Source organism: Gordonia sp. IEGM753 (assembly GCF_050321825.1).
GTDB lineage: Bacteria > Pseudomonadota > Gammaproteobacteria > Pseudomonadales > Pseudomonadaceae > Aquipseudomonas.
On record NZ_JBNQGB010000010.1, the window covers coordinates 57,672 to 115,342 of the forward strand.

Annotated in this window: 52 protein-coding genes, 1 tRNA gene and 1 pseudogene (1 of these 54 only partly in view); 32 read left to right on the top strand and 22 right to left on the bottom strand. The window is 57.7% G+C overall.

Features of this window, described 5'->3' with window-relative positions; translation table 11 throughout:
* A tRNA-Ile gene (locus ACQR3R_RS29710) sits at positions 1–52 on the top strand; it begins 25 nt to the left of the window's first position.
* 144 nt (positions 53–196) lie between these two features.
* Here ACQR3R_RS29710 and ACQR3R_RS29715 read toward each other — a convergent pair.
* Positions 197–2,551, bottom strand: a complete 2,355-nt coding sequence (locus ACQR3R_RS29715; RefSeq protein WP_428278145.1) for a membrane-bound PQQ-dependent dehydrogenase, glucose/quinate/shikimate family — start codon at positions 2,549–2,551, stop codon at positions 197–199.
* A 174-nt stretch (positions 2,552–2,725) separates the two neighbouring features.
* Here ACQR3R_RS29715 and ACQR3R_RS29720 point away from each other — a divergent pair, with 174 nt between their 5' ends.
* The 10 genes from ACQR3R_RS29720 to ACQR3R_RS29765 all read left to right on the top strand — a co-directional run bounded on the left by ACQR3R_RS29720 (position 2,726) and on the right by ACQR3R_RS29765 (position 13,645).
* Positions 2,726–3,187, top strand: coding sequence for an Lrp/AsnC ligand binding domain-containing protein (locus ACQR3R_RS29720; protein ID WP_428278147.1), 462 nt, complete (start codon positions 2,726–2,728; stop codon positions 3,185–3,187).
* Between the two features lie 174 nt (positions 3,188–3,361).
* Positions 3,362–5,044 (top strand): FAD-dependent oxidoreductase, encoded by a 1,683-nt coding sequence (locus ACQR3R_RS29725; protein WP_428278149.1) that lies wholly within the window; start codon positions 3,362–3,364, stop codon positions 5,042–5,044.
* A 12-nt stretch (positions 5,045–5,056) separates the two neighbouring features.
* The gene (locus ACQR3R_RS29730; protein WP_428278151.1) at positions 5,057–5,851 is read left to right on the top strand and encodes a nitrilase-related carbon-nitrogen hydrolase; all 795 of its coding nucleotides are present in this window, start codon (positions 5,057–5,059) and stop codon (positions 5,849–5,851) included.
* 48 nt (positions 5,852–5,899) lie between these two features.
* Complete coding sequence (pqqF, locus tag ACQR3R_RS29735; protein WP_428278153.1) at positions 5,900–8,326, top strand: pyrroloquinoline quinone biosynthesis protein PqqF; 2,427 nt, start codon at positions 5,900–5,902, stop codon at positions 8,324–8,326.
* 156 nt (positions 8,327–8,482) lie between these two features.
* Complete coding sequence (gene pqqA, locus ACQR3R_RS29740) at positions 8,483–8,557, top strand: pyrroloquinoline quinone precursor peptide PqqA (RefSeq protein ID WP_009045898.1); 75 nt, start codon at positions 8,483–8,485, stop codon at positions 8,555–8,557.
* 72 nt (positions 8,558–8,629) lie between these two features.
* Positions 8,630–9,541 (top strand): pyrroloquinoline quinone biosynthesis protein PqqB, encoded by a 912-nt coding sequence (pqqB, locus tag ACQR3R_RS29745; RefSeq protein ID WP_428278155.1) that lies wholly within the window; start codon positions 8,630–8,632, stop codon positions 9,539–9,541.
* A gap of 140 nt (positions 9,542–9,681) precedes the next feature.
* Complete coding sequence (gene pqqC, locus ACQR3R_RS29750; protein ID WP_428278157.1) at positions 9,682–10,434, top strand: pyrroloquinoline-quinone synthase PqqC; 753 nt, start codon at positions 9,682–9,684, stop codon at positions 10,432–10,434.
* Positions 10,431–10,706, top strand: a complete 276-nt coding sequence (gene pqqD, locus ACQR3R_RS29755) for a pyrroloquinoline quinone biosynthesis peptide chaperone PqqD (protein WP_428278159.1) — start codon at positions 10,431–10,433, stop codon at positions 10,704–10,706. The genes pqqC and pqqD overlap by 4 nt, the downstream gene beginning before the upstream one ends.
* Entirely contained in the window at positions 10,699–11,853 is a 1,155-nt protein-coding gene (gene pqqE, locus ACQR3R_RS29760; RefSeq protein WP_428278161.1) for a pyrroloquinoline quinone biosynthesis protein PqqE, read from the top strand. Before pqqD ends, pqqE begins: the two co-directional genes overlap by 8 nt.
* The gene (locus ACQR3R_RS29765; RefSeq protein WP_428278163.1) at positions 11,819–13,645 is read left to right on the top strand and encodes a prolyl oligopeptidase family serine peptidase; all 1,827 of its coding nucleotides are present in this window, start codon (positions 11,819–11,821) and stop codon (positions 13,643–13,645) included. Before pqqE ends, ACQR3R_RS29765 begins: the two co-directional genes overlap by 35 nt.
* A gap of 145 nt (positions 13,646–13,790) precedes the next feature.
* Here the strand turns inward: ACQR3R_RS29765 and ACQR3R_RS29770 are convergent, their stop codons facing one another.
* The 5 genes from ACQR3R_RS29770 to ACQR3R_RS29790 form a co-directional block, all read right to left on the bottom strand.
* Positions 13,791–13,949: a YqaE/Pmp3 family membrane protein gene (locus ACQR3R_RS29770; RefSeq protein WP_003228885.1), complete on the bottom strand. Its 159-nt coding sequence runs from the start codon at positions 13,947–13,949 to the stop codon at positions 13,791–13,793.
* Between the two features lie 83 nt (positions 13,950–14,032).
* Complete coding sequence (locus ACQR3R_RS29775) at positions 14,033–14,353, bottom strand: helix-turn-helix domain-containing protein (RefSeq protein ID WP_428278166.1); 321 nt, start codon at positions 14,351–14,353, stop codon at positions 14,033–14,035.
* A complete protein-coding gene (locus ACQR3R_RS29780; protein ID WP_428278168.1) occupies positions 14,346–14,717 on the bottom strand; it encodes a type II toxin-antitoxin system RelE/ParE family toxin in 372 nt (123 codons plus the stop codon). Before ACQR3R_RS29780 ends, ACQR3R_RS29775 begins: the two co-directional genes overlap by 8 nt.
* Positions 14,718–14,954: 237 nt before the next feature.
* Positions 14,955–15,527: an aminotransferase class III-fold pyridoxal phosphate-dependent enzyme gene (locus ACQR3R_RS29785; protein ID WP_428278170.1), complete on the bottom strand. Its 573-nt coding sequence runs from the start codon at positions 15,525–15,527 to the stop codon at positions 14,955–14,957.
* A gap of 10 nt (positions 15,528–15,537) precedes the next feature.
* Positions 15,538–16,185 (bottom strand): aminotransferase class III-fold pyridoxal phosphate-dependent enzyme, encoded by a 648-nt coding sequence (locus tag ACQR3R_RS29790; protein ID WP_428278172.1) that lies wholly within the window; start codon positions 16,183–16,185, stop codon positions 15,538–15,540.
* A gap of 169 nt (positions 16,186–16,354) precedes the next feature.
* Between ACQR3R_RS29790 and ACQR3R_RS29795 the strand changes: the two genes are divergently transcribed.
* Positions 16,355–17,284: a LysR substrate-binding domain-containing protein gene (locus ACQR3R_RS29795; protein ID WP_428278174.1), complete on the top strand. Its 930-nt coding sequence runs from the start codon at positions 16,355–16,357 to the stop codon at positions 17,282–17,284.
* Positions 17,285–17,511: 227 nt separating this feature from the next.
* Here ACQR3R_RS29795 and ACQR3R_RS29800 read toward each other — a convergent pair whose 3' ends face one another.
* From ACQR3R_RS29800 to bioB, 10 genes are all read right to left on the bottom strand, one after another.
* Positions 17,512–19,290, bottom strand: a complete 1,779-nt coding sequence (locus ACQR3R_RS29800; RefSeq protein ID WP_428278176.1) for an acyl-CoA dehydrogenase C-terminal domain-containing protein — start codon at positions 19,288–19,290, stop codon at positions 17,512–17,514.
* 188 nt (positions 19,291–19,478) lie between these two features.
* Positions 19,479–21,275: an acyl-CoA dehydrogenase C-terminal domain-containing protein gene (locus ACQR3R_RS29805; protein ID WP_428278178.1), complete on the bottom strand. Its 1,797-nt coding sequence runs from the start codon at positions 21,273–21,275 to the stop codon at positions 19,479–19,481.
* 90 nt (positions 21,276–21,365) lie between these two features.
* Positions 21,366–22,655, bottom strand: coding sequence for a diguanylate cyclase (locus tag ACQR3R_RS29810; protein ID WP_428278180.1), 1,290 nt, complete (start codon positions 22,653–22,655; stop codon positions 21,366–21,368).
* 170 nt (positions 22,656–22,825) lie between these two features.
* Entirely contained in the window at positions 22,826–24,631 is a 1,806-nt protein-coding gene (locus ACQR3R_RS29815; protein ID WP_428278182.1) for a phenylacyl-CoA dehydrogenase, read from the bottom strand.
* Between the two features lie 278 nt (positions 24,632–24,909).
* Entirely contained in the window at positions 24,910–25,206 is a 297-nt protein-coding gene (locus ACQR3R_RS29820) for a hypothetical protein (RefSeq protein WP_428278184.1), read from the bottom strand.
* 120 nt (positions 25,207–25,326) lie between these two features.
* A complete protein-coding gene (bioD, locus tag ACQR3R_RS29825; RefSeq protein ID WP_428278186.1) occupies positions 25,327–26,007 on the bottom strand; it encodes a dethiobiotin synthase in 681 nt (226 codons plus the stop codon).
* A complete protein-coding gene (gene bioC, locus ACQR3R_RS29830; RefSeq protein ID WP_428278188.1) occupies positions 26,004–26,816 on the bottom strand; it encodes a malonyl-ACP O-methyltransferase BioC in 813 nt (270 codons plus the stop codon). Before bioC ends, bioD begins: the two co-directional genes overlap by 4 nt.
* Positions 26,809–27,540 carry an alpha/beta fold hydrolase gene (locus ACQR3R_RS29835; protein ID WP_428278190.1) on the bottom strand — a complete coding sequence of 244 codons (732 nt, stop codon included), beginning with the start codon at positions 27,538–27,540 and terminating at the stop codon, positions 26,809–26,811. Before ACQR3R_RS29835 ends, bioC begins: the two co-directional genes overlap by 8 nt.
* Entirely contained in the window at positions 27,533–28,711 is a 1,179-nt protein-coding gene (gene bioF, locus ACQR3R_RS29840; protein WP_428278192.1) for an 8-amino-7-oxononanoate synthase, read from the bottom strand. Before bioF ends, ACQR3R_RS29835 begins: the two co-directional genes overlap by 8 nt.
* Positions 28,712–28,878: 167 nt before the next feature.
* Positions 28,879–29,934, bottom strand: a complete 1,056-nt coding sequence (gene bioB, locus ACQR3R_RS29845; protein WP_428278194.1) for a biotin synthase BioB — start codon at positions 29,932–29,934, stop codon at positions 28,879–28,881.
* A gap of 91 nt (positions 29,935–30,025) precedes the next feature.
* On the opposite strand from bioB, the pseudogene ACQR3R_RS29850 reads away from it, so the two are divergent.
* Positions 30,026–30,166, top strand: a pseudogene (locus ACQR3R_RS29850) (hypothetical protein); the annotation flags it as partial.
* Here ACQR3R_RS29850 and ACQR3R_RS29855 read toward each other — a convergent pair.
* Complete coding sequence (locus ACQR3R_RS29855) at positions 30,107–30,250, bottom strand: hypothetical protein (RefSeq protein WP_428278292.1); 144 nt, start codon at positions 30,248–30,250, stop codon at positions 30,107–30,109. The pseudogene ACQR3R_RS29850 and the gene ACQR3R_RS29855 sit on opposite strands and share 60 nt — an antisense overlap.
* 39 nt (positions 30,251–30,289) lie before the next feature.
* Here ACQR3R_RS29855 and ACQR3R_RS29860 point away from each other — a divergent pair, with 39 nt between their 5' ends.
* The 5 genes from ACQR3R_RS29860 (at position 30,290) to rarD (ending at position 35,687) form a co-directional block, all read left to right on the top strand.
* The gene (locus ACQR3R_RS29860; RefSeq protein WP_428278294.1) at positions 30,290–30,766 is read left to right on the top strand and encodes a ComF family protein; all 477 of its coding nucleotides are present in this window, start codon (positions 30,290–30,292) and stop codon (positions 30,764–30,766) included.
* A gap of 63 nt (positions 30,767–30,829) precedes the next feature.
* Complete coding sequence (locus ACQR3R_RS29865) at positions 30,830–31,594, top strand: TOBE domain-containing protein (RefSeq protein WP_428278196.1); 765 nt, start codon at positions 30,830–30,832, stop codon at positions 31,592–31,594.
* A 58-nt stretch (positions 31,595–31,652) separates the two neighbouring features.
* Positions 31,653–33,554 carry an alkaline phosphatase PhoX gene (locus tag ACQR3R_RS29870; RefSeq protein WP_428278198.1) on the top strand — a complete coding sequence of 634 codons (1,902 nt, stop codon included), beginning with the start codon at positions 31,653–31,655 and terminating at the stop codon, positions 33,552–33,554.
* Positions 33,555–33,679: 125 nt separating this feature from the next.
* Positions 33,680–34,654 carry a serine/threonine protein kinase gene (locus ACQR3R_RS29875; protein WP_428278200.1) on the top strand — a complete coding sequence of 325 codons (975 nt, stop codon included), beginning with the start codon at positions 33,680–33,682 and terminating at the stop codon, positions 34,652–34,654.
* Positions 34,655–34,799: 145 nt separating this feature from the next.
* On the top strand, positions 34,800–35,687 hold the full coding sequence (gene rarD / locus ACQR3R_RS29880; protein WP_428278202.1) for an EamA family transporter RarD: 888 nt from the start codon (positions 34,800–34,802) through the stop codon (positions 35,685–35,687).
* Between the two features lie 128 nt (positions 35,688–35,815).
* Here the strand turns inward: rarD and ACQR3R_RS29885 are convergent, their stop codons facing one another.
* Entirely contained in the window at positions 35,816–36,334 is a 519-nt protein-coding gene (locus ACQR3R_RS29885; RefSeq protein WP_428278204.1) for an ACT domain-containing protein, read from the bottom strand.
* Between the two features lie 499 nt (positions 36,335–36,833).
* Here ACQR3R_RS29885 and ACQR3R_RS29890 point away from each other — a divergent pair, with 499 nt between their 5' ends.
* A complete protein-coding gene (locus ACQR3R_RS29890) occupies positions 36,834–39,011 on the top strand; it encodes a malate synthase G (RefSeq protein ID WP_428278206.1) in 2,178 nt (725 codons plus the stop codon).
* Positions 39,012–39,097: 86 nt separating this feature from the next.
* Here ACQR3R_RS29890 and ACQR3R_RS29895 read toward each other — a convergent pair whose 3' ends face one another.
* Positions 39,098–39,544, bottom strand: a complete 447-nt coding sequence (locus tag ACQR3R_RS29895) for a response regulator (RefSeq protein ID WP_428278208.1) — start codon at positions 39,542–39,544, stop codon at positions 39,098–39,100.
* Positions 39,545–39,804: 260 nt separating this feature from the next.
* Here ACQR3R_RS29895 and ACQR3R_RS29900 point away from each other — a divergent pair, with 260 nt between their 5' ends.
* The 8 genes from ACQR3R_RS29900 (at position 39,805) to ACQR3R_RS29935 (ending at position 51,265) form a co-directional block, all read left to right on the top strand.
* Positions 39,805–41,739 carry a putative nucleotidyltransferase substrate binding domain-containing protein gene (locus ACQR3R_RS29900; RefSeq protein ID WP_428278210.1) on the top strand — a complete coding sequence of 645 codons (1,935 nt, stop codon included), beginning with the start codon at positions 39,805–39,807 and terminating at the stop codon, positions 41,737–41,739.
* On the top strand, positions 41,736–42,443 hold the full coding sequence (locus tag ACQR3R_RS29905) for an exonuclease domain-containing protein (protein ID WP_428278212.1): 708 nt from the start codon (positions 41,736–41,738) through the stop codon (positions 42,441–42,443). Before ACQR3R_RS29900 ends, ACQR3R_RS29905 begins: the two co-directional genes overlap by 4 nt.
* 259 nt (positions 42,444–42,702) lie before the next feature.
* Entirely contained in the window at positions 42,703–43,221 is a 519-nt protein-coding gene (locus ACQR3R_RS29910) for an RNA polymerase sigma factor (protein ID WP_428278214.1), read from the top strand.
* Entirely contained in the window at positions 43,218–44,192 is a 975-nt protein-coding gene (locus tag ACQR3R_RS29915; protein WP_428278216.1) for a FecR domain-containing protein, read from the top strand. The genes ACQR3R_RS29910 and ACQR3R_RS29915 overlap by 4 nt, the downstream gene beginning before the upstream one ends.
* Before the next feature lie 200 nt (positions 44,193–44,392).
* Complete coding sequence (locus ACQR3R_RS29920) at positions 44,393–47,257, top strand: acyltransferase domain-containing protein (RefSeq protein ID WP_428278218.1); 2,865 nt, start codon at positions 44,393–44,395, stop codon at positions 47,255–47,257.
* Between the two features lie 158 nt (positions 47,258–47,415).
* Entirely contained in the window at positions 47,416–49,860 is a 2,445-nt protein-coding gene (locus tag ACQR3R_RS29925; RefSeq protein WP_428278220.1) for a TonB-dependent siderophore receptor, read from the top strand.
* 71 nt (positions 49,861–49,931) lie between these two features.
* Positions 49,932–51,062: a PepSY domain-containing protein gene (locus ACQR3R_RS29930; protein ID WP_428278222.1), complete on the top strand. Its 1,131-nt coding sequence runs from the start codon at positions 49,932–49,934 to the stop codon at positions 51,060–51,062.
* A complete protein-coding gene (locus ACQR3R_RS29935; protein WP_428278224.1) occupies positions 51,059–51,265 on the top strand; it encodes a hypothetical protein in 207 nt (68 codons plus the stop codon). Before ACQR3R_RS29930 ends, ACQR3R_RS29935 begins: the two co-directional genes overlap by 4 nt.
* A gap of 259 nt (positions 51,266–51,524) precedes the next feature.
* Here ACQR3R_RS29935 and ACQR3R_RS29940 read toward each other — a convergent pair whose 3' ends face one another.
* The gene (locus tag ACQR3R_RS29940) at positions 51,525–51,695 is read right to left on the bottom strand and encodes a hypothetical protein (protein ID WP_428278226.1); all 171 of its coding nucleotides are present in this window, start codon (positions 51,693–51,695) and stop codon (positions 51,525–51,527) included.
* 39 nt (positions 51,696–51,734) lie between these two features.
* On the opposite strand from ACQR3R_RS29940, the gene ACQR3R_RS29945 reads away from it, so the two are divergent.
* The 3 genes from ACQR3R_RS29945 to ACQR3R_RS29955 all read left to right on the top strand — a co-directional run bounded on the left by ACQR3R_RS29945 (position 51,735) and on the right by ACQR3R_RS29955 (position 54,575).
* A complete protein-coding gene (locus ACQR3R_RS29945) occupies positions 51,735–52,364 on the top strand; it encodes a glutathione S-transferase N-terminal domain-containing protein (RefSeq protein WP_428278228.1) in 630 nt (209 codons plus the stop codon).
* Positions 52,365–52,456: 92 nt separating this feature from the next.
* Positions 52,457–53,332, top strand: coding sequence for an RHS repeat-associated core domain-containing protein (locus ACQR3R_RS29950; RefSeq protein WP_428278230.1), 876 nt, complete (start codon positions 52,457–52,459; stop codon positions 53,330–53,332).
* 394 nt (positions 53,333–53,726) lie between these two features.
* Positions 53,727–54,575: an RHS repeat-associated core domain-containing protein gene (locus tag ACQR3R_RS29955; protein ID WP_428278232.1), complete on the top strand. Its 849-nt coding sequence runs from the start codon at positions 53,727–53,729 to the stop codon at positions 54,573–54,575.
* Positions 54,576–54,708: 133 nt separating this feature from the next.
* Here ACQR3R_RS29955 and ACQR3R_RS29960 read toward each other — a convergent pair whose 3' ends face one another.
* A complete protein-coding gene (locus ACQR3R_RS29960; RefSeq protein WP_428278234.1) occupies positions 54,709–55,215 on the bottom strand; it encodes a retropepsin-like aspartic peptidase RloA2 in 507 nt (168 codons plus the stop codon).
* 165 nt (positions 55,216–55,380) lie between these two features.
* Between ACQR3R_RS29960 and ACQR3R_RS29965 the strand changes: the two genes are divergently transcribed.
* Positions 55,381–56,268 carry a 1-acylglycerol-3-phosphate O-acyltransferase, YihG family gene (locus ACQR3R_RS29965; protein WP_428278236.1) on the top strand — a complete coding sequence of 296 codons (888 nt, stop codon included), beginning with the start codon at positions 55,381–55,383 and terminating at the stop codon, positions 56,266–56,268.
* Between the two features lies 1 nt (position 56,269).
* Here ACQR3R_RS29965 and ACQR3R_RS29970 read toward each other — a convergent pair whose 3' ends face one another.
* Positions 56,270–56,821, bottom strand: a complete 552-nt coding sequence (locus ACQR3R_RS29970; protein WP_428278238.1) for a DUF2780 domain-containing protein — start codon at positions 56,819–56,821, stop codon at positions 56,270–56,272.
* A gap of 216 nt (positions 56,822–57,037) precedes the next feature.
* On the opposite strand from ACQR3R_RS29970, the gene ACQR3R_RS29975 reads away from it, so the two are divergent.
* Positions 57,038–57,631, top strand: a complete 594-nt coding sequence (locus tag ACQR3R_RS29975) for a fasciclin domain-containing protein (protein WP_428278240.1) — start codon at positions 57,038–57,040, stop codon at positions 57,629–57,631.
* The last annotated feature ends 40 nt before the right edge of the window (positions 57,632–57,671 follow it).

Genomic DNA, 57,671 nt, shown 5'->3' on the forward strand with positions numbered 1-57,671 from the left:
CAGAGGACTCATAATCCTTTGGTCCACGGTTCAAGTCCGTGTGGGCCCACCAAACCTGAAAGCCGCGCATTGCGCGGCTTTTGCGTGTCTGGAATAGGTGTTTTCCATCTCCCTCGCCTGAATCGACCCTTAATCGGCAACGCCGGTAAAAAAGCCGCGTCGTAGCGCGGCTTATTCTTCCTTCGCGACTCAGCCTTTACTTGGGCAACGCATAAGCAATCACGTAGTCGCCACGGTCCGGAGACTGACGTGCACCACCGACGGTGAGCAGGATGTATTGCTTACCGGTCTTCGGAGAAACATACGTCATCGGGCCGGACTGACTGCCGACCGGCAAGCGCGACTTCCAGATTTCGTTACCGTTGCCGGTATCGAAAGCACGCAGGTAGAAGTCCTGAGTACCGGCGAAAAACAGTAAGCCCGATTGTGTGGCCAGCGAAGCACCCAAGGTTGGCATGCCAATCGGGATCGGCAAGTGCATGCGAATACCCAACGGACCGGTGTCCTGCACGGTGCCGACCGGAACCTGCCACATCAGTTTGTGGGTTTTCAGGTCGATGGCCGACATCGTGCCAAACGGTGGTTTTTGGCAAGGGATGCCAGCCGCCGATAGAAAACGCTCACGCATCGCTCCGAATGGCGTGCCTTCCTGCGGCACCACGCCCATTTCGATACCGCTGGCCCCGGCCGCAATCTTGTTACGCGGGATCATGTAGTTGGCGAGGCCCAGGCGCATGTCGTTGACGAACATGTAGTTCGTGTTCGGGTCGACCGAGACGCTGCCCCAGTTCATGCCACCCAGCGAACCGGGGAATTGTAGCGCCCGGTCAAGGCCTGGCGGTGTGTAAACGCCTTCGTGGCGCATGCCTTTGAACTGGATTCGGCACATCAACTGATCGAACGGTGTGGCGCCCCACATGTCGGATTCGGTCAGCGTCTTGTTGCCGATTGATGGCATGTCCACCGAGAACGGCTGGGTCGGCGAGTAGCGTTCGCCGGGCACATTACCCTGCGGCACCGGGCGCTCTTCGACGCGAGCGATCGGCACGCCGGTTTCGCGGTTAAGCAGGAAAATCTCGCCCTGTTTGGTGACCTGCGCCAAGGCTGGCTGGGTGCCGCCCTTGTCATCGGGCACGTCGTACAGCAGCGGTTGCGCAGGCAGGTCGAAGTCCCACAAATCATGGTGAGTGGTCTGGAAGTGCCAGCGCACCTGACCGTTCTTCACGTCGATGGCGACAATGGATGAGTTCCATTTGTCATCGAATGCAGTGCGTTGGCCGCCAAAAAAATCCGGGGTGGCGTTGCCGGTTGGCAAATACACCAGGCCCAATCGGGCGTCATAGGACATCGCAGACCACACGTTCGGCGTGCCGCGGGTGTAAGTCTCGCCGGCGGGTGGACGTTTGGTGGTGTTCGGATTACCCGGATCCCACGCCCATGCCAGTTCCCCGCTACGAACGTCATAAGCGCGGACCACGCCTGGTGGTTCGCCGGTGGAATAGTTGTCCGCCACGCGCCCACCGACGATAACCACATCACCGGCGACCAACGGGGTCGACGTTTGCTGGTAGTAACCCGGTTTTACTTCGCCCATGTCGGTTTTCAGGTCGACAGTGCCTCGGTCGCCAAATTCTTCACACGGCTTACCGGTTTCGGCATTGATCGCGATCAGGCGCGCATCGCCGGTCGGCAGAAACAGACGCTTCTTACAGGCAGTCGGCTGACTGTCCGAGGAGGGTGGCGCTTCGGAGTAACCCAGTCCTCGGCAGCGCTGCCAGTTGGGTGCAGTGCCCTGTGGGTCAAACTTCCAGCGCTGTGTGCCGGTGTCGGCATCCAGGGCGAAGACTTTGCCGTAAGCAGTGCAGGTGTAGACCGTATCGCCGATTTGCAGTGGCGTGTTCTGGTCTTCGGCCCCAGCGCCGGTACTTTCAGGAATATCACCGGTGCGGAAGGTCCAGGCCACCTGCAATTTATCGATATTGCCTTTGTTGATCTGATCCAGCGCGGCGAAGCGATTGCCGGCCGTGGTGTTGCCCCAATGGGCCCAATCCTTTTGCTCCGTGCCCGGCGCGACCGGCGTCACTGCAGGTTCAGTGCTTGCCTTGACCACGTGGGTCGGTACGAACATGTACGCCAGTGTCGCGACAATTCCGAGACCAAGAATCCCCGCCAAACCGTAAGCGCCACGCCCCGCGCTTACGCCGCAAGTGCGCACCAGCGTCGGGTAGATCAGCGCCACGACCAGACCGATAACAGCGAAGGTCAAGACCCGTGACACCAGCGGCCAGTATTCAAGACCCGTGTCCCATACTGCCCAAATGGCTGTGAGGATCAGTGCCACGCCGTACAGCCACGCACCTTGTGGCTTGAGTCGGGCAATCATCAGCCCCGAAACCAGCATCGCTAAGCCCATCAGCAGGAAATACCAGCTACCGCCGAGCGCTACCAGATAGCCGCCGCCAGCGGCTAGGCATAACCCGATCAAAGCGATCAAAACACCGAGCCCCAACAGCAACCATTTGCTGCCGCCGGCAGCCCCAGAATTATTCATGTCGGTAATTTTCCCCATTTATGACAAGGGCGAAATGATGTACTACCTAGTTACTTATGGCAATTTGTCGCAGGTAAAAATCTACTGAACGGTATTCAGGCTAGATCAAACAGGCGCATAACGAGCGGTGATGTAACATGCCGGGCCATTGATGTATGCCGCTGGAGAAGCCAATTGATCGACATCCGCCCGCCCGTTCTTGATGAAATCGACCGGCAGTTGATTGCAGCCCTGCAGATCAACGCTCGCGAAAGCGTCGCCATGCTCGCGCGGCAATTGGGCATCGCCCGAACCACCGTCACTTCGCGATTGGCACGGCTGGAAAAAGCCAAGGTCATCACCGGTTACGGCGTGCGTTTAGGGCAACGCGTGGTGGACGGCGGGTTGCAGGCATACGTCGGGATCACAGTGCAGCCTCGCTCAGGCAAAGAGGTATTGCGCCGCCTGAGCGCCATGGCCCAAGTGCAGCAGTTGTGCGCGGTAAGTGGCGAATTTGATTACGTGGCTTGGCTGCGCACCGACTCGCCTGAACAGCTGGACCAACTGCTGGACCAGATTGGCAGTGTCGATGGTGTCGAGAAAACCACCACCTCGATCATCCTCAGCAGCAAGATTGATCGTGGGCAACCGGTGTAAGCAGCCACACACGACCTGATCACTATGTCGCAGATGTTCGTCATATTGACCAGATGTTAATCATTACGACGACACTTTGCGTCTTATTAACGTGTTCTACGCACTCTAGAATGGCTGCCATCATTTCCTATACTCAGATGCGCACCCCGCGTCCGGTCGCCAGCAAGGTCAGCCATGAATACTCACAATCGCCATCCTGCAGACGGTAAAAAACCAGTCACTATTTTTGGCCCGGATTTTCCTTTTGCTTTCGACGACTGGATCGAACACCCGGCCGGTCTGGGCCATATCCCCGAGCACAATCACGGTGCTGAGGTGGCGATTGTCGGCGGCGGGATTGCAGGTTTAGTGGCGGCGTATGAACTGATGAAACTGGGTTTGAAACCCGTCGTCTATGAGGCGTCGAAGATGGGCGGCCGTCTGCGCTCCCAGGCATTCAACGGCGCAGAAGGCATCATTGCCGAGCTCGGCGGCATGCGTTTCCCAGTATCGTCCACTGCGTTTTATCACTACGTAGACAAGCTGGGCCTTGAGACCAAACCGTTCCCGAACCCGCTGACGCCGGCCAGCGGCAGCACCGTTATCGATCTGGAAGGCAAAACCCATTACGCACAAAAGCTGTCGGATCTTCCTGCATTGTTCCAGGAAGTGGCTGACGCCTGGGCCGACGCCCTTGAAGCCGGCTCGCAGTTCTCCGATATCCAGCAAGCGATCCGCGACCGTGACGTGCCACGCCTGAAAGCGCTGTGGAACACCCTGGTACCGCTGTGGGACGACCGCACCTTCTACGACTTCGTCGCGACCTCCAAGGCGTTCGCCAAGCTTTCGTTCCATCACCGCGAAGTGTTCGGCCAGGTCGGTTTCGGTACCGGTGGCTGGGACTCGGACTTCCCGAATTCGATGCTGGAAATCTTCCGCGTGGTGATGACCAACTGCGACGATCACCAGCACCTGGTGGTTGGCGGCGTTGAACAAGTGCCGCTGGGCATCTGGCGTCACGTGCCGGAACGCTGCGTGCATTGGCCTGAAGGCACTAGCCTGAGTTCCTTGCACAGAGGCGCGCCACGCTCCGGGGTGAAGAAAATCGCCCACGCACCCGACGGCCGCTTCACCGTCACTGACAACTATGGCGACACGCGTGAATACGCAGCGGTGCTGACCACTTGCCAGAGTTGGCTGTTGACCACCCAGATCGAGTGCGACGAAACCCTGTTCTCGCAAAAGATGTGGATGGCCCTCGATCGCACCCGCTACATGCAGTCATCGAAGACGTTCGTGATGGTCGACCGACCATTCTGGAAGGACAAGGATCCTGAAACCGGACGCGACGTGATGAGCATGACCCTCACCGATCGTCTGACCCGTGGTACCTACCTGTTCGATAATGGCGACGACAAGCCCGGGGTGATTTGCCTGTCGTACTCGTGGATGAGCGACGCGCTGAAAATGCTCCCGCACCCGGTTGAAAAACGCGTGAAGCTTGCGCTCGATGCGCTGAAAAAGATTTACCCGAAGGTCGACATCGCCGCCCGAATCATCGGCGATCCCATCACCGTGTCGTGGGAAGCCGACCCGCACTTCCTCGGCGCGTTCAAAGGTGCCCTGCCCGGCCATTATCGTTATAACCAGCGCATGTACGCGCATTTTATGCAGGACGACATGCCGGCCGAGCAGCGCGGAATTTTCATTGCGGGCGACGATGTGTCGTGGACGCCAGCCTGGGTCGAAGGCGCGGTGCAAACCTCACTTAACGCGGTATGGGGCATCATGAAACACTTCGGCGGTGAAACTCACGCCGAGAACCCGGGTCCAGGAGATGTGTTCAACGAGATCGGCCCGATCGCCCTCCCCGAGTAAGAGGAATCCCAAATGCGCGTAGCCCTTTACCAATGTCCGCCGCTGCCCCTGGATGTCGCAGGCAACCTGCAACGCCTTCATCAACTGGCGCTGGAGGCTAAGGGTGCAGACTTGCTGGTGCTGCCGGAGATGTTCCTGACCGGCTACAACATCGGCCTCGACGCCGTCAGCGTCCTGGCAGAAGTGCACAACGGGGAATCGGCGCAGCAAATCGCGCGCATTGCCAAGACAGCGGGGATTGCCATTTTGTATGGCTATCCCGAGCGCACCGAGGACGGCCAGATCTACAACGCCGTGCAGTTGATCGACGCCAATGGCGAACGCCTCTGCAACTACCGCAAGACCCACCTGTTCGGCGACCTCGACCACTCGATGTTCAGCGCCGGCGCCGATCAGTTTCCGCTGGTGGAGCTGAATGGCTGGACGCTCGGTTTTTTGATCTGCTACGACCTGGAATTTCCCGAAAATGCCCGGCGCCTAGCGCTGGCGGGTGCCGAACTGATCCTGGTGCCCACGGCAAACATGACGCCTTACGATTTCATCGCCGACGTCACGGTTCGCGCTCGCGCCTATGAAAACCAGTGTTACGTGGCGTACGCCAACTACTGCGGCCACGAAGGCGACATCAATTACTGTGGCCAAAGCAGCATCGCCGCGCCCGATGGCAGCCGAATCGCCCAGGCGGGCCTGGATGAAGCGTTGATTGTCGGCGAACTGGACCGTCAGTTGATGACCGATTCTCGCGCAGCCAATCGTTACTTGCTCGACCGCCGTCCGGAGCTTTACGGTGAGCTGAACAAGCGCTGAGCCCCGGTAATCCGCTAGCATTAGCGCTTCTCTGCTCTGGAAGTGCTCATGCCTGCGCTGAATCACCCTCGCCCTCACACTGAAACCCTGGCCAACGGCCTGCGGGTGACGCTGCGTCATGCGCCGCAATTAAAACGCTGCGCAGCGGTATTACGCGTTGCAGCCGGCAGTCACGACGTGCCATTGGCGTGGCCGGGGCTTGCGCACTTTCTTGAGCACTTGTTGTTCTTGGGCACGGAGCGCTTTCCCGCTGGCGAAGGCTTGATGGCCTACGTGCAAAGTCACGGTGGGCACGTGAATGCCCGCACCAGTGAGCGCACCACCGACTTCTTTTTCGAACTGCCGCCCCCGGTCTTCAGCGCAGGGCTTACGCGCCTGTCAGACATGCTCGCTCATCCGCGCATGGCGCTGGAAGATCAGCAAAAAGAACGAGAAGTGTTGCAAGCGGAGTTCGTTGCCTGGTCACAGGATGCGCAAGCCCAACAGCAACAATCATTGTTTGACGGACTGTCGGCCGGCCACCCGTTGCGAGGGTTTCATGCGGGCAACCGAGACAGCTTGCCCGTGCCGCAAGCGCAATTTCAGCAAGCGCTGAAGGATTTCCATCGGCAGTTTTATCAAACCGGTCAAATGACCTTGAGCCTCGCTGGCCCGCTCAGTGTCGATGAGTTGCGCACGCTGGCGCAGCAGTTTGATAGCGTCATCGCCAAGGGCGCCAACGTCCCGCAACAGGCTCCTGCGCCGTTGATGGATGCCACGCAGAAAACGTATCAACTGGCCACCGAGCAGCGGCTGGATCTGCTGTTTGCTTTTGAAGCGCTGCCAGACGCCGCGCCCGAAGCGATGCTGTTTCTGTGCCATTGGTTGAATGCCGATAAACCCGGCGGTTTGCGCTCGCAATTGCGCCAGCAAGGCTTGGCCGACAGCCTTGATGCCACACCGTTGTATCAATTTGCCGGGCAAGCATTGCTGCACATTGAGTTGCGCACAACCCAACCGGCTGAGGCAATCGGCGAGCAACTGCTGGACTGGCTGGGGTTCTTTGCCTCGCATCAGGACTGGACCCGACTGCGTGAAGAATATGCGGCGCTGCTGCAACGTCAGCAACTTATAAGCGGCGCGCTGCAACTGGCTCAGTTGGACAGCGAGCAGCGTGAAAGCGGATTGTCGGAGGCTGGTGTTGCGGCACTCACGTTAATTCTCAAACAAATCGGAGCTGTGGATAACTTCAGCGGTTCATGGCAACTGCCGACACCCAATCCGTTTTTGCACACCGAACCTCCGGCGGCCAATGCCGCGTTGATTCGTGGCCAGACCAGTAAGCACCGAGGCTTGCGCACCTTTGCTCAGGACCGTTTGCGCGGTCGTCGCGATAACGCTGCAATGCAATTCAGCCAGGCGCTGCCGGACAACACCGCTGCCGGTGCTGTTTATCTGCGTTGGTGTTTGCCGTCCACACCGGACAAAAACCTTCAGTCACGGATGGAGCACACCCTTGAGCCACTGCGTGAAGATGCCCGCCAGGCAGGTGTCGATTTTTCGTTTAGTGCATCCGGCAATCAATGGTTGCTGAAAATGACCGGGCTACAGGAGCCGATGCCCGTCATTTTTGAACACGCACTGGCACTGCTGACGCAAGCGGATGCAGGGACGCTACAGGCGCCTCCCGCCAGCGCGCCGTTGATGCCGATTCGGCAACTGCTCAGCGTGCTGCCCGAGCACTGCCTTGAGCCCTGTGCGGCGTCTCAAGACCTGCAGCAACTTTGGGCGAACGCCCGCTGGGAAGGACTCGCAATCGGCTTGTCCCCCCAGACACACGCGGCAATGGGCGTGGCGTTAAGCCGAGTACCCGGTGTGGCGAACCAGCAGACGTGTGCCGCTGTTTCGATAAACACGCAACGCCTGTGGTCACGCGTCGACACGGGCTCAAGCGAACATGCGCTGTTACTGTTCTGTCCGAGTGCATCCACCGGTATTGCTGACGAAGCTGCCTGGCGTTTGCTCGCACACCTGTGCCAGACACCTTTTTACCAGCGACTGCGGGTCGAACTGCAACTGGGTTATGCGGTGTTCAGTGGCGCGAGACAAATCCACGGCCAAACCGGACTGTTGTTCGGCGTGCAATCACCGAGCGTTGCGCCGCATGACTTGCTCAACTACATCGAGGCATTTTTGGCTGGCCTCGCCGAGTTGATCCACACCCTCGACGATGCGAGTTACGTCGCTCAACGTCAGGCCTTGGCCGATCAATTTTCCCCCTCGGCATTGACCACTGCCCAAGCCGCCGAATGGTTGTGGCAAGGCAAACTGGCAGGCCATTCGTCGGATTATCTTCAGCAACTGCAAACGGCTATACAGTTGATTGACCGCCAGGCTCTGCTCGCAGCAGCGCACAGACTGAGCCGTGCTGAAGGCGGCTGGCGATGCCTGGCCACCAGCGCGAGCCCCGGCGCGCCTTGGCAAGAGACACAATGATCATTACCGACGCTGCAATTAGCTTTATCAAAGTTTCACGGGCGAGCGCTCGGTAATTTTGAGTAACATAGCCACCTAACTATCTGGAACATCTCCGCATGGAGGTGGACTATATGTATAGGTCTCAACGTCCCAACCACCTGAAGGAGCACTCCCATGTCCTGGTCCAAACCTGCTTACACCGACCTGCGTATCGGCTTTGAAGTCACGATGTACTTCGCAAGCCGCTAAGTTTGTCTCGTTGTGCAACGCCTCGGCTCGCCGAGGCGTTTTTATTTTCGGTCTTGAAATGATGGAGCGGCCATGTTTGTCCAGATTCTAGGTTCCGCCGCCGGCGGCGGTTTTCCACAGTGGAACTGCAACTGTGTGAATTGCGCAGGCTTTCGCGACGGTAGCTTGCGCGCCACCGCGCGCACCCAATCGTCCATCGCGATATCCGACGATGGCGTGAACTGGGTCCTGTGCAACGCCTCGCCGGACATCCGCGCCCAACTCCAGAGCTTCGCCCCGATGCAACCGGGTCGCGCCCTGCGTGACACCGGCATCAGCGCCATCATTTTGATGGACAGCCAGATCGACCACACCACTGGCCTGCTGAGCCTGCGCGAAGGTTGCCCGCACCAAGTCTGGTGTACCGACATGGTTCATGAAGACCTGAGCACCGGTTTTCCGTTGTTTACCATGCTGACTCACTGGAACGGTGGGTTGAGCTGGAACCGAATCGAGCGCGACCAAAGCTTCAGCATTCCGGCCTGCCCGAACCTGCGTTTCACCCCGTTACCATTGCGCAGTGCGGCACCGCCCTACTCGCCGCACCGTTTCGACCCGCACCCGGGCGATAACATTGGTTTGATCGTGGAAGACCTGAAAACCGGCGGCAAACTGTTCTACGCGCCAGGTTTAGGCAAGGTCGACGCACCGCTGCTGGAAATCATGGCCGGTAGCGATTGCCTGTTGGTGGATGGCACGATGTGGGATGACGACGAAATGCAACGGCGTGGCGTCGGTACTCGCACCGGGCGTGAAATGGGCCACCTGGCGCAGAATGGTCCCGGCGGGATGCTCGAAGTACTGGAACAATTGCCTGATCAGCGCAAAGTACTTATTCACATCAACAACACCAACCCGATTCTCGACGAGGATTCGCCGCAGCGTGCGGAACTGGCGCGGCGTGACGTTGAAGTGGCGTATGACGGCATGAGTATTGTGCTGTAGGGCAACGAGACCGCTGCGCGGTTCATCGTCAGCAGGCTGGCTCCCCACAGGGCAATGCAATCAACTGTGGGTGCCAGCCTGCTGGCGATGAGGCCGATCCAGGCACCTCAAAATCCACCGGTTGTTCGCGGAGAACCGAAATGACTGATACCGCAATGTCCCCCGCCGAGTTCGAAGCAGCGCTTCGGGCCAAGGGTGCCTATTACCATATCTATCACCCGTATCACGTGGCGATGTATGAAGGGCGAGCAACCCGCGAGCAGATTCAGGGCTGGGTCGCCAACCGCTTTTACTATCAGGTGAACATTCCACTCAAGGACGCCGCGATCCTCGCCAACTGCCCGGATCGCGAGATTCGTCGCGAGTGGATTCAGCGCCTGCTGGACCACGACGGTGCTCCCGGCGAAGATGGCGGTATCGAAGCCTGGCTGCGTCTCGGGCAGGCTGTGGGACTGGACCCGGATCAACTGCGCTCTCAGGAACTGGTACTGCCCGGCGTGCGATTTGCCGTCGACGCCTACGTCAACTTTGCGCGCCGTGCCAGTTGGCAAGAAGCCGCCAGCAGCTCCCTGACCGAGCTGTTTGCGCCGCAGATCCACCAGTCGCGCCTGGACAGCTGGCCGCAGCATTACCCGTGGATTGACCCGGCCGGTTACGAATATTTCCGCACACGCCTGGGCCAGGCTCGCCGTGATGTCGAACACGGCCTGGCAATCACGTTGCAGCATTACACGACGCGAGCCGGCCAGGATCGGATGCTGGAAATTCTCCAGTTCAAACTGGACATTCTTTGGAGCATGCTCGACGCCATGAGCATGGCATATGAACTGAATCGCCCGCCTTATCACAGCGTGACCGGGGAGCGGGCCTGGCATAAAGGAATCGCCTTATGAGTTTTGATCGCAGCAAGACGCCAACCTGGCGCCAGGGTTACCGCTACCAATACGAGCCGGCCCAAAAAGGTCATGTGCTGTTATACCCGGAAGGCATGATCAAACTTAATGAAAGCGCCGCGCTGATCGGTGGCCTGATTGACGGCGAACGTGATGTCGCGGCAATCATCGCCGAACTCGATGCAAAGTTCCCCGGCGTGCCGGAGCTCGGTGAAGACATCGAGCAATTCATGGAGGTTGCCCGTGCTCAGCACTGGATCGAACTTGCCTGATTCCACCTCAGTCAAGTTGCCGCCCAAGCCTGAAATCGGCCTGCCACTCTGGCTGTTGGCCGAGCTGACCTATCGCTGCCCGCTGCAGTGCCCTTATTGCTCCAACCCGTTGGATTTCGCCGAACAAGGTAAAGAGCTCAGCACCGAACAGTGGATCAAGGTATTTCGTGAAGCGCGGGAAATGGGCGCGGCGCAACTGGGCTTTTCCGGCGGTGAACCGCTGGTGCGCCAAGACCTTGCCGAACTGATTGCTGAGGCCCGCGCGCTAGGTTTTTACACCAACCTGATCACCTCAGGCATCGGCTTGACCGAGCAAAAAATCAGCGACTTCAAGAAGGCCGGCCTGGACCACATCCAGATCAGCTTCCAGGCCAGCGACGAGCAAGTGAATAACTTGTTGGCCGGCTCGAAAAAGGCCTTCGCGCAGAAACTGGAAATGGCGCGCGCGGTCAAGGCACACGGTTACCCGATGGTGCTGAACTTCGTCACGCATCGGCACAACATCGACAAAATCGACCGCATCATCGAGCTGTGCATCGCCCTCGAAGCGGATTTCGTCGAGCTCGCCACTTGCCAGTTTTACGGTTGGGCACAACTCAATCGGGTGGGCCTGTTGCCCACCCGTGAACAGTTGGTTCGGGCCGAGCGCATTACCAACGAATACCGTGCCAGACTCGAAGCCGAAGGGCACCCGTGCAAGCTGATATTCGTCACGCCGGACTATTATGAAGAACGCCCAAAAGCCTGCATGAACGGCTGGGGCAGTATTTTCCTGACCGTCACCCCAGACGGAACGGCGCTCCCGTGCCACGGTGCCCGCCAAATGCCGGTGCAGTTCCCCAACGTGCGTGATCACAGCATGCAACACATCTGGTATGACTCGTTCGGCTTCAACCGCTTTCGCGGTTACGACTGGATGCCCGAGCCCTGCCGCTCTTGCGACGAGAAAGAAAAGGACTTTGGCGGCTGCCGATGCCAGGCATTCATGCTCACGGGTGACGCGAGCAATGCCGATCCGGTGTGCAGCAAGTCGCCTCATCATGGCGTGATTCTCAAGGCCCGCGAAGAAGCCGAGCACGCGACCCAGACCATCGAACAATTGGCCTTTCGCAATGAACGAAACTCACGCCTCATCGCTAAAAGCTGAACCCTTCAGCGCCGCTCGTGCGGTCGCTGCCGGTATCGACTTCGCCGAATTGCAGATCGGCCCGAAGGGTTTGTTGTGGAATGAATACCGGCCCGAGGACGGTGCCTGCCGAATCTGGCATTGGCGCGACGGCCAGGCGCATTGTTTGACCCCGACAGGGTTCAGCGTGCGCAGTCGAGTGTACGAATATGGCGGCGGTGCGTTTTGCCCTACCGATGACGGCGTGGTTTTCGTCAACGAAACCGACCAACAGTTGTACCGGCAAAACCTAAACGATCAAACATCGCAAAAACTCACTGACAGCGACCGTCGTTACGGCGATCTGCAATGTGCCGGTGGGCGCGTTCTGGCAGTTGAGGAACATCAGGACCAGCACCGTTTGGTGGCGATTGACCTGGTGGATGGCACGCGCCAGGTACTGGCCGAGGGCGCGGATTTTTATGCCGCACCAACGTTGAGTCCCGACCAGCAACGACTGGCCTGGATCGAATGGAGCCGACCCGACCAGCCATGGACTGCAACCCGGCTGATGGTCAGCGAACGTCAAAGCGATGGTGGTTTTGCCGCGCCGCGTTGTGTTGCCGGAGATGACGCTGAGGAGTCTTTGCAACAACCGCGCTTCGATCGTCACGGTCGTTTGTTTTGCCTGACGGATCGTGGCGGTTACTGGCAGCCATGGGGCGAATCTGCAAACGGCTTGAGTCCTTTGCCGAGTGCTGCAGCTGATCATGCGCCCGCGCCCTGGCAGCTCGGCGGTTGCACTTGGCTACCGCTGGGCGACAACACGTATATGGCAAGCTGGACCGAGGCTGGTTTTGGCCGTTTGGGCCTGTGCGGCGAAACCGTTGAAGACTTAACCGGCGACTACAGCCGCTTCCGTCATCTGGCGCTGGACGAACACTTTATCTATTGCATTGCGGCCTCGCCGGTCAGCCCATCATCTGTGATTGCCATCAACCGCAGGACACATCAGGTCGAGGTTCTGGCCGGTGGCGTGGCGCCGCTGCCTGCCGAACAGATAAGCGTTGCGCAAACCCTGTGCTACCCGAGCGGTGGTGGTGAAGCTCACGGTTTTTTCTATCCGGCGATGACCGGCGATGCGCGTCCACCGTTGGTGGTGTTTATCCATGGCGGCCCGACCTCGGCCTGCTATCCAATGCTCGATCCGCGTATTCAGTATTGGGCGCAACGCGGTTTCGCCGTAGCAGATCTCAATTATCGCGGTAGCAGCGGCTATGGTCGGGCGTATCGTCAAGCGCTGCATTTGAGCTGGGGCGACGTTGATGTGCAGGATGCTTGCGCGGTCGTCAGCCATCTTGCCGAACGTGGTTTGATCGACGGCGATAAAGCGTTTATTCGCGGCGGCAGTGCCGGTGGTTACACCACGTTATGTGCCTTGGCGTTCGAACACGTGTTCCGCGCCGGCGCCAGCCTTTACGGGGTCAGTGACCCCGTGGCACTGGGTCAGGCTACGCATAAGTTTGAAGGTGATTATCTGGATTGGCTGATTGGCGATCCGGTGCAGGATGCCGAACGCTACGCCGTACGTACACCTTTGTTGCATGCGAGCAACATCCGCGTTCCGGTCATTTTCTTTCAGGGCGAACTCGACGCCGTGGTCGTGCCACAACAAACACGCGACATGGTCACGGCGCTGCAGGACAACGATATTCTGGTTGAGGCGCATTACTACGCTGACGAACGTCATGGTTTTCGCAAAGCCACTAATCAGGCGCATGCGCTGGAGCAAGAGTGGTTGTTTTATCGGCGGGTAATGGCGCAAGCAGACTGAAGTCGGTACGCGGCGCATAAATTGTGGCGCCGCCTTCGCGAGCATGCCCGCTCTCACATTGAATCTTCAGTGCACACGGCATTGGTGTGCGACTGATGTGGGAGCGGGCTTGCTCTCGAACGCGATTTATCTGACGCCACGCCTCTCAGCGTTTGGCGATGATGTACACCGCGTGCACGATGCCGGGAATGTAACCGCACAATGTCAGCAGAATATTCAGCCAGAACGCCCCGCCGAAACCTACTTGCAGAAACACACCCAGTGGTGGCAACAGAATGGCGATAATGATTCGAATAAAGTCCATGGGTCAGCTCCTGATTGAAATCGGCTCGTGTGAGCCTCACAGCTAATCGACCCGCGCCGTTCGTCAGGGTTCACTACCGCACCTCAAGACAATATTTCGAGGCCGTGTTTCTCAACGATGCTTAACAACTTAAGCGCCATGCCACTGGGCTGTTTGTCCCCCGCTTCCCATTTCTTGACCGTCGAAGCGCTGGTGTTCAGGTAACGCGCAAATACCGGTTGGCTCACGTTGTTGCGTTCACGTAGCGCCTTGATCTGCGCCGCCGGGATCGCATCAGGAACGGTTGCCAGACAAGAGTCATCGAATTCACGCATGGTTGCCTTGCTGATCGCACCGATGGCGTACAAGGCCGTGGCGGATTCGTGAACAGACTCTAGAGCCTCACTTTTAAATTTTTTACTCATAAATTATCTCCACAAACTCCTTCGTATCCAGCAAGTACTGAACCTGCATCTCTGACAGATCCCCGTAGGTCTTTGCCATCTTTCGAAATCCGAACAAATCCGCCTGACTGATGTTGCTCTGATCTTTCTTGGCATAAAGGAATTGGTAAACCCAGTAACCGCGCCCCTTGGCCAAGACAATCGACCGGTGACGATTTGAATTCAAACGCTTCTTCCACACTCCACCGCCAAGGCTTTCTGCCTGGCCGTTGAGCATTTCGATAAATGCATCCCGAAGCTCGTCATCACCAATCCAGGCTTTACCCGCGAGCGCCGCAAAACGTTTTGCTTTAAACAACCTTGGCAACATCGGAATCCCTTCCACAAAACATACCACTCAGTGGTACAAAAATCCCAACCAGTCTCAACAATATTTTTGGCACTGGCATCGGCATTCCTTGCCGACGCCGCCTAAAAGGCCATTGATCTGGCGTCCGCTCAAGCACTAATGCCCATGAGGTAAAACGCCGAGACAAAAAAACGCCCCACGCGAAATGAATCCAGCGTGGGGCGATGCGTTATACCGCGAGACGGTTCTTGAATAGGCGCCGGGCCAGGTTGATCAGACGGCAATCCCTTTGCGGCATTGCAGTTGGGCTGTGCGCACACGGGAGAAGGCACGGGCCAGGCGCAGAAGCATTTCGTCGACGTTGGCTTTACTGACGTTGAGCGCCGGAGTAAAGCGCAGGCAATCGGGTTGTGGCGTATCGAGCAACAGGCCTTCGTACAGCGCTGCCTTAACCACAGCATTTGCCGAATCATCCGACAGCGTCAGACTTAGCATCAGCCCTTGCCCGCGCACCTGCGCATGACTGTAGCGATGAGCCAGGCGCGTCAGGCCTTCGCGCAGATACACACCGGTTTCCCGGACATGCTTCAGAAAATTTTTGTCCTGCACGCTGTCGAGAACAGCCAGACCAGCGGCCGTCATCAGCGCATTGCCGTGATGAGTGCCTATCAATTCGCCGGCGTCAAAACAACAGGCCTTGCCCCGCGCCAGCAACGCCGCCAGTGGCACACCACCGCCGAGGCCTTTGCCGAGGACGACGATATCGGCACGAACGCCGTAGGACTCTTCTGCCAACAGTGTGCCGCAACGACCGATGCCGGTTTGCACTTCGTCCAGGATCAACAAGATCCCAAGCTCACGACACAGGCTCGACACCCTTGAGGTAATGCTCGGTGGCGGGGATCACACCGGCCACGTTCTGGATCGGCTCGAGCATGATCGCCACCGTCCGCGAATCGACCGCAGCATGCATCGCTGCAAGATCGTTAAATGGAACAGCGTCAACGTCCGACGCTGCAGTCGCCGCGAAACTACGCCCGTGGTAGCCATGACGGGCAATGATGATGCGCGCTGCGCCGCCGCGATGCACTTGGCCCCATTGACGCGCAAGCTTGATGGCCGCCTCACACGCTTCGCTGCCACTGTTGAGCAAATACGCCTGATCACTGCCGGTACGGGAACACAGGCGTTCGGCCAGATTGAGAAGGCCGCGATTGTGCAGGCCGAAACCGACGTTGATCAGCGATTGGGCCTGTGCCGCAATGGCATTTACCAGTACCGAAGGGCTGTGCCCCAGGCTATTCGCGCCACCGCCCTGGGAGAAATCCAGGTAGGCGCGATCATCGCTGTCCCACACCCATGAGCCTTGCCCGCGTACAAAAATCTGTTTCGGCCGCTCGACGCTGGGCATCAGGCACTCGCTGGACATATTGTTAAGGGTGGACGGCTGGAAAGCCAAGTCATCAAGGCTGGGCGGACTGCGACGCAAGTTAAACAAATTCATGCAATAAAACCCCGTTTGAGGTTTTCTGCCTTGCCTATGTAAACACCATTCAGGTTAACGGTATTCATCGTGCTCTATGGCCCTGTAAGCCTTGTGAATGCGGTTAGACTAGGCGTTGACCAGGCGCTGGGCCATTTCGATTTACGAGCATTTTCGATAAGAGTTACTTATGGATTTCAAGCAACTGCGCTATTTCGTCGCGGTCTACGAAGAAGGCCATGTTGGCCGGGCCGCCGAGCGACTTTCGATCTCGCAACCGGCACTCTCGCAACAGATACGTCACCTCGAACAAAACCTCGATGTGAGCCTTTTCGAACGCAGCAGCAAGCGGCTGCTGCCAACGCTGGCCGCCCATACGCTGTACAACCACGCCTTGCCGTTGCTTGATGGCCTTCAGCGAGCGCGTGAAGCCTTGGGCAATTTCAAGGGGCAAGCGCTGCGAACCCTGGCCATTGGCGTACTGCAAACCGTTCATACCAGCCTGGTACCGCAAATGCTTGAGCGTGTGCGCAAGGCGCAGCCACATCTGGTGGTGCAAATTTATGAACTGACGGGTTTGGAGATCGAGCGGCGATTGCTTAACGGGTCACTGGACATTGGCATCAGTTATTTGCCTCCCCGCCAGCCAGGACTGCACGGTGTGATGCTGTACGAAGACGAACTGACACTGGTAATCCCGGCGGACCACCCGCTGCGCGAATTCAAGAAAGTCTCCATGAGCCAGGCTGCCGAGTTACCCATGTTGCTGCTGGGGGAAGAGTTCCAGGTGCGGCAGATCTGGCAGGCACAATTGGCAAGCCTGGGGCGACGACCGCAGGTGCAAGCCGAGTTGAACAATATGGCGGGGATTCTCGACAGCCTGCCTCACACGCGACTGGCAACGGTGCTGCCTGGGCGTTCGCAGAAGCTGTTGAGTAATAACGAATTGCTGTGGAAACCGCTGACAGAGCCGCGGGTGCCGCTGAAGGTGGGATTGGTGTGCAGGGATGTGCAACGCCAACAGGCCTCGCTGAGCTTGTTGCAGACGTTGCTTGAGGATGTGATCCATGGGCCCAATGAACGGCCAAATAACCCGGCCACGCTCGACAGTATGGGTTGAGCACTTTTTCGCGGACAAAGAAAACCCCGCCGAAGCGGGGCTTTGCAGACTGTTTCCCTGACATCCATTTCGCTCCGCCATCCTGGCAGAATCCTACGTGTCCATGTTGTTGCTTTGCGCTTCCTGCGCGACGTCCATGTGAAGTAGATTAACTGTGGATCCAATTTACGACTAGGTGGAAAACAGCAGCACGTCGTGTAAGAGAATGCTTACATGAGGTTACATTCTCAGAACTGCGCGGCGTCCAGCAGGAACAGCGATTCGCTACCCGCCTTCACCGAAGCGCTCAACGAGTGAATACGAGGCAGCAGGCGTGCGAAATAGAACCGCGCCGTGCCCAATTTACTCGCGTAGAAGTCTTCCTGCGCTTCCTTGCCGAATGCAGCCTTGGCCATCAAGGCCCACATGTAGGCATAGGCCACATAACCGAAGGCTTGCAGGTACTCGACTGACGCGGCGCCGATCTCGTTAGGGTTGTTTTTCGCCCGGTCCAGCAACCATGCCGTCAATTCGTCGAGGGTGGTCACCGCATCGTTCAGCGGCTTGGTGAACTCGCCGAGATCGGCGCTGGCGGTCGCGGTGAAGTGACGAATTTCGTCAGCAAACAGGTTGTAGAACGCCCCGCCACTGCCGACGATCTTGCGGCCAACCAGGTCCAGCGCCTGAATGCCGTTGGTGCCTTCGTAGATTTGCGTGATGCGAACGTCACGCACCAGTTGTTCCTGGCCCCATTCACGGATGTAACCGTGGCCACCGAACACTTGCTGGCCATGAATCGTGGTTTCCAGCCCCAAATCCGTCAGGAATGCCTTGGCGACCGGGGTCAACAACGCCACCAGATCTTCAGCGCGCTTGCGGGTCGTCGGGTCTTCGCTGAACTTGGCGGTGTCGAGTTGCATGGCCACGTATGTGGAGAATGCACGACCGCCCTCGTTCGCGGCTTTCATGGTGAGCAACATACGACGCACGTCCGGGTGGACGATGATCGGGTCGGCCACTTTGTCCCTGTTTTGCGCACCCGTCGGCGAACGGCTTTGCAGGCGATCGCGGGCGTATTCAACGGCGTTCTGGTATGAGCGCTCGCCCGACGCCAGGCCCTGGATACCAACCCCCAGACGTTCGTAGTTCATCATCGTGAACATTGCAGCCAAGCCTTTGTTGGGCTCACCCACCAGGTAACCCACGGCTTCGTCAAAGTTCATCACGCAGGTTGCGGAGGCCTGGATGCCCATTTTGTGTTCAATCGAACCACAGTTTGCCGGGTTACGAGCACCGAGGCTGCCGTCGGCATTGACCATGAATTTCGGCACCAGGAACAGCGAAATACCCTTTGGCCCCGCAGGTGCGTCTGGCAGTTTGGCCAATACCAGGTGGATGATGTTCTCGGTCAGGTCGTGTTCGCCACCGGTGATGAAAATCTTGGTGCCGCTGACCTTATAGGAACCGTCGGCCTGAGGCTCGGCCTTGGTACGAATGATCCCCAGGTCGGTGCCGGCATGCGGCTCGGTCAGGCACATGGACCCGGCCCAGACACCGGCGTACATGTTCGGCAGATAAGCCGCTTTCAACGCTTCGCTGGCGTGAGCATTGATCGACAGGCAGGCACCCGCAGTCAGCATTGGGTACAGGCCGAACGACAGGCTGGCGGAGTTGACCATTTCTTCAACTTGCGCCGAAACAGCCTTGGGCATGCCCATGCCGCCGTAAGCCGGATCACCACCGACGCCGACCCATCCGCCCTCGGCATAGGTTTGATAAGCCTGAGGGAAACCTGCCGGCGTGGTGACGACACCGTCCGCCCAATGGCAACCTTCTTCGTCAGCGGCGCGGCTCAGGGGCGCGATGCTTTTACTGGTGACCTTGCCGGCCTCTTCGAGAATGGCTTCTACCGTTTCTGCATCCACGGTATCGGCCAATGCCGGCAGCTCGGCCCAGAGTTTGTCGACCTCGAATACTTCATTGAGGACGAAGCGCATATCGCGCAGGGGCGCTTTGTAGTCAGCCATGGCAAACCTCGCAAGATCTAAACGGGTGATTCACAGGAATGTTGCTTTCGTTGGGCTCGAGTGTAACCCAACAACTTTTGCGACACATAGGGTCGGTTAGTGACCGATTTGTAATTTTTAGTCATTGACTATCAGGTCATAAAAAAGCCCTCAATCAAGAGGGCTTCCTTTGTGTCTGGTTTAAAAGACTAAAGCGCAAAAAGCTCTGCTGGCAACTTCATCAGACAGTCGCTGCCCGCCTCGATGGCGGCGCGATGAGCGGCAGTGCGCGGCAAAAGTCGTTTGAAGTAAAACTCGCAGGTGACCAGTTTGCCCTGACAGTAATCCGCATCGCCGGTGCCCGCATCAAGTTGAGACTGCGCCACGACCGCCATGCGCAGCCATAGATAAGCGAGAATGATGTAACCGCTGTACATCAGGTAGTCCACCGACGCGGCGCCCACTTCATCCGGATTCTTCATCGCCGCCATGCCAATTCGGGTGGTTACCTCACCCCATTCCCGATTAAGACCATCCAGTTGTTTTACATAACTGGCCAGTTGCGGATGTTCGGTGTGCGACTCACAGAATTTATGCACGATTTTGGTAAAGCCACGCAGCAGTTTGCCTTGGCTGCCCAGGACTTTTCGACCGAGCAAGTCGAGCGCTTGAATGCCGTTGGTGCCTTCGTAAATCGGCGCGATCCGGCAGTCACGGACTAACTGCTCCATGCCCCATTCCCGAATGAACCCATGACCGCCAAACACCTGCATGCCGTGGTTGGTGACCTCAAGCCCGGTATCGGTCATGAAGGCCTTGCAGATCGGCGTCAGGAACGCCAACAGGTTTTCAGCGTCCTGGCGCGCCGTCTCATCCGCGCTCAAATGCGCGGCATCCAGTAACTGGGCGGTGAAATAGGTCAGCGCACGATTGCCTTCGTTGAAGGCTTTCATGGTCAGTAACATGCGGCGCACGTCAGGATGAACAATGATCGGGTCGGCCACTTTTTCCGGCGCTTTCGGGCCAGTCAGCGAACGCATTTGCAAGCGGTCGTTGGCGTACTTGATTGCGCCCTGGAAACTCGCCTCCCCCAGACACAAACCTTGCATGCCAGTGCCCAAGCGCGCGTGGTTCATCATGGTGAACATGCAGTTCAGGCCCTTGTTCGGTTCACCGATCAAGAAGCCTTTCGCCGCATCGAAATTCAGCACGCACGTTGCCGACGCCTTGATCCCCATTTTGTGTTCTATCGAGCCACAGGAAACACCATTGCGTTCGCCCGCCTCACCCTCGGCATCGGGCAGGAATTTTGGAACGATAAACAGCGAAATACCTTTGGTGCCTGCAGGCGCATCCGGCAATTTCGCCAACACCAGGTGGATGATGTTGGCGCTCATGTCGTGCTCGCCGGCAGAGATGAAAATCTTGCTGCCAGAGATTGCGTAACTGCCATCAGCCGCCGGCACCGCGCGGGTCTTGATAATGCCAAGATCGGTGCCGCACTGGGCCTCCGTCAGGCACATGGTGCCGGTCCAATGGCCGGCGGTCAGTTTGCTCAGGTAGGTTTGTTTCTGCGCTTCGGTACCGTGAGCATGAATCGCCGACATGGCGCCGTGTGTCAGGCCGGGGTACATGCCCCAGGACGTGTTGCTGGAGCCGACCATTTCGCTGATAACCAGCCCAAGTGAACTCGGCAAACCCTGGCCGCCGTACACCGGATCGGCAGCCAGGCCATGCCAGCCACCCTCGACGTATTGTGCAAAAGCTTGCTTGAATCCTGCGGGCGTCGTGACCACGCCATTGTCGAAGTGGCAGCCTTCTTCGTCACCGCTACGATTGAGCGGAGCAAGGACGTTTTCACAAAATTTAGCGCCCTCTTCAAGGATCGCGTTGACCATGTCCGGGCTGGCGTCGGTAGCGCCCAGGGCTGAGTAGTTGCTGTGAAAATCGAAGACGTGGTCGATCAGAAAGCGCATGTCGCGCAAGGGAGCTTTGTACTCGGGCATGGTCATTTCTCCGGCAGCAGTTAACTCAAACCTACTGCTGGAAACCTTGCCTCACAATCACATTCCAGACGCTGAATGCGCCATCATCACTCAACCGGTGGCCGCGTCCATGCGCACCGCACCGCGGCGATTCTGGCCGTAGGCAACCACACAGTTTCGTCCGGCGCCTTTGGCCGCGTACAGCGCCTCGTCGGCGGACTTCAGTACTTTCTCCGGGTTGCGCTGCTCAACCCGTTCCGCCACACCGATGCTCACGGTGACCGACACGCTGGACGATGCAGACCCGGCACGGCGCTGGCGACCTTGCTGGTCGTCCTGAGGGCGACTGTCCTGATTGCGCAGGTGAATGTTGTAGGTCGCAATGGATTCGCGAATCACTTCAAGGTGCGGCATGCACTCTTCAAGGGTTTTGCCGGCGAAGACCAAGGCGAATTCCTCACCGCCATAACGATACGCCCGACCGCCGCCACCAATTTTCGACAGCTTGCTGGCGACCAGTCGCAGCACTTGGTCGCCCACATCATGGCCGTGGGTATCGTTGAATTTCTTGAAGTGGTCGACGTCGCTCATCGCCAACACATAATTGCGGCCCAGGCGCTGCATGCGCTCGTTCAAGGCACGACGGCCGGGCAAACCGGTGAGTTCGTCACGGAAAGCCATTTGATAGGCCTCATGAGCGACCGCCGCGGCAATCATCAGCATCACCTGGCTGCACATGATGTTCAGGGTAAACGGCAGTATGAAAGTCTTCGGCAACATCCAGAACAAACCGAGCAGCCCCACCCATTGAGCGGCGTGCAACGGGCGCGGGTTACGCCAGTATTGCCATCCCAACAATAAGAACCCGGCGATGAATACCGGATACGACAACTGAATCAGGCTCATCCAAGCCCCATGCAGTGCTGGCCAACGGATCTCCGACAGCCACATCAACAGCGCCTGTGGGTAACTTTGCTCCAGCCCCAGTGCCACACTGCCAACGGCCAACAACACGGCAAACCTGGCCACCATGTCCTGAAACAGATGAGTACGCTCCTGCCACGCAGCAAACACGCCGTACAGCAACGGCAATAGCAGGCAGCACAGATGGAACACCACCGCCGCGTCCTCTCGCACCTTGCCGTTGTCGCGGTAGTAGTCGGTTTGGGTGTCCAGCAGGAAGTAGGCGATGTACACCGTGACCATCAGAAACAGTTCACGTTGGCGTCGGTACACCGCGCAATAAGCACCGCCGAGCAACAACACCAGGGTTGGAAGCACGTTGAACAGGGACGTAAAAAACACATTCAGGTCTTTGACGTAGGCGGCAGCAAGCCCCGCCAGCAACAGCAGCAAAGAAGGCAGGAAATGACTGAAACGTACAGCGGAAGAACGCGGCAAGGGTAAAGCTCCGACCGTCAAAGCAATAGATGGCATTGTGCCCTCTCTCTTTAACGGCAGAAAAGCGGACTTGCTGAGTCATTTAGTAAGGTTTTTTTCAGAAGGCCCCGCAAGGCAAAAAAAACCGCCACTCCCAAGGGGAGCAGCGGCTTTGAAGAACGCGTTAAGGCTTAGTAGCCCAGCGCGAAGTTCTCTTCTTTCATGTCCATCAAGTTGTTGGCGCCCGACAACATGGTTGCAACGTGAGTGCGGGTACGCGGCAGGATGCGCTGGAAGTAGAAGCGCGCAGTCTGCAACTTGGCGGTGTAGAACGCCTCTTCAGAGGTGCCGGCAGCCAGTTTTTCGGCAGCCAGTCGTGCCATGTCAGCCCAGAAGTAAGCCAGGCAGGCGTAGCCGGAGTACATCAAGTAGTCCACCGACGCCGCGCCGACTTCTTCGCGGTCTTTCATGGCAGCCATACCGACCTTCATGGTCAGCTCGCCCCATTCTTTGTTCAGCGCGTTCAAAGGCTCGACGAACTCTTTGACTGCGTCGTTGCCTTCGTTGGTCTGGCAGAATTTGTGGACGATCTTGGTGAAGCCCTTCAGCGCTTCGCCTTGAGTCATCAACACTTTACGGCCCAACAGGTCGAGCGCCTGGATACCGGTAGTGCCTTCGTACAGCATCGAAATACGGCTGTCGCGAACGTTCTGCTCCATGCCCCACTCGGCGATGAAACCGTGACCACCGTAGATTTGCACGCCGTGGTTGGCGGACTCAAAACCGACTTCGGTCATGAAGGCTTTAGCGATCGGCGTCATGAACGCCAGCAGTGCGTCGGCTTTCTTCTTCTCTTCTTCGTCTACGCCGTACTTGACCACGTCGACTTGCTTGGCGGTGAAGTAAACCATCGCGCGGTTGCCTTCAGCGAAAGCCTTCATGGTCAACAGCATGCGACGTACATCAGGGTGAACGATGATCGGGTCAGCGGCTTTTTCAGGCGCTTTCGGGCCAGTCAGCGAGCGCATTTGCAGGCGATCGCGGGCGTATTTCAGGCCGCCCTGGAAACCGATCTCGGCGTGAGCCAAGCCTTGCAGTGCGGTACCCAGACGTGCGGTGTTCATGAAAGTGAACATGCAGTTGAGGCCTTTGTTCGCCGGGCCGATCAAGAAACCAGTGGCCGCGTCGAAGTTCATCACGCACGTGGCGTTGCCGTGAATACCCATTTTGTGTTCCAGGGAGCCGCAAGTCACAGCGTTGCGTGCACCGATCGAACCGTCAGCGTTGGGCATGAACTTTGGAACGATGAACAGCGAGATACCTTTGGTACCTGCCGGCGCATCCGGCAGACGTGCCAGCACGATATGGACAATGTTGTCGGCCATGTCGTGTTCACCGGCCGAGATGAAGATCTTGGTGCCGGAGACTTTGTACGAACCGTCAGCCTGTGGCTCGGCTTTGGTGCGCAACATGCCCAGGTCGGTGCCGCAATGCGGTTCGGTGAGGCACATGGTGCCGGTCCACTCACCGGACACCAGTTTGGTCAGGTAAGCCTCTTGCTGCTCAGGCGTGCCGTGTTCCGAAATGGTGTTCATCGCGCCATGCGACAGGCCTGGGTACATGCCCCACGACCAGTTGGCTTCGCCAACCATTTCGCTCACGGCCAGGCCCAGCGATTCCGGCAGGCCTTGGCCACCGTGCTCTACATCGTGAGCCAGGCTCGGCCAGCCACCTTCAACAAATTGCTTGTAGGCCTCTTTGAAACCAGTCGGGGTTTTAACGCCGGACTCGCTCCAGGTGCAGCCTTCGATGTCACCCACGCGGTTCAGCGGAGCCAACACCAGCTCACAAAACTTGGCGCCTTCTTCAAGAATGGCGTCAACCATGTCCGGCGTTGCGTCTGCACAAGCCGGAAGGCTCTGATAATGCGCTTCGTAGCCGAGCAGTTCGTCACGAACGAAGCGAATATCACGCAAGGGGGCCTTGTAGTCAGGCATAGCGATAAACCTCTGCTGATGTAACCGGGGATGAACGACCGCGATGAATTATTGAGACGGTCAAACAGTTGTTTGAAACATACGTTTACGCCTAAATCTTGTCAAGCGCCGATCTTTTGCCGTTCGTCATCGCGTGCGCTTGAACGTCAGGCGCACGAAGGCGCAACGGCGTTGGCAGATCAACGCGTCGTTCAGGAAAGATTATTTGAGCGAGAAGGACTTACACACAAAAACGCCGCGAAAAGTCGCGGCGTTCAAGGTGCAGATTCAGTCAGGGATCAAGCGTAGGTATCGATCAACGTACCCAGCATTTCGTCGGATGCCTTGGCGACTTTCGCGCCCAGCTCAACCTGAAACTTGCCTTGAGACAGTTCAACGACGCTACTGGCCAGGTCAGATTGCTGGCTGCGGTCGACCGAACGCAGCCGATCCACTTGAGCCTCTGAGGACTGGCTGGTAACCGAACGCTCGATGGTGGTGTTGGCGATCTGCCCGGAAGCCTGATCAACCCGGTTCTGCCCGGTCTGAATAGTGCTCAGACCGGCATAAAAAGCGCTGTTTCCTGAGATTTCCATGACGAAACTCGTCCTTATAAAGGATCAACAATCTTCATTGAAGCAAACCTGCTGGCAAAAGGCCCGACAAAAACACTAATGGCACAGTGCCTTGTCATAGCCAAAACCCTCACCGCCACCTCAGTCGAGCAGGTCCAGTTGCAGGTACTCGGCCACCGCTTCTGCCGTTACCGACTTCAGTTTGGGAACCCGTCCCAGGCACGGTGCCGGGATCCGTTCGGCGAGCGTTGCCAGGTTCTCTTCCAGCCGCGAAGTTTTCGGATCGATGATATTCGCCACCCAGCCCGCCAGTTGCAGACCGTCGCGGGCAATCGCCTCTGCGGTCAACAACGCGTGGCTGATGCAGCCTAAACGTACGCCAACCACCAGGATAACCGGGAGTTTCAGCGCCATCGCCAAGTCCGACAGGTTGGCTTGGTCCGCCAACGGCACGCGCCAGCCACCAGCACCTTCGATCAACGTGAAATCCGCCTGCATGTCGAGAATTTGCCGCATCGGCGCCAGCAAGGATTGCACCGTCAGCGCGACTCCAGCCTCGCGAGCCGCAAGGTGCGGGGCAATGGCCGGCTCGAAGGCTACCGGGTTGACCTGTGCATAAGTCAACGGTATCGAACACTCGGCCAGAAGCGCCAGCGCATCCGAATTACGCAAGCCCTTGGGCGTCACATCACAGCCCGAAGCTACCGGTTTACCCGCCGCCGTGCTCATGCCCGCGGATCGCGCCGCGTGCAGTAAACCAGCGGCAACGGTGGTCTTGCCGACATCGGTGTCAGTACCGGTGATGAAATAGGCTGCGCTCATAAGGGTTTCTCCAGAACGGCGTAGACCACTTGATAAGTCGCCGGTAAACCTTGAACTTGGCGAAACTGTTCATAAGCGTCGACCAGGCCAAGAATGCGCGCCCTGCCCGTCAAACCACCCGGCCGGCCAGGATTCAGGTTATGGGCTCCCAAGGCCTTTAGCTCATGCGTCAGGCTTCGAACGTGCGGATAATGCAGCACATGTGCACGGGTTTCCAGACTAACGGCCTTCAACCCACTGGCCGCGCATAATTGCTGATAAACACCAAACTCGCGAAAGCGGTTGACGTGAACCATGCCATCCACTTGCCGCCAGCTGTCACGCAATTCAAACAACGTGCCCACGCACAGACTAGCAAATGCAAAGATCCCGCCCGGTTTCAGCACGCGATACGCTTCACTGAGCACCGATTCGAAGTCGGCACACCACTGTACGGCAAGGCTGGAGAAGATGAGATCGCAGGTTGAATTCTGCAACGGCAGGCGTTCAGCGTCACCGGCGATGAAGTCCGTCGCGCCACCCAATGGCCGGGCGTGATTGAGCATACCTTCGGCGATGTCCAGCGCCACGCCGTGCCCAGCGCGATAGCGCTCACCTAACGCACGACTGAAATACCCGGTGCCACAGCCCATATCCAGCCAGCGCCCAGGCACAAACTCAAGCGGCAGCCGGGTCAGCAACTGATTGCCGACATCGCGCTGCAACTCGGCCACGCTGTCGTAACTCGCCGCCGCACGGGAAAAGGACGCTGCAACCTGGCGCTTGTCGGGCAAACCACCGGGCACAAGGGTGAGGGATAAATCAGTCATCGCCGGACTCATGCAAAAAAGCCTGGATTGCCCCCGCCACACCGTGGGGATCTTCCAGAGGAAACGCGTGACCGGCCTGTTCAATCAGGCCGACTTCGACATCTGGCAACAACGCCAAAAGTTCTGACGCCGCTTCTGCCGGGACTAACCCGTCCAGACCGGCAAACACATGCAACTGCGGCCCCTGAAAATCCAGCAAGGCCTGACGCGTGCTCAGTGCGCCCAATAATTCCAGGCCACTGAGCAACACCGGCGCCGGAGTTTTGGGGGCACCGGCCAACAACAACCGGGCCATTGAGCGCGGGTCGGCAGCCCCTTGCGCGCACAGCAGGCTGAAGCGTTTCAAGGTGACGTCCGGGTCGAGACGGCAACCGTTGAGGAACGCATTGAAGGTCTCTTCGTGCATCGCATTGTCCCAGCGAGCCCAAGCCACAAAACTGGGGTTGCTGGCCAGGGTCACCAAACCACAGCAACGATCACCGCGACGCGCCGCCAACGCGGACGCCAGCATGCCGCCCAACGACCAGCCAGCGAGCCATGCATCCTGGGGCAACGTTGCGTCCAGCTCATCAAGCCACTCCTGCAAGTCGCTTGACTCCAGCGCAGGTAAGGGCTCGATGTCGACGCGCAGGTGTTCATCCAGCCCCCGCAAGGCCGCCGCCAGTGGCTCCAGTGGCGAAATCCCGAGGCCCCAGCCGGGCAGCAGAATCAGACGATTACGCATGGCTTGGCTCCAGTCCCAGTTGTTGAAAACAATCGGCCAGTCCATTTAACAGTAGCTGCACCTGCGCCTCGCTGTGGGCAGCGGTCAATGTCACGCGAAGGCGCGCGCTGCCGGCAGGCACGGTCGGCGGGCGGATCGCCGTCACCATCAAGCCGCGTTCGCGCAACATGTGCGACAGCTGAACCGCGCGGCCGGCATCGCCGATCATGATCGGCTGGATCGGCGTGAAGCTGTCCATCAACTCCAGGCCAATCTGCCGGGCGCCTTCGCGAAATTGGTGGATCAGCGTCTTGAGGTGATCGCGCCGCCAGTGTTCGCTGCGTAGCAATTCCAGGCTCTTAAGCGTGGCGCAAGCCAACGCTGGCGGTTGGCTGGTGGTGTAAATGTAAGGACGAGCAAACTGGATCAGGCTTTCGATCAGTTCTTCACTGCCTGCGACAAAAGCGCCGGCGGTACCGAAAGCCTTGCCCAGCGTGCCGACCAACACCTGCACGTCTTCCTGGCCCAAGCCGAAATGTTCGACGATACCGCCGCCATTGGCGCCCAACGGACCAAAGCCATGAGCGTCATCGACCATCAGCCAGGCGCCCTTCGCTTTGGCTTCGCGCGCCAGCGCCGGCAAATCAGCGATGTCACCATCCATACTGAACACGCCGTCGGTGACCACCAGCGTGTTGCCGGTGGCCTTCTCCAGACGCTTGGCGAGACTTGCCGAATCGTTATGCAAATATCGGTTGAAGCGCGCACCGGACAACAGCCCGGCATCCAGCAACGAGGCGTGGTTGAGCCGGTCTTCGAGCACCGTATCGCCCTGCCCGACCAACGCAGTCACCGCGCCGAGGTTGGCCATGTAACCGGTGGTGAACAGCAACGCACGTGGACGACCGGTCAGATCGGCCAAGGCTTCTTCCAATGCGTGATGCGGGCTGCTGTGGCCAATGACCAAATGCGAAGCGCCACCGCCAACGCCCCAACGCGATGCGCCCGCGCGCCAGGCTTCGATCACCTGTGGATGATTGGCCAGGCCCAGGTAATCGTTATTGCAGAACGCCAGCAGCGGCTTGCCGTCGACCACTACTTCAGGGCCTTGAGGGCTTTGCAGCAAAGGTCGCTGGCGGTAAAGGTTTTCAGCACGACGGGCAGCAAGGCGTGCGGCGAGATCAAAAGACATGCAGGCCTCAGTGTCAGATCGCAACGTGCAAAAGTTGCACGACCCCCTGTGGGAGCAGGCCTGCTGGCGATGACGGACTGTCGTTCAACATTGATGTCGACTGACCTGGCGCCATCGCCAGCAGGCTGGCTCCCACAGGTTTCGCATTTCTTCAGAAAAATTGGAGATCAAACAGCGGCGTTATAAAACTGCTCGCTGCTCTTCTGCTCGACCAATGCTTGCTCGATCGCCGCCTGATGCACCTCGTCTGCGTGCTCTTCACGCGCTTCCGGCAGGATGCCCAGACGCGAGAACAGTTGCATGTCCTTGTCGGCTTGCGGGTTGGCGGTGGTCAGCAGTTTGTCGCCGTAGAAAATCGAGTTGGCGCCGGCGAAGAACGCCAGGGCCTGCATCTGCTCGTTCATGGCTTCACGGCCCGCAGACAGGCGCACGTGGGATTGCGGCATCAGGATGCGCGCGACTGCCAGCATACGAATGAAATCGAATGGGTCGATGTCTTCGGCATTTTCCAGCGGCGTACCGGCCACCTTCACCAACATGTTGATCGGCACCGACTCCGGATGCTCCGGCAGGTTAGCCAGCTGAATCAACAGGTTGGCACGGTCATCCAGCGATTCGCCCATGCCGAGGATGCCGCCGGAGCAGATCTTCATTCCCGAATCACGCACATATGCCAGCGTTTGCAAGCGCTCGCCGTAAGTACGGGTAGTGATGATGCTGCCGTAGAATTCCGGCGATGTGTCGAGGTTATGGTTGTAGTAATCGAGGCCAGCCTTGGCCAGCGCCTCTGTCTGGTCTTGATCAAGACGACCGAGGGTCATGCAGGTTTCCAGGCCCATGGCTTTTACGCCCTGCACCATTTGCAGCACATACGGCATGTCTTTGGCCGACGGATGCTTCCACGCAGCCCCCATGCAAAAACGCGTAGAACCGATGGCTTTGGCGCGAGCGGCCTCTTCGAGGACTTTCTGCACCTCCATCAGCTTTTCTTTTTCGAGGCCAGTGTTGTAGTGACCGGACTGCGGACAATATTTGCAATCTTCCGGGCACGCGCCGGTTTTGATCGACAGCAGCGTCGACACTTGCACCCGGTTAGCGTCGAAATGCGCGCGGTGCACCGTTTGCGCCTGGAACAACAGGTCGTTGAACGGCTGAACGAAGAGTGCTCTGACTTCGGCCAAAGACCAGTCATGACGCAGGGTTGCAGTGGTGCTGGCGCTCATGGGCGTTTCCTTGTTTTATGCATGGCTGGCGTCTGGGGAATGGAATACCCACAGACGCGACACGGATGTTCGGCATATTTAAGGAAGACTCATGCCCTGTCAACCACGATACACAGGACCGGTTTACATCTGGTTAAATAATGATCAGCACTGCTTGTTATGTTCGGAGCTTTCAGATGGCAAAACGCCGATCTGCACGGCCTGCGAAGCAGAACTGCCCTGGCTCGGTGAACAATGCCAAACCTGCGCCCTGCCCTTGCCCGGCCCGGGCCTGACCTGCGGTCAATGCCTGAATCAACCGCCGGCCTTCGAACACGTTGCCGCGCCTTGGCTTTACAGCTTTCCGGTTGACAGCTTGATCACCCGTTTCAAACACAGTGCAAAGTGGCCGTTTGGACACTTGCTCGCCGAACTTCTCGCCCATTTCCTGCAACATCGCTTTGATGAAGACTTGCCCCGCCCGGACGCATTGATCCCCGTGCCGCTCGCCACTAAACGCCTGCGCCAGCGCGGTTTCAACCAAGCCGCGATGCTTGCTCGCTGGCTGGGCGCCCGCCTCGACATTGCCTGCGACGAATCATTACTGCTGCGGATTCAGGACACCAGCGCGCAGCAGGAACTGAATGCCGAGGCACGCAAAAAAAATCTACGCAACGCCTTTGCCCTCGCACCCAGTGCGTTTATCAAGAATCGTCACCTGGCACTGATCGATGACGTATTGACCACCGGTGCCACAGCCCAGGCCCTGGCTCGCCTGCTGATGGACGCTGGCGCGGCGCGGGTTGACGTCTATTGCCTGGCACGTACTCCCAAACCCGGTGATGTGGCGTGACTTGACTCCCAAGGCGCAAGCCGCCAACGTCTTTGCCACCGTCACAGCCCAAAGCGTCCAACCATGTCCTTGCCTACGTTATTAACCCAGCACATCGTCCGCCGTCCGCAACGCATTGCATTGCTGCAACACATCGCCGAACAGGGCTCTATCACCCGCGCCGCGAAGAGTGCGGGGTTGAGTTACAAAGCGGCGTGGGACGCCATTGATGAGTTGAATAACCTGGCGCAAAAACCACTGGTGGAGCGCAGCGTTGGCGGCAAGGGCGGCGGCGGTGCCAAGTTGTCCAGCGAAGGCGAACGCGTATTGCGCCTGTATCAAAAATTGCAAGCCTTGCAGGCCCAGGTCCTGGAGGCCGCCGAAGATGCCAGCGACCTCGACCTGCTGGGCCGACTGATGCTGCAAACCAGCGCACGCAACCAACTGCATGGCAAGGTCGTAGCAATAGAAGCGCTGGGGCGCAATGACCGAATCCGCCTTGAACTGGCGGAAGGCTTGACCATCGATACGCAAATAACCCACGACAGCACGCTGCGTCTGGAGCTGCACATTGGCACCGAAGTCGTTGCACTGATCAAGGCTGGATGGCTGGAATTATCAGGCGCCCATCAAGCAGCAACACCCGACAACAATTACCTCGAAGGCGTCATCGAAGAAATCCTCGACGCTGAGGACGGCCCCAGTGAAGTACGCATTGGCCTGCCCAACGGCCAGACACTCTGCGCCCTGGCCGAGCCGCTGCATCTGCGAACCTCAGGCTTGGGCGTCGGTAAACCCGTGTGGGTGCAGTTCGCACCGTCCAACGTGTTGCTCGGTACTCCGCTCTGAAACAAAAGCTTCATCGATGCTCACTAAGGTGACTGCAAAAACCTGCAGGGAGCCTGATGTGAGCTTATTAGAAGAAAACCAAACCACTGACCTTCAGCAAATCGTCAGCCTCAGTCGTCGTGGCTTCATCAGCGCAGGCGCCTTGTGCGGCGCTGCAATGTTTCTTGGCGGCAACCTGTTGAGCCGCAGTGTGTTGGCCTCAAGCGTCAGCGTTGCAGCAGGTAACCTGCTGGGTTTTGACAGTATTCCCGCCGCGACAAACGATGCCATCACCCTGCCTCCCGGCTACAAATCTTCGGTGTTGATCAGTTGGGGCCAGCCTTTGCAGAAGAACGGGCCCGCATTCGACCCCAGTGGCAACGGCACCGCACAGCAACAGGAAGTGCAGTTCGGCGATAACAACGACGGCATGAGCCTGTTCGAATTTCCTGGTGAGAAAGACCGGGCGCTGATGGCGATCAACAATGAATACACCAACTACCGCTACCTCTATCCGCACGGCGGCATGCCGCAGTCATCCGAAGAAGTACGCAAGGCACTCGCCTGCGAAGGTGTGTCGGTCATCGAGGTGCAGCGCAAAAACGGCGAATGGCAATTCGTCCAGGGCTCACGGTACAACCGACGCATTCACGGCAATGCCCCGATCAAGCTCAGCGGGCCGGCCGCTGGCCATTCGCTGGTGAAAACCAGTGCCGACCCACACGGCAAAAATGTGCTCGGCACCTTCCAGAATTGTGCCAACGGCAAGACACCCTGGGGCACGTACCTGACCTGCGAGGAAAACTTCACCGACTGCTTTGGCAGCAGCAATCCCGAGCAGAAGTTTGACGCCGCACAAAAACGCTATGGCGCGGTGGTTGCCAGCAAAGAGATCAATTGGCACCAGCATGACCCTCGTTTCGATTTGGCGAAAAATGCGAACGAGCTCAACCGTCACGGCTGGGTAGTGGAAATCGATCCGTTTGATCCGCAATCAACCCCGGTCAAACGTACTGCGCTGGGTCGTTTCAAACATGAAAACGCCGCCCTCGCGCAAACCAATGACGGTCACGCCGTGGTGTACATGGGCGACGATGAACGTGGCGAGTTCATTTATAAGTTCGTCAGCCGCGACAAGATCAATCACAAAAACCCTAAATCGAATCGCGATCTGCTGGACCACGGCACCCTGTTTGTTGCGCGCTTCGACGCCGGTGACAACGATGCCGATCACCCGAAAGGCCAAGGTGAATGGGTTGAATTGGTACACGGCAAAAACGGCATCGACGCCAGCAGCGGCTTTGCCGATCAGGCCGAGGTGTTGATTCACGCGCGTCTCGCGGCAAGCGTGGTGAAAGCCACGCGCATGGATCGCCCGGAATGGATCGTCGTCAGCCCAAAGGACGGCCAGGTTTATTGCACGTTGACCAACAACGCCAAACGCGGCGAAGACGGGCAACCGGTGGGCGGGCCGAACCCACGCGAGAAAAACGTGTACGGGCAGATCCTGCGCTGGCGCACCGACCGCGATGACCACGGCGCCAAGACTTTTTCCTGGGACTTGTTTGTGGTGGCCGGCAACCCGGGGGTTCATGCCGGGACCGCGAAAAGTGGTTCGTCGAACATCACGCCGCAAAACATGTTCAACAGCCCGGACGGGTTGGGCTTCGACAAGGCCGGCCGACTGTGGATACTCACGGACGGCGATGCGAGCAACACCGGTGATTTTGCGGGCATGGGCAATAACCAGATGCTCTGCGCCGACCCGGTGACCGGCGAAATCCGCCGCTTCATGGTGGGGCCAATTGGCTGCGAGGTGACGGGGATCAGTTTTTCCCCGGATCAGAAAACCTTGTTTGTCGGGATTCAGCACCCGGGGGAAAACGGCGGGTCGACCTTTCCGGAACACCTGCCGAACGGCAAGCCGCGTTCCTCGGTGATGGCCATTACCCGTGAAGACGGCGGCATCGTCGGCGCCTGATCAGGTCTCTTCGCGAGCAGGCTTGATCGTTCCCACGCTGAGCGTGGGAACGATCCCCTAAACACAGCCCGTCTGCGCTAACATGCTTGGCCGGACGCGGCAGCCTGCTGCGCGCAGGAGTCAGCATGGCCCACCCGTTTGCAACGCTCACCCCAGACCTCGTGCTCGATGCTGTCGAAAGCATCGGCTTTCTCAGTGATGCCCGCATTCTGGCGCTCAACAGCTACGAAAACCGTGTCTATCAGGTTGGTATCGAAGACAGCGAACCGCTGATCGCCAAGTTCTACCGGCCGCAGCGCTGGACCAATGAGGCGATTCTGGAAGAGCATCAATTCACCTTTGAACTGGCTGAATGTGATGTACCTGTCGTGGCGCCGATGATTCATAACGGTGCCAGCCTGCATGAGCATGCCGGTTTCCGCTTCACCCTGTTCCCGCGCCGTGGTGGCCGTGCACCGGAACCGGGCAATCTGGATCAATTGTATCGGCTGGGCCAATTGCTCGGTCGACTGCATGCCGTCGGCGCCACCAAGCCTTTCGAGCACCGTGAAGCATTGGGTGTGAAAAACTTTGGCCATGATTCGCTGACGACATTGCTCGAAGGCAATTTCATTCCTAAAAGCTTGCTGCCGGCCTACGAGTCCGTGGCCCGCGACCTGCTCAAGCGAGTAGAAGAGGTCTACAAAGCGACGCCGCACCAGAACATCCGCATGCACGGCGATTGCCATCCCGGCAACATGATGTGCCGTGACGAGATGTTCCACATCGTCGACCTCGATGACTGCCGCATGGGCCCAGCGGTGCAGGACATCTGGATGATGCTGGCGGGCGATCGCCAGGAATGCCTCGGTCAGTTGTCGGAATTGATGGATGGCTACAACGAGTTTCACGATTTCGACCCACGTGAACTGGCGCTGATCGAACCGCTGCGCGCCTTGCGCCTGATGCATTACAGCGCCTGGCTTGCGCGGCGCTGGGACGACCCGGCATTCCCGCACAGCTTTCCGTGGTTCGGCACCGAACGCTATTGGGGCGATCAAGTGTTGGCGTTACGTGAACAGTTATCGGCGCTCAACGAAGAACCCCTCAAACTGTTTTGACCCACACACATCTCACGACAGGAGCGAGCCGGCTCGCTCCTGCCGGGCCCGTGTTCACAATTGTTCAACCTATTCAGGCAGGACATTGGTAGACAAATCTCCTTACAATCCCCCTCTTTGTTAGCTGCCTAAGCAAGGATTCTGCATGCAAGCCGCCAACCCGCGTCGCGGGTACATCCTGGGCCTTACCGCCTACATCATCTGGGGACTTTTCCCGATTTATTTCAAGGCAATCGCCAGTGTGCCTGCCGTAGAAATCATCATTCATCGGGTGCTCTGGTCGGCGCTGTTCGGCGCCTTGCTACTGATGGTGTGGAAGCATCCGGGCTGGTGGCGCGAGTTGCTCGACAACCCCAAGCGGCTGGCGATCCTGGCGCTCAGTGGCACGCTGATCGCGGCCAATTGGTTGACGTATGTGTGGTCGGTCAACAACGGGCGCATGCTTGAAGCCAGCCTCGGTTATTACATCAACCCATTGGTCAATGTGCTGCTGGGGATGTTGATTCTCGGTGAACGCTTGCGGCGCATGCAGTGGTTCGCGGTGGGCCTGGCAGCAATTGGCGTTGCGCAACAAGTGTGGCAAGTCGGCAGCTTGCCGTGGGTGTCGCTGGTTCTGGCGCTGACGTTCGGCTTCTACGGTTTGATTCGTAAGCAAGCGCCCGTCAAAGCCCTGCCGGGGCTGGTGGTTGAAACCTGGATGCTGGTGCCGATTGCCTTTGGTTGGCTGCTGCTCAACCCCAGCGCAAGCAGCGCGCAAACTGAATTCTGGACTACGTCGGCATCGTGGTGGCTGGTGGCGGCTGGCCCGATAACGCTGGTGCCATTGGTGTGTTTTAACGCTGCCGCACGACATTTGCCCTACACCACGCTCGGTTTTTTACAGTACTTGGCCCCCACGTTGGTGCTGATGCAAGCCGTTCTGCTGTTTGGCGAACATATGTCTTCCAGCACGTTGCTCGCGTTTATCTTTATCTGGGCAGGCCTGGCGGTTTACAGCGTTGATGCGTGGATAAGTCTGCGCCGCCGCACCTGATACGGGTGCAAGGCATTGAAACTGCTGATTTTTTGATCAACTGCTGAACAAGCCCGACTGCCGTGGGCTGGCGGGCTGTTTCTACAGGTTATCCACAGGCAGGTGCACGTTTAAACTGGATAACCGGGTCACGGCTCGCTGCGCAGCACCAATTCAACCATCAAGTCATCCGCCAGGGTTTCCAGACGCGACTGCAGCACATCAAGTGAAAGCGTCAGCGGCACTGCCAGAATCGCTTCTGCGTGAAATAACGGCTCGCTGCTCATCGGCGCCGGCCGTACCTCGGTGACCAGTCGTTCAAGATTCACCCCCTGCTCACTCAACAGGCGCGTGATGTCGCGAACGATGCCGGGGCGATCATTACCCACCAACTCCATGGCAATCGGTTTCCAGGTGCAGGATTGCTCGATGCCACTTTCGGCGATCAGCACGCGAATGCCTTGCGCAGACAAGGCCTGCAGCGCATCCACCAGTTCATCGTAGGCCTCGGCCGGCACGCCCACCCGAAGAATCCCGGCGAATTGACCGGCCATGCGCGACATGCGGCTTTCCAGCCAGTTACCGCCGTGCTCGGCAATGCACTGGGCGATGCGCTCGACCTGCCCGGGTTTGTCCGCGGCGAATACGGTAAGTACGAGGTGGTCCATGGCGCTGCCCTCTTTTGTTATAGAAAGGGAAGTATAGGCAAGCGCAATAATTTGCCGCGTTGCCAGAATGTGTGGCAAGGCAGCAGGCTGCCGGCCGCTAAAAACAATGCGCCAAAGCAGTGCCATAAACATTATGTGTACAAGTTTTTATATTTAGCTGGAACAATCCAGTAGTTTTTTGAGAACATCCCGTGCCGCGACGTGACTGCAATGCGTCATGGGGTCGCAGAACGACGTAATTAGTCTGATTTTCACAAGCGCAATTCATCATGTAGTATGCCGCAGCGCGCACTACATAACGTTGGATCGATGTCTGCCACAGGCACACTCGCAACCCTGAAAGCCCCGTCAGCAAGGCCTCAAAGCCGTTGATTGGACCAACCCAGCCGCCCTAAAGGGCATGTACTGGCGGACGGGTTTGTGGTTTAAATGGCCAGAGGCTTCATTGTCAAAATTGAAGAGCTGAAAAGCGAAATAGCTGAGCAGAGTGAGGCAAGCAATGACTGAACACGTTCAAGTCGGTGGCCTGCAGGTCGCCAAAGTCCTGTTCGACTTCGTGAACAACGAAGCCATTCCCGGTACCGGCCTCACCGCCGATAAGTTCTGGGCAGGTGCCGATAAGGTCATTCATGACCTGGCCCCGAAGAACAAAGCCCTACTCGCCAAACGCGATGATTTCCAGGCTCGTATCGATGGCTGGCACCAGTCCCGTGCCGGACAGGCGCACGACGCCGTGGCTTATAAAGCCTTCCTGCAAGACGTCGGTTATCTGCTGCCAGAAGCAGCCGATTTCCAGGCAACGACGCAAAACGTCGATGACGAAATCGCCCGCATGGCCGGCCCGCAACTGGTAGTGCCGGTAATGAATGCCCGTTTCGCGCTCAACGCCTCGAACGCCCGCTGGGGTTCGCTGTATGACGCGTTGTACGGCACCGACGCCATCAGCGAAGCTGGCGGCGCGGAAAAAGGCCGGGGCTATAACAAGGTTCGCGGCGACAAGGTTATTGCCTTCGCCCGCGCCTTCCTCGACGAAGCCGCACCACTGGCTGCCGGCTCCCACGTCGATTCCACCGGCTACAAGATTGTCGACGGCAAACTCGTCGTTGCCCTCAAGGGCGGCAGCAACAGCGGTTTGCGCAACGACGCTCAACTGATCGGTTTTCATGGCGATGCCGCTGCACCGACCGCCATCCTGCTGAAAAATAACGGCCTGCACTTCGAAATCCAGGTCGATGCCAGCACACCGGTCGGCGCCACCGACGCGGCCAGCGTCAAAGACATCCTGATGGAAGCCGCGCTCACCACCATCATGGACTGCGAGGACTCCGTTGCCGCCGTCGATGCCGACGACAAAGTGGTGATCTACCGCAACTGGCTTGGCTTGATGAAGGGCGACCTGTCGGAAGAAGTCACCAAGGGCGATCAGACGTTTACCCGCACCATGAATGCCGACCGCACCTACACCGGCCTTGATGGCAAGGAACTGAGCCTGCATGGTCGCTCCCTGTTGTTCGTGCGTAACGTTGGCCACTTGATGACCATCGACGCCATCCTGGATAAAGACGGCAACGAAGTTCCGGAAGGTATTCTCGACGGGTTGCTGACGAGCCTCGCGGCGATCCACAGCCTCAATGGTCACAGCTCGCGCAAAAACAGCCGTACCGGTTCGGTCTATATCGTCAAACCGAAGATGCACGGCCCCGAAGAAGCAGCGTTCACCAACGAACTGTTCGGGCGTATCGAAGCAGTACTCGAGCTGCCACGTAACACCCTGAAAGTCGGGATCATGGACGAGGAGCGCCGTACCACGGTCAACCTCAAGGCGTGCATCCAGGCAGCCAGCGAGCGTGTGGTGTTCATCAACACCGGTTTCCTCGACCGCACGGGCGACGAAATCCACACGTCCATGGAAGCCGGCCCGATGGTGCGCAAGGCTGACATGAAAGCCGAGAAGTGGATCGGTGCCTATGAAAACTGGAACGTCGATATCGGTCTGAGCACCGGCCTGCAAGGTCGTGCGCAGATTGGTAAAGGCATGTGGGCAATGCCCGACCTGATGGCGGCGATGCTCGAACAGAAAATCGCTCACCCACTGGCTGGCGCGAACACCGCTTGGGTACCCTCGCCAACCGCCGCTGCGCTGCACGCGTTGCACTATCACAAGGTCGACGTGTTCGCGCGTCAGGCCGAGCTGGCCAAGCGTACTCGTGCGTCGGTGGACGACATCCTCACCATCCCGTTGGCGGTTAACCCGAGCTGGACTGCGGAACAGATCAAGAATGAACTGGACAACAATGCCCAGGGGATTCTCGGTTACGTGGTGCGCTGGATCGATCAGGGCGTCGGCTGCTCGAAAGTGCCGGACATCAACGATATCGGCCTGATGGAAGACCGTGCAACGCTGCGTATTTCCAGCCAGCACATCGCCAACTGGCTGCGTCATGGCATCGTCACCGAAGATCAGGTCATGGAAAGCCTCAAGCGCATGGCGCCAGTGGTTGACCGTCAGAACGCCAACGACGCGTTGTATCGCCCGTTGGCACCGGACTTCGACAGCAACATTGCCTTCCAGGCAGCGGTCGAACTGGTGGTCGAGGGCACTCAACAACCGAACGGCTACACCGAGCCCGTTCTGCACCGCCGTCGTCGCGAGTTCAAGGCTGCTAACGGCTTGTAACTGAGCGTTTACACCGGACAAAAAAAGGCCCTGATCGAAAGATCAGGGCCTTTTCATTGGTGAATGCGATTACCCGTGTGAGCGGACTAGGGCTCTATCCCGAGTTCATGCTTGACCAAACCAAGCAACTTGCCGGTATCGATCGGTTTGAGCAAAAAGTCCACCACATTCAAATGCATGGCGGCGATGGCGTCTTTTATATTGGCGTCGCCCGACACGATGATAATCGGCAACGCCGCCCGTACGGACTCCCGTACCTGGCGAATCAGATCCAGGCCATCGACATTGCCCATCCGCAGATCGGTGATGACCAGGCCAATCGACGGCGTGGTGGCCAATAATTGGAGCGCTGTTTCGCCACTGGCAGCTGTCATGCAGCGCACGCCGTCCAGCGCAAGAATCTCCGACAACAGTTCACGCGCGTCTTTATCGTCATCAACGATCAGCACCCGTTGCGGCGGCAGGTCGGGTTCAAGCATGAGGGCAGCGAGCGCCTCGCGCTCTGCGTCACTCAAAATATCGTGGTCGGACATGGCTTTCTCTAAGTGTTCTAAATCAATCCCTAGCACAGTGGTGAGACATCGCTAAGCGGGCGAACAATGTGCACTTCGTCGGATAATTTTCCAATAGGGGAAAGGTGAGGTTTTTCTTACATTTGCGTAGGGGTTTTCCGACATTCGTTGATACCTAATGCCTACCTAGACTTACGTCCAATGGGCACCTTGCTCGTACGGGCCGACCATGGCCGAGTCATCCGACAACAACAATTCAAAAAAAGATTGCGGTAATGGTTATGAGTAAAGCGGACGCCTTCACACAGGCAGGGAAAACCGCGGTGTTGCAGAACATCCAGGGCACGTTGCAATTCCTCCAGCGTTTCCCGCCCTTCAATCAAATGGAACACGCTCACCTGGCGTACCTGGTCGAGCAATGCCAGCTGCGCTTTTATGCGCCTGGCGACAGCATCATCAAACCTGCGGACGGCCCGGTTGAGCATTTCTACATCGTCAAGCAGGGTCGGGTGGTAGGCGAGCGACCTCACACGGCCAAGGGCGGAACCGAAACCACGTTCGAAATCACCACCGGCGAGTGCTTTCCCCTCGCCGCGCTCTTGGGTGAACGTGCAACCCGCACCGAACATTTGGCTGCCGATGACACCTTTTGCCTACAGCTGAACAAACTGGCGTTCATCAAACTATTCGCCCTTTCCCACACGTTTCGCGACTTTGCCCTACGCGGCGTCAGCAGCCTGTTGGATCAGGTCAATCAGCAAGTGCAGCAAAAAGCCGTCGAAACCCTCGGCACGCAATATTCGCTCAACACCCGACTGGGCGATCTGGCCATGCGTCATCCGGTGACCTGCAGCCCGATTACTCCGTTGCGTGAAGCCGTCACCCTGATGCACGAGCAACAAGTCGGCAGCATTGTGGTGGTGGATGAGCAGAAAGCACCGCTGGGGATTTTTACCCTGCGTGACTTGCGCGAAGTGGTCGCCAAGGGCATCAGCGACTTCAACCAATCCATCGAACGGCATATGACCCATGCGCCCTTTTTCCTGACGCCGGACCACAGCGCTTTCGATGCGGCGATCGCCATGACCGAGCGGCACATTGCCCACGTCTGCCTGGTCAAAGACTTGCGACTGTGCGGCGTGGTCTCGGAGCGCGATCTGTTTTCGCTGCAACGGGTTGACCTGGTGCACCTGGCTCGCACTATCCGCAGCGCCCAGCGCGTGGAAAACCTGGTAGTACTGCGCGGTGAGATCGGTCAGTTGGTGGAGCGGATGCTGGCGCACGGCGCATCTTCGACCCAGATCACCCACATCATTACCCTGCTCAACGACCACACCGTGTGCCGGGTGATCGAACTGACGCTCGCTGAAAAAGGCGACCCTGGCGTGCCCTTCAGTTGGCTGTGTTTCGGCAGCGAAGGTCGTCGCGAGCAGACGCTGCATACCGATCAGGACAACGGCATCCTGTTCGAAGCCAGGGACGCCGCGCACGCTGCCGAGATTCGCGGCAAGTTACTGCCCATCGCACAACAAATAAATCAAAGCCTGGCGCTGTGTGGTTTCACGCTGTGCAAAGGCAACATCATGGCCGGCAATCCAGAGCTGTGTTTGTCCCGAGCTGAATGGGCACGAGGCTTTTCGGCGTTTATCCGTGAGGCCACACCGGAAAACCTGCTGGGCTCCAGCATCTATTTCGATTTGCGTGTGGTGTGGGGAGATGAGCAAAGTTGCGAACAACTGCGGCGCGGGATTATTGATCAGGTGGGTGATAACCGCTTGTTCCAGCGAATGTTGGCTGACAACGCATTGCGCAACCGTCCACCCGTCGGCCGCTTCCGCGAGTTTGTGCTGGCGCGCAAGAATGGCGAGAAAGCCACTCTGGATCTGAAAGTCCAGGGCCTGACGCCGTTTGTCGACGGTGCACGGCTTCTGGCGTTGGCGCATGGGATTGAAGCCAACAACACGCTCGAACGTTTCCGCCAACTGGTCGCCAAGGACGTTATCGAGAAGCTTGATGGTGCGGCTTATGAAGAGGCCTATCACTTCATCCAGCAAACGCGCATGCAGCAACATCAACTGCAAACCCGGGAGAATTTGCCCTACTCCAACCGCGTCGATCCCGACAGCCTGAATCATCTTGACCGACGGATCCTGCGCGAATCCCTGCGCCAGGCGCAACGCCTGCAAAGCAGCCTGACGCTGCGGTATCAGCTATGAAGCTGTTTTCCTGGCTACGCCCGGCAACGCCCCTGCTATCCGCCGATCTGCAACAACGCTTGAACGCTTTGCCAGAGGTACACGCGCTTGGCGATTGCAGCCTGCGCGAGCAACGTTGGGTGGTGCTCGACCTGGAAACCACCGGGCTGAACCTGAACAAGGATCGCGTGCTGTCCATCGGTGCGGTGGTGATCGAGGACGCAGCGATCGATTTCAGCCAGCAGTTCGAGCGCACGCTGCAATGCGCCGACATGAAAGTGGCACCGAGCGTGCTGATCCACGGTTTGGGGCCCAGCGCGATTGCGGCGGGCAGCAATCCGGCTCAGGCATTGATTGAACTGATGGAATTTATCGGGGACAGCCCGGTGCTGGCGTTTCACTCCCCGTTTGATCAGCACATGCTGGGACGAGCGCTGAAAGAACATCTGGGTTACAAGCTGCAACACCTATTTCTGGACGTGGCCGATATCGCACCACTGGTGTGTCCGCACGCGCAGATTCGAGAGGCCGGGCTAGATGAATGGATCGAGTGGTTCAAGCTCGAAGTCTTTGAGCGGCACAACGCCAGCGCCGACGCACTGGCCACGGCGGAACTGGCGTTGATCCTGTTCAGCCGCGCCCGCCAGCAGCAGATCGATAGTCCACAGGCTCTGCAACAGCGCTTAAGCCAATGGAAACGACGGCAGCAGGCGCCCTCCTTTTAACAGGAACCTGGCTTGCCAGCGATGGCGCCAGCGGAATCGTCATCACCGGCAAGCCGGTTTCCTACAGGTTTTGTTCGAAGCATCAATCCCGGCATCACCCAATCCGCGAGCGTGGCTTGCCGGCGAAGAACGATGACGCGGTCCATTGGGATACACACCGTTAAACCCACCCGACCAGCGTTAATTGCTTACCTTTCCCGCCTCTGTCACAATCGCGAACAATTCTCGTTAGTTAACACTTCCCAATCGGTGATGCTGCGTGTCGTCAGTCCAAAGCCCCCAACGTGAGCTCGTCGGTGCGCTGTATCGCGACCATCGCGGATGGCTATTGGCGTGGTTACGACGCAATGTCACCTGCCCGCAACGGGCCGAAGACCTTAGCCAGGACACTTTTGTCCGGTTGCTGGGGCGTGATGAGCTGAAGGAGCCACGCGAACCACGGGCGTTTCTGGTGGCGATTGCCAAGGGTCTGCTGTTCGACTACTTCCGGCGCGCCGCGCTGGAACAAGCCTATCTCACCGAGCTGATGCTGATTCCTGAAGGCGAACAACCTTCAATTGAAGAACAGCAGATGATTCTCGAAGACCTGAAAAACATCGACCGTCTACTCGGCAAGCTATCAAGCAAGGCTCGGGCAGCCTTTCTCTATAACCGCCTCGACGGTCTTGGCCATTCTGAAATTGCCGAGCGCCTCGGGGTATCGGTACCGCGCGTTCGCCAATACCTCGCGCAAGGCATACGTCAGTGCTACATCGCATTATACGGAGAGCCGGTGTGAGCCCGGTCAGTTCCAAACCGGTCTCGGCAACCGTGCTGGACGCCGCCATTGCCTGGCAACTGTCGCTCGATTCCGGCAACCCGGTTGAGCGCGAAGAATTCGCAAAATGGCACGCAGCCCATGAAGAACACGCCCGCGCCTGGCGCCAACTAGGCATGCTGGACCAGCGTTTCAGCGTTGCCAATGGTCCCGCCCGCACCGCTTTGTTGCAGTCACGCGAAGGCATTCGCCGTCGGGTGCGCAAACTGGGTAATGGCCTGGCAAGCATTGTCGCGGTGATCGGCTTGGCCCTATTCGCCGGTGAGCGTTACTTGCCGGTCGACTACTGGCTGGCTGACGAAAGCACGGCCACCGGCGAGCAGCGCACCCTGCGCCTCGCCGATGGCACGGTGATCAACCTCAACACCCACAGTGCGCTGGATGTGCGCTTCGATGAGAAGCAGCGGCGGATCATCTTGCAGGAAGGGGAAATCCTCGTCGAAACCGGTCACGGCGATGCGCGGCCATTCATCGTTGAAACCCGTGACGGCAGCATGCGCGCGCTGGGCACTCGGTTCCTGGTCAAGCGTGAAGACCAAGGCACGCGTCTCAGCGTTTTGAAATCAGCCGTGGCTGCCCATGCTCAGTCGAGTTCCGAAGAACACATTCTGCGCGAAGGCCAGCAAGTATTGATGCGCAATAACGGCCTCGGCCCGATCCTGGCACTCAACCTGGAAGCCGACGCCTGGACCCGCGGCATGCTGGTGGTGGACAACGCTCGCCTGGAAGACCTGGTGCACGAACTCGGGCGCTATCGACGCGGGCACCTGGGCGTGGCACCCGAAATAGCCGACCTGCGAATCACCGGAAGTTTTCCGTTGCACGACACCAATCTGGCCCTCAGCGCCCTGCTCCCGACCCTGCCGGTGCAGATCGAACATCACACGCAGTGGTGGGTTACCGTTGCGGCTCGCAGCATCGCCTCTGAATAGCTCAGTCCAAATAGGACTAATACAGACTTCTAAATGATCCAAGAACTGTCAATTATGACAGTTATGGACTGTGCCTCAATCGCCCTAAATTGGCTTGTCAGATTGCACCTACCCCGATTTGAAACGGATGCTGCACACAGCGACCATTCAAATCACAGGGTAGGTGTTTTTCTTTTGAGCACGTAAATTGGGACACAGACATGTCAACCATGACCGAAATAACCCCTGACACCGTGGTATTTGCATTCCCGGGCCAAGGGAGCAACCCCTGCGGAGCACTGGCTGGGTGGTACATGCAGGACGTCGACCTTCGCGAAAAGATCGACGCCATTCTGGCCATCGTCGACCGCGAAGCCACCCGCCATGATCCCAGCATTACACCCGGCCTGATCGCCGATGTGCTGCTAACTCAACACCAGGCATTGCCGCTGCCTTACGGCATTGCCCAGTTGGCGCTCTACACCGCATCGGTAGTGTTAGACACTCTGCTGAAAGACGCCGGAATACGCCCTGCACTGATCGTGGCTCAAAGCTTTGGCGAAATCCCTGCTCGGGTTAGCGCGGGGGTATTCGACATCGCCCAGGGAGCACGCGTTGTCTGCGCCCTCAATGCCGCTTACCTCGCGGAGCACGGCTTGGGGGGCATGGTTCTGGTGCACGCCTCAGTCGAAGACACTCAAGCGCTGGTAGAGCAGTTGGTTGAACTGAATCTGGTGCTTGCCTCCGTCAATGCACCTAATCAATGCATTGTCAGCGCTGAAAATGCCGACCTGGAAAAGCTGCTTCTTCAGAAGGGCAAGGGGATACCCACTCTGCGCAAGGTTGCAACCATGACCTACGCCTCTCATTTTCCCGCCCATACCAGAGTCGCTCACGAACTCTACGACAACCTCCAGTGTGTGCCCCAAGGGCCGCCAACTGTACCCATCTATTCGACCGTGCTGGGAGGCCAATACGCCCCTGGCGTTGATCTGCACAAAATGCTGACGCTAGGCGTCACACAGCTAACCAACCTGCCGAAAACGCTGGCGCAATTACCTTCCGACGAACACTACTTTTTCGTTGGCATGGGGGTCGACGCAAGCATTTGCCATTGCATTCGTAAAAGCCTTCACGCCTCTAAAACCTACTCCCCTCTTGCGCTGCCGGTCGGCGATTTATACAAAGTGCTGGCAGATCCTGCGCATCAATCCGTCACGGGCGCATCCCTCCAGGCAAACGGGGAAACTGACGCAGTAGAAGCGTTACGGCGTCTGGTGAGAGGCTCGATCAGTCATGAAGATCGCGTGCACATGGAGACGATTTTCGACGACCCGGCCTTTCTTCCACGCACAAGTCAAACCTTCGAAGAAGGTCATGAGCTGACCTATAAACGTTTGCGACATTTGCTCAAAAAGCTACCTGATGAACTGCATGGCTTCAAACGACCGGAGTTGTTGATGGCTCTGGCAGAGCAAGCCGCGATTGCCGACCCGTCCTTATTCATGGGCTGCGTGATCCAGCAAGGTTTGTGCATTGGCACCCTCCTGGCGTTTGAGCATGGGCACCCGCAAGCCAGTCACTGGCGACGCCAGCTGGAATCAGGCGAACAGATCGGGGCTTACGCCATTACTGAAATCGGAGTCAGCAATTCCCACATCGGGCCACAGTTGGAGGCGCGTTTTGACCCACTAAGTCGAGAGTTCGTGTTGCACACGCCGGGTGATGGGGCACTGAAGTTCGCCAATGTGGGTGTCCACAATCTGGACAAACTGGGCGTTGTCTTCGCCCGGCTCATGATCAACGATCAATTTTGTGGTGTGTTCGCCTTTGTGCTGCCGCTCAGTAACGCGCAAGGGCCGCGACCTGGCATCCGCATGTCTTCCCCTGCGGAAATCCGTTCGGTACCACTCGATTATGGGTTGTTGGGATTCGAGAAGGTCCGGATACCGTTTTTTTCATGGCTGAGCGACGGTGCGTCTATCGACTTGAAAGATCATTTTCATGACCCGTTAGGTAGCACGGAGCGGCGCCTGATTCGCTCATTGTTTGCGCCGAAGAATGTCTGGGCCATGGTCGGGATCGGGTTGAGCTCGGTGATGCTGGCCTGCTCTACCCTCGCCCTGACGCACGCCAACCGTCGCACCACGCAAGCAAAAATCGGCCATGGCACGCAGCTACTGAATTTCCGCACCCAGCAACGAGCTCTATTCGGTTGCCTGGCAACGGGTTATGTCATGAGGTGCTTTGCCAATGATTCGGTGCGGCTATGGGCCAGTAACATCACCAGCCAAACGTCGCCACAGACAACGGGAACCGGGTCGGCGGTATGGACACCGTGGGTCGCGATAAGCAGCACCATTGCGTTGACCAAGGCCTTGTGTGCGCCGGCTGCGGAAGCGATAGCGACAGAGTGCCGTCTACGATGTGGCGTCGCCGGAGCCTTGAACCTCAACCGGTTCTTCGAATACGAAGGCATGGCAAAAATCTATCAGGATGCGGGTGGCAACAACTTCATGATTCTGCTGGACGCGGCCAAAGCCCTGATTGGCCAGCCGCTGATCGAACCGGCATTGCCTGACCCACAAGGAGCACTGGATAACCCGGCGTATTGGCTAGCGATGCTGCGCACCCGTGAGTATCGATTGCTCAAACAAGTAGCCGATCACGTGTTAACTCACGCCGTTGCGGGCGAAGACAACCTGCTGCTCTGGAATTCGCAATTAATGGTGACGGCTCGTGCCGGCGAAGCTCACGCACAACGCCTGGCCATGGAAAGTGCAGCCGCCGCCAGCGCTAACCTGCAGCCGGGGCTGGCCAAGGATCTGGCGAATGCATTGGCCACTGTCCATGCGCTGGAATACCTGAACAAACACGCAGCGTGGTACATGAGCTCAGGCTTGCTCGACAGCGAACGTTATCAATCCTTTGAAAAACACCTTGATGCCTTGAGCGACTTTCTTTCAGTGAACACGCCATTGCTGATTGATGCCTTCGGTTATGGGGAGGCGACGCACGCTGCCATTGCGTCATCCGACACCTATCCAACAGCGTTTGCCTCGAAGCTGAAATGGGCTGTTGGCTAACATCAGGGTTGTTATTGCACGCTCGGCACCCACCTTATGGGTCAAGCATTTTGAAGAAACTGTGAACTTTGCAGATTATTTTCAATTGGCCCTATCACTTTTGGATTCTCGTACGGCACCTAGGCAATTGAGAAGTATTATCTTTCAGGAGTCGCCGTATGTCCCGTTCGCTAGACACCTTGTTGCGCCCCAGTTTACTGGCAGTCGCCATAGCCTTCTGCACCCCGTTGGTCAGCGGCCAACTGATGGCTGCAGAACAGGCATCCAGCGTCCGTGTCTACAACTTGCCGGCCGCGCCCTTGGCCAGCACGCTCAATCAGATTGCCAGCCAGGCCGGTCTGGCGTTGTCGCTGAACCCATCGCTGGCGGCGGGTAAAACCTCGTCACCGGTCAAAGGCCAGTTCGACGCTGCCGGCGCCCTGCGTGAAGCACTGCGCGGCACGGGACTGCAACTGGAGCAAAGCAGTGCGGGCACCTTCAGCCTGGTTGCGGTGCCTGAAGGTACGCTGGCCCTGCCGGCGACCAGTGTTATTGGCGTTGAAAACACGGAAAGTGCCTGGGGCCCGGCGCAAGGCTATCTGGCGACTCGCACCGCCGCCGGGACTAAAACCGACACCGCACTGGTTGAAGCACCCCGTTCGATCTCGGTCGTGACCCGCGCGCAAATGGATGATCGCAATGTGCACACCCTCGATGATGCGGTGCGCTACTTGCCGGGCATCACCGCCAGCAGTTACGGCAGCGACACCCGTGCCGACTGGTTGCGTGTACGCGGATTCGAACCGACTCAATTCCTTGATGGCCTGCCGCTGGCAAAAGGCGTGTATGCCAACCCGAAACAGGAAACCTGGAACCTCGATCGCCTGGCGCTACTGCGCGGCCCGGCCTCCTCGGTTTATGGCCAAACTCCGCCGGGCGGCTTGCTGGACATGGTCAGCCGTCGTCCCAGCGCCGAATCCAGTCATGAGATCCAGCTGCAATACGGTAGCGACAACCGTCGCCAGATCAACTTTGCCAGCACCGGCAAGATCGACGATGACGGTCAGTTTCTGTACAGCCTCAGCGGCGTATTGCGTGACGGCGGCACCCAGATCGACCACATCGATGACAAGCGCTACAACATTGCGCCGAGCCTGACCTGGAACATCGACGAAGACACCAAGCTGACCCTGCTCACACAGTTCACCCGTGACGATACCGGCATCACCAGCCAGTTCTATCCGATTCAGGGCACCAAGATCAAAATGCCGTTCGGCGACATCTCCCATCACAAGAACCTGGGTGATCCGAACTACGATTATTACGACCGCACCAACTACGCACTCGGTTATGCCTTTGAACATCGCTTGAACGATGTCTGGCAGTTCAAACAAAACCTGCGCTACACCAAGTCAGACTTATCGTTTCAGGCTGTAACCGTCAACAGCTACATCCCCTCGCTTGCCAACATCGGTTATGCCGTGGATGACCAAGGTAATACCGGCCGAGGCACGACCAACGTTGATGAAGACATCAGCCAGTTCGCGGTGGATAACAATTTCCAGGCCGACTTCGCCACAGGTGATATTCGCCATACCCTGTTGATCGGATTGGACCATCAGCGCAATAACACTAACTACACCTCGATCTTTGGTACGGCACCGAACATCAACGTTAACCACCCGGTGTACGGCTTGCCGATCACTCGTCCACCGCGCTCGAGTGCATTTTACGATTACGACCAGAAGACCAACCAAACCGGTCTTTACGTTCAGGACCAGATGGCGCTCGACCAATGGCGCCTGACCTTGGGCGGACGTGAGGATTGGGTTCACACCGGCACCAGGTTCATCAACAAAGCAGACGCCACCAATACCGAGCGCAACAAGAACTTCAGCGGTAACGCGGCGATCAGCTACGTGTTCGACTCGGGGTTCGTGCCTTACCTGTCTTACGCCGAGTCGTTCCAGCCCACCAGCAACGCCACGGCTTCACCGACCGATTCGTTCAAACCGACTGAAGGCAAGCAATGGGAGTTGGGCGTCAAGTATCAGCCGCCGGGCAGCAACACCTTGCTGACAGCCGCTATTTACGACCTGACGCAGAAAAACGTTTCCGTCACCACCACCGTCGGCAACATACCGATCACTAGCCAAACCGGTGAAGTGAAAGTCAAAGGCCTGGAGCTGGGAGCTGTTTCCGACGTGACCGAAAACCTCAAGGTCACTGCTGCCTACACCTTGGCCAAGTCCGAAGTCCAAAAAGGCGACTACAAAGGTAATCGCCTGCAATTGATGCCCAACCAACAAGCGTCGTTGTGGACCGATTACACCTGGCGCAACGGCGTGCTGGACGGCTTCGGAGTCGGTGCTGGCGTACGTTACACCGGCAACACTTACGGCGACCAAGGCAACACCTGGCTGGGCAAGGCCGATGCTTACACAGTGTTTGATGCCTCGGTGCATTACGACCTCGGCCGCCTGGACAACAGTCTCAAAGGCGCCTCGCTGGCGCTGAACGCAACCAACCTGTTCGACAAGGATTACATTTCCACCTGTGACGGCTTCTACTGCTACTACGGCGACCAACGCAGCGTCGTCGCCAGTGCCACTTACAAGTGGTAGTCAACTGACCTGACACGCCCAATACCCAGGCCGTCCTCGAGGACGGCTTTGGTATTTCTGAAGGCCATGAAATGAAAAGTAAAACAATTCGCCGCTGGTCCTTCGTTCACACCTGGACCAGCCTGATCTGCACTGTTTTTTTGCTGCTGCTGGCACTGACGGGACTGCCGTTGATCTTTCATCACGAGATCGACCACCTGCTGGGCGATGCCGCTGAACTCAAGCAAATGCCGGCCGATACGCCGCCACTCGACTTGCAGCAATTGGTACTGGCCGCAGAAAAACATCGGCCGGGCGAGGTCATGCAATATTTTGGTTGGGAAGACGATGAACCCAACGGCGTCATCGCCATCATGGCGGCCACTGCGGGCACCGAACCGAACTCGTCCCACACCTTCATGCTCGATGCCCGCACCGGCGAAGCACTGCAAATGCCATCAGCCAATGGCGGACTGATGATGGTCATGCTGCGCCTGCACGTGGACATGTTTGCCGGGTTGCCGGGCAAGCTGCTGCTGGCGTTCATGGGCCTTCTTTTTGTAGCGGCGATTGTCTCCGGGACGGTGCTGTACCTGCCGTTCATGCGTCGCTTGAAATTTGCCACCGTGCGGCGTGACAAATCCACTCGGCTGCGCTGGCTAGACCTGCATAACCTGCTCGGCGTGGTTACGCTGACCTGGGCGCTGGTGGTCGGGGTGACCGGCGTCATCAGTGCCAGCGCAGATTTGCTGATTGCCGCTTGGCGCAACGACAGCCTGAGCGCGATGGTCGCACCCTACCGTGACGCTCCGCCGCTGACACACCTGGCCCCTGCCAGTCGCTTGCTCGACATCGCCAAGGAAGTCGCGCCGGGTATGCAGCCGGACTTTATAGCGTTCCCCGGTACGCGGTTTTCCAGCGAACACCATTACGCAGTGTTCATGAAAGGCAGCACGCACTTGACCTCGCATTTGTTGACGCCGGTATTGATCGACGCGAGCACCCTGCAAGTGACCGCCGTGGCCGAGCGACCGTGGTACATGGACGCGATGGGCATGTCTCAGCCACTGCACTTCGGCGATTACGGCGGCATGCCGATGAAAATCCTTTGGGCCGTTCTGGATGTGTTGACCATCATCGTGCTCGGCAGCGGGGTTTATCTGTGGTTTGTACGGCGCAAAGCCGCGCAACCGGTACTCGAAAAAGCGCAGGCCCACGCATGACGCCGCGCCCATCAAGCTTCTGGAAAGTGTTCGCCATTCCCACCGCCATTGGTGTACTGAGCGCAGCGGGATTGTTTGCCGCGTTACTGGGCGATGGCGCATGGGACGCCCTAAGCTGGCTCGGCCTGGGAATCCCGGCAACGCTGGGCCTGCGCGGCCTGCTGCGGCCCCGCAAAACCTGTAGGAAACCGGCCTGCCGGTGATGGCAATTTCAAGGACGCCATCGCTGGCAAGCCAGACTCCTACAGATCGGTGGTGCCACCGAGATCGATGTCATCAACACATATCCCGTAGGAAACCGGCTTGCCGGTGATGGCAATTTCAAGGACCCCATCGCTGGCAAGCCAGACTCCTACAGATCGGTGGTACCACCGAGATCGATGTCATCAACACAAATCCCGTAGGAAACCGGCTTGCCGGTGATGGCAATTTCAAGGACGCCATCGCTGGCAAGCCAGACTCCTACAGATCGGTGGTGCCACCGAGATCGATGTCATCAACACACAGATCGGTGGTGCCACCGAGATCGATGTCATCAACACAAATCCCGTAGGAAACCGGCTTGCCGGTGATGGCAATTTCAAGGACCCCATCGCTGGCAAGCCAGACGCTCACACGTGGTGTGATCAGCACGCTATGCTGCCGACAACTGCCCACGAGCGAGACGCCGCCATGTCCATACCCAGCATGACCCTCTACCACAACCCGCTATCGCCTTTCGTACGCAAAGTCATGGTGCTGCTGCACGAAACCGGTCAACAAGACCGCGTGGCACTGCAAACCTGTGTTTTGTCGCCGGTCAGTCCCGACCTGGCACTGAATCAGGACAATCCTTTAGGCAAAATTCCAGCCCTGCGCCTGGCCGATGGCAACGTCATCCATGACAGTCGGGTGATCCTCGATTATCTCGACCACCAGCATGTCGGTAATCCACTGATCCCCCGCGACGGATCGGCCCGCTGGCGTCGCCTGACCCTGGCGTCCATGGCCGATGGCATCATGGACGCCGCCGTTCTCACCCGTTACGAACTTGCCCTGCGTGCCCCGGAAAAACACTGGGACGAATGGCTAGACGGCCAGCGCGACAAAATCCGTCGCGCCTTGGCCTTGCTCGAAAAAGAGGCGATTGCCGAGCTGACCTGCCACTTCGACGTGGCCTCGATCAGTGTCGCCTGTGCACTGGGTTACGTGGACTTGCGCCATCCGGACCTCGCATGGCGCGACGCAAATCCACAGCTGGCAGCGTGGTATGCCGAAGTCAGCCAGCGTCCATCAATGGTGGCAACGTTACCCAAGGTTTAACCCTCGCACTATCAGATCTGATAGTAGTCAAACACTGTGAAAGCTCCGATGCTAAAGGTTCGGTTTTACCAGCCTTGCACGGAGCTCAGACAATGCCCACGCAACCTAGTAACACGATTCTGCTGGCTACCGATCAACAGCGCTCGGTGTTGATCGCCCTCGACAAAAGTCGGCATCAGCCTATTGCCTACACACCCTACGGTCATCGTTCTTCAGGCGGCGGTTTGTTGAGCCTGCTTGGGTTTAACGGCGAACCGCCAGACCCGCTGACCGGGCATTATCATTTGGGTAATGGGTATCGGCAGTTCAACCCGGTATTGATGCGGTTTAATAGCCCGGACAGTTGGAGTCCGTTTGGGAAGGGTGGGTTGAATTGTTATGGGTATTGCCTAGGGAACCCAATAACGGGGAGTGATCGATCAGGACATACGCCCATTTTTCTTAAAAACATCCTGAGAGGGGTTGGAATATATAAAAAATCCAGCGCTTACAGAGCGGAGAAGTTAGCCAACTCAATCCCCGCCTCAGCCAGCTCCATTACTAACTTATTTTCGGCTGTAGACATGAAATCCTCCCACATCACGCGAGGCGAAATCATAGCCGCCAATCTCCATACGAAAAACAAACTCATAGATGTTACATATAGAAATGAAATCGCAGAGTACACAGTCTCCGCCGTGCACAATAGCAGTCGAAGACATGGCCGCCTTGTATTCATAGAGCCTCTAAATAATATTTCACGAAACAATAGAGAATTTGTTAAAAATCTTCAATCATCCATAGCGGATGGAGGCTATATGGATACAAGCTATGATGCTTTTCGGCAAAACCCACAAGCCAGCAGAGAACGCAATGAAGCATTTCATGCCCAAATTGAAGCGAGGAATGTAAGGAACACTGCTGAACAGCGTCGTCTTAATAGCGAGAAGTACAAACAAGAACGTAAAGAATATTGGTCATCCAAATAGTAATGTAAACGCAACGATAGGGACGGATTTATCGAAATCAATCCGCCCCTATTCCTCGCGCTACGCCCTACCCCCTTTTGATTAACTGCCACTCGGAAAACAACTTCGCAATTCGCATAGCCAACAATCTCGCCTCCCGCTGATCTTCCCTCAACCCCAAAGACCGGCTCATTTCACCGCTCCATTATCAAACTCCAATGGCTCTTCTGCCTTCTGCCCAACACCATACCAATCCAGTTTGCGGGTCAGCACCCTAAACACACCCGGGTCCATCGATGGTGGCAACGTTACCCAAGGTTTAACCCTCGCACTATCAGATCTGATAGTAGTCAAACACTGTGAAAGCTCCGATGCTAAAGGTTCGGTTTTACCAGCCTTGCACGGAGCTCAGACAATGCCCACGCAACCTAGTAACACGATTCTGCTGGCGACCGATCAACAGCGCTCGGTGTTGATTGCTCTCGACAAAAGTCGGCATCAGCCTATTGCCTACACACCCTACGGTCATCGTTCTTCAGGCGGCGGTTTGTTGAGCCTGCTTGGGTTTAACGGCGAACCGCCAGACCCGCTGACCGGGCATTATCATTTGGGTAATGGGTATCGGCAGTTCAACCCGGTATTGATGCGGTTTAACAGCCCGGACAGTTGGAGTCCGTTTGGCGAGGGTGGGTTGAATGCATATGCGTATTGCGGGGGGGATCCGAGGAATAGAGTAGATCCGAACGGGCATACACTGGTTAACCTGACGGCAAACTTGTGGGACACTCTATTTGGCAATGTCATCCTGCTCAAAGCAAAGGATCCATTTTTCGCCAAAGTGCAAACTACCACTGCCATAAACAACACGATAGAAATGCTGGGAGGAACGCAAAACGTTAACAAAATCGCCATCGAAACAAACCGCCACGCTTATGCAATTACCGTTTCGGCGCTACCCGAACTTGGACCGATCAAATCTGTGAGAGGCTATATACCTGGAGAGAACCTTTACAACTATATGAGCGACCGCTCTGGGGAACTTACGCAACTCATTGAGGCCAGAAACATAAGCAGTACTGTACTTGACCGTCAAGGCGAATACTTCAAGCATCTAAACAAGTCTGAAATAGCCAATCTGCAGCGACTCACCCAGCACGCGCAAACAGCAATAGATGACCGACTGGATCACTTCAAAACTTTTTTTGAGCCAGCCCAGCGTTCTCCAACCGTCTCATCGGCAGTCACGGAAATACGCAGAAGATAAAAGTATCCACATTGATGCCAGGCAAACTCAAACCATAGTTAAGCCGATACCCGATCCGTAGCAGCTGGCGAAGCCTGCGTTCGGCAACTGCCATGGGGATTGAAGCAAGAAGCCACGCGGCCTCCAGCCCGAGTCAACAATCCGGCTTATCCGCCGTAAAGCGTCGCGCCGGATTCACCGCTGCGCCAAATTCACGCAACGCCTTGGCGCCAATCAACAGCGGGTAATTGAAACTGCTGCGGTCCGTCAGGTTGACTTCGACCGTGCGCTTGACGTTACCCAGGCACAGTTCCAGATCCACTACTGGTCGCTTGGTCGGCGCGGCCGATTCCTCATCATCCGCATCCTCTTCCGAACGGGTCTTGATCTTGCTGATCCGCGCCACCTTGTGCTCGTAGACCTTGTCGCTTGCATCTTTGGTGGCAAGACGGAACCGAACCCACTGATCACCGTCGCGGGTGAAGGTTTCGATGTCCTTGGCTGACAGCGAGGCCGTCAGTGCGCCGGTGTCCATTTTGGCCTTGAGCACTTCGCCACCGATTTCCGGCAGCGCGATGTATTCATAACGTCCGTAAAGGGTCGGCTCAGCGGCCAAAACCGGCAGGGCCACGAGAGAAAGCAGAGCGAGTAGCGATTTCACGTAATGGGCATCCATAAGGAGTGGGCAGCGGGATTTTAGACCGCTATCGAGTTGATCGTTCCCACAAGGTTAGCGGTCCAAATGTGAAACATTCGTCAGTGCAGATTTGGCCTGCTGGCCGAAGCTGCTTATCATGTCGCGCCCAAACGCTTTCAAGAGTTACTTATGCGCCGCCTGCTCACCGGCTGTTTCGTTACCCTGCTGCTGTTACTCAACACCTTGGTCCTGTTCGGGCCGCTGATGGTGTTTGCCCTGCTCAAACTGGTCCTGCCCGGCCGATTTCGCGACTATGCCTCATGGGCGGTGATGTGGATCGCCGAGACCTGGGCCGAGGTCGACAAACTGATTCTGGGCCTGTGCATTCCGACTCGTTGGGACATTCGTGGCGGCGATGATTTGCGCCGCGACACGTCATATCTGGTGATCAGCAACCATCAATCATGGGTCGATATTCCGGCGCTGATCCAGACGCTCAACCGCCGTACACCGTTCTTCAAATTCTTCCTCAAGAAAGAACTGATCTGGGTGCCGTTTCTGGGACTGGCGTGGTGGGCGCTGGATTACCCGTTCATGAAGCGCTACACCAAAGCCTTTCTGGCGAAGCACCCAGCGTTGGCGGGCAAGGACCTGGCAATCACCAAAGCGGCGTGTGAGTTGTACAAACGTCAGCCAGTGACGGTGGTCAATTACCTGGAAGGCACCCGCTTCACCGCGCAAAAAAGCGCTCAACAGCAGTCGCCGTTCAAGCATCTGCTCAAGCCCAAGGCGGGTGGCGTTGCGTTTGTCCTGGCGGCGATGGGCGAACAGCTGGACGCCATTCTCGATGTGACAGTGGTGTATCCGCAGCAGGCGATTCCAGGGTTCTGGGATTTGATCAGCGGCAATGTGCCGAAGGTCATCGTCGACATCAAAACCCGCGAACTCGACCCCGCGCTGTGGCAAGGCGATTACGAAAACGATCCGGTGTTTCGTCAAACGGTCCAGAACTGGGTCAATCAGCTCTGGATCGAGAAGGATCGGCGTATCGACGCGTTGCGCGCCGAAAGCCTGTGACTTAGCTGCCTGCACCCCAAATGCCGCCAAGGTTTTGCAGCAACGAGCCGCCGACGCCTTGATCACCGAGGTACTTGAGAATCACCGGGGCAAACTGGCCGACCATGCCGCTGTCCATGCCCAAGGCGCCGAACGCACTGTTCAGGTCGCTGGTGCTTTTCACATTGCCCAAGGCGTTTTCCAGGCCGGCCGACTTACCGGATGAACCAAGCATCCCGGCCAACGCACCCATTTGACCGCCACCGGAGAGCTTGTCCAATCCCGGGACGTCCTTGGCCAATTGCGAGTAGTCGGTGGAACTCAGCTGATTTTTTGCCAGCCCCAGCATCGCCCCGGTGCCGCCGACTGCTTGCTGTGGGGTGACGTTCAGTTGTGAGGTCAGTGCACCGAGCAGGCCTGCGGTCTCCTTCGACGGGGCGGCAGACGTAGCCGCATTGCCGCCCTGCATGCTCGAAGCCGCTTTGGTGACATCGTCCAGACTGAAACCGGCGAAGACCGGGCTGGCTGCCAGGGTCATCAGCGAAGCCAGTGCAATACCGCGTGAAATCTTCATCCAGACATCCTCTTGTGACGTGAACACCGCCCGGCAATGGGCGGCAAAAAACTGTCTTTTCGACTGACACCATCGTGAATTGTTCCGCCCCTTCAGTGGGAGCGAACCTGTGCCCGTCAAAAGAAAATAGTTTTGCGCTGCATCCAGTCTAGTCGGGTGCACGTATATCAAGCACGGACAGACACTCCTGGCCGATTCACAACAAGGATCATCACCATGAAACGCACTACGATCAAAACGCCGTTGATTGCCAGCCTGCTGACCCTGGCCCTTGCTGGCGGATTTGCCCTGAACACTGTGCAAGCGGCAGACATGAGCCACGACACCGTTATGGTGGGCGGTCAGAGCATGATGCCGAGCAAGGACATTATCGATAACGCGGTGAATTCCGCCGACCACACCACGCTGGTTGCCGCCGTTAAAGCCGCAGGTTTAGTCGACACCCTCAAAGGCAAAGGCCCGTTCACTGTGTTCGCTCCGGTCAACTCAGCCTTTGCCGCGTTGCCTGCAGGCACCGTTGATACGCTGCTAAAACCCGAGAACAAAGCGACCCTGACCAAGATCCTGACTTACCACGTGGTCGCCGGGAAACTCGACATGATGGCCTTGGCCGCGAAGATCAAGGCCGGTGGCGGCAAGGCTGAACTCACGACCGTCGCGGGCGGCAAACTGTGGGTAATGATGAATGGCCCGCACAACATCGTGATCAAGGATGAAAAAGGTGGCGTAGCCGACATCACCACCTACGACGTGTACCAGTCCAACGGCGTGATTCAGGTTATCGACAAAGTACTGATGCCCAAAAGCTGAGTGGTTACGCCGGCCCTGCGCATCGGGGTCGGCGATTTTG

Coding starts and splice junctions, on each gene's coding strand:
- ACQR3R_RS29715 (WP_428278145.1), bottom strand. CDS start 2,551: ATGAATAATTCTGGGGCTGCCGGCGGCAGCAAATGGTTGCTGTTGGGG.
- ACQR3R_RS29725 (WP_428278149.1), top strand. CDS start 3,362: ATGAATACTCACAATCGCCATCCTGCAGACGGTAAAAAACCAGTCACT.
- ACQR3R_RS29730 (WP_428278151.1), top strand. CDS start 5,057: ATGCGCGTAGCCCTTTACCAATGTCCGCCGCTGCCCCTGGATGTCGCA.
- pqqF (WP_428278153.1), top strand. CDS start 5,900: ATGCCTGCGCTGAATCACCCTCGCCCTCACACTGAAACCCTGGCCAAC.
- pqqB (WP_428278155.1), top strand. CDS start 8,630: ATGTTTGTCCAGATTCTAGGTTCCGCCGCCGGCGGCGGTTTTCCACAG.
- pqqC (WP_428278157.1), top strand. CDS start 9,682: ATGACTGATACCGCAATGTCCCCCGCCGAGTTCGAAGCAGCGCTTCGG.
- pqqD (WP_428278159.1), top strand. CDS start 10,431: ATGAGTTTTGATCGCAGCAAGACGCCAACCTGGCGCCAGGGTTACCGC.
- ACQR3R_RS29765 (WP_428278163.1), top strand. CDS start 11,819: ATGAACGAAACTCACGCCTCATCGCTAAAAGCTGAACCCTTCAGCGCC.
- ACQR3R_RS29770 (WP_003228885.1), bottom strand. CDS start 13,949: ATGGACTTTATTCGAATCATTATCGCCATTCTGTTGCCACCACTGGGT.
- ACQR3R_RS29775 (WP_428278166.1), bottom strand. CDS start 14,353: ATGAGTAAAAAATTTAAAAGTGAGGCTCTAGAGTCTGTTCACGAATCC.
- ACQR3R_RS29790 (WP_428278172.1), bottom strand. CDS start 16,185: ATGAATTTGTTTAACTTGCGTCGCAGTCCGCCCAGCCTTGATGACTTG.
- ACQR3R_RS29795 (WP_428278174.1), top strand. CDS start 16,355: ATGGATTTCAAGCAACTGCGCTATTTCGTCGCGGTCTACGAAGAAGGC.
- ACQR3R_RS29800 (WP_428278176.1), bottom strand. CDS start 19,290: ATGGCTGACTACAAAGCGCCCCTGCGCGATATGCGCTTCGTCCTCAAT.
- ACQR3R_RS29805 (WP_428278178.1), bottom strand. CDS start 21,275: ATGCCCGAGTACAAAGCTCCCTTGCGCGACATGCGCTTTCTGATCGAC.
- ACQR3R_RS29815 (WP_428278182.1), bottom strand. CDS start 24,631: ATGCCTGACTACAAGGCCCCCTTGCGTGATATTCGCTTCGTTCGTGAC.
- ACQR3R_RS29820 (WP_428278184.1), bottom strand. CDS start 25,206: ATGGAAATCTCAGGAAACAGCGCTTTTTATGCCGGTCTGAGCACTATT.
- bioD (WP_428278186.1), bottom strand. CDS start 26,007: ATGAGCGCAGCCTATTTCATCACCGGTACTGACACCGATGTCGGCAAG.
- bioC (WP_428278188.1), bottom strand. CDS start 26,816: ATGACTGATTTATCCCTCACCCTTGTGCCCGGTGGTTTGCCCGACAAG.
- ACQR3R_RS29835 (WP_428278190.1), bottom strand. CDS start 27,540: ATGCGTAATCGTCTGATTCTGCTGCCCGGCTGGGGCCTCGGGATTTCG.
- bioF (WP_428278192.1), bottom strand. CDS start 28,711: ATGTCTTTTGATCTCGCCGCACGCCTTGCTGCCCGTCGTGCTGAAAAC.
- bioB (WP_428278194.1), bottom strand. CDS start 29,934: ATGAGCGCCAGCACCACTGCAACCCTGCGTCATGACTGGTCTTTGGCC.
- ACQR3R_RS29865 (WP_428278196.1), top strand. CDS start 30,830: ATGTCCTTGCCTACGTTATTAACCCAGCACATCGTCCGCCGTCCGCAA.
- ACQR3R_RS29875 (WP_428278200.1), top strand. CDS start 33,680: ATGGCCCACCCGTTTGCAACGCTCACCCCAGACCTCGTGCTCGATGCT.
- rarD (WP_428278202.1), top strand. CDS start 34,800: ATGCAAGCCGCCAACCCGCGTCGCGGGTACATCCTGGGCCTTACCGCC.
- ACQR3R_RS29885 (WP_428278204.1), bottom strand. CDS start 36,334: ATGGACCACCTCGTACTTACCGTATTCGCCGCGGACAAACCCGGGCAG.
- ACQR3R_RS29890 (WP_428278206.1), top strand. CDS start 36,834: ATGACTGAACACGTTCAAGTCGGTGGCCTGCAGGTCGCCAAAGTCCTG.
- ACQR3R_RS29895 (WP_428278208.1), bottom strand. CDS start 39,544: ATGTCCGACCACGATATTTTGAGTGACGCAGAGCGCGAGGCGCTCGCT.
- ACQR3R_RS29900 (WP_428278210.1), top strand. CDS start 39,805: ATGAGTAAAGCGGACGCCTTCACACAGGCAGGGAAAACCGCGGTGTTG.
- ACQR3R_RS29905 (WP_428278212.1), top strand. CDS start 41,736: ATGAAGCTGTTTTCCTGGCTACGCCCGGCAACGCCCCTGCTATCCGCC.
- ACQR3R_RS29920 (WP_428278218.1), top strand. CDS start 44,393: ATGTCAACCATGACCGAAATAACCCCTGACACCGTGGTATTTGCATTC.
- ACQR3R_RS29925 (WP_428278220.1), top strand. CDS start 47,416: ATGTCCCGTTCGCTAGACACCTTGTTGCGCCCCAGTTTACTGGCAGTC.
- ACQR3R_RS29930 (WP_428278222.1), top strand. CDS start 49,932: ATGAAAAGTAAAACAATTCGCCGCTGGTCCTTCGTTCACACCTGGACC.
- ACQR3R_RS29935 (WP_428278224.1), top strand. CDS start 51,059: ATGACGCCGCGCCCATCAAGCTTCTGGAAAGTGTTCGCCATTCCCACC.
- ACQR3R_RS29945 (WP_428278228.1), top strand. CDS start 51,735: ATGTCCATACCCAGCATGACCCTCTACCACAACCCGCTATCGCCTTTC.
- ACQR3R_RS29950 (WP_428278230.1), top strand. CDS start 52,457: ATGCCCACGCAACCTAGTAACACGATTCTGCTGGCTACCGATCAACAG.
- ACQR3R_RS29955 (WP_428278232.1), top strand. CDS start 53,727: ATGCCCACGCAACCTAGTAACACGATTCTGCTGGCGACCGATCAACAG.
- ACQR3R_RS29965 (WP_428278236.1), top strand. CDS start 55,381: ATGCGCCGCCTGCTCACCGGCTGTTTCGTTACCCTGCTGCTGTTACTC.
- ACQR3R_RS29970 (WP_428278238.1), bottom strand. CDS start 56,821: ATGAAGATTTCACGCGGTATTGCACTGGCTTCGCTGATGACCCTGGCA.
- ACQR3R_RS29975 (WP_428278240.1), top strand. CDS start 57,038: ATGAAACGCACTACGATCAAAACGCCGTTGATTGCCAGCCTGCTGACC.